The sequence below is a fragment of the Streptomyces sp. NPDC043996 genome, assembly GCF_056435225.1.
This window is the reverse complement of record NZ_JBWKEY010000020.1, coordinates 113,255-170,925: the sequence shown is the minus strand read 5'-3', so window position 1 is coordinate 170,925 and position 57,671 is coordinate 113,255. Positions and strand designations below refer to the sequence as shown.

Here is a 57,671-nt window from a genome sequence, read left to right as displayed (position 1 = left end):
AGTGGCCCTCGTTGGCGAGGGTCGGGCCCATCTTCACCCAGTTCGCGCCGAGGTTGACGCCGGTGCCGTGGATGAGGACGACGGGGTTGGGGTGCTGGGCGCTGGGCTTGCAGTTCCAGTCGTTCACGCCGGTCACGGCGTTGGGGCTGAATAAGAAGTTGGCGACGCCGTCGGCGACCCCGCCGACGGGGTAGCGGCCCCGTTCGGCGGCGGCGGCCGGTCCGCTCCCCGCGGTGAGCGCGGCGACGGCGAGAGCGAGCGGAGCGGCGACGGCGGCGACGGCCCGGCGGCGCGAGGTACGCGGACGACGAACGGGTGCGGGCATTCGGTTCACGGCTTCGATCCCTTCGAGCGGACAGAGAGGAGCGGGAGAAGAACGAGCGAGGAACATGCGCATGACACACGCCAATGCGGCCAAGAATCTGAAACGACACCGCTTCAGATTTGGTTACTTGAAAGTAGGAGTGGGGGCGGCGGCAGCGCAAGAGTCGTGCGCGCGACAATTTCCGCGCACGGTCGTGGAGTTGTCGTGGAGTTGAGTGACAGGCGGCGGAGAGGGGCGGCACCGGTGGACTCCGACGGGGCGCGGGAGGGCACGCGGCGGCCCGCGCGCGGGTACGGCGGCAAGTCCGCCGAGCAGCGCAGAGCAGACCGGCGGCAGCGCCTCATGGAGGCGGGCGTCGAGCTCTTCGGCGCGGGCCCCGGCGCCTACCGGTCCGCGTCGGTGGCGGCGCTGTGCGCCCGCGCCGGTCTGTCGACCCGGCAGTTCTACGAGGAGTTCCGCAATCTGGAGGAGGTCCTCGCCGCCCTGCACGGCCATGTGCAGAAGGCCGCGCAGGGCGCCGTGGTCGAGGCGATGGCCACGGCGGCGGGCGGCACCGTGCGCGAGCGCGCCGAGGTGGCGTTCCGCGCGTACGCCCGGGTCCTTACCGCGCACCCGCACCTGGTGCGGATCGCGTTCGTGGAGGTCACGGGCGTCACGCCGGAGTTGGAGAGGCAGCGCCTGGAGGCCCGCAAGGGCTGGGTCGACCTGCTGGTCGCCGCGCTCGACGAGGCGGCGGCGCGCGGCGAGATCGGCGCCCGGGACTACCGCATCGCCGTGCTCGGCTTCGTCGGCGCGGTCAACACGCTGCTGTACGACTGGACGGTCGGGTACGTGGAGGCGAGCCTCGACACGATCGTCGAGGAGCTGATGCTGATGTTCATGGGACTCCTGAGACCCGCCCCCGACGAACCACCGGAAGCGACAGCGGCAGCGCACCAGCCACCGGAAGGACCACCGGAAGCGCCTTAGACCAGCGCCCTTAGACCAGCGCCCTTAGGCCAACGCCCCGTCCACCAGCCGCCGCGCCGCCCGGTCCTGCGCGGCCTGCCGGTCCCCGTCCGTCCACAGGGTGGAGACGGCGGCGGCCACCGCCCGGGACCCGTCCGGCGTGACCCCGCTCTCCGAGACGACCCCGAGGTGCGTGCCCCCGTGGAACCAGATGCCCGAGGGGCGCGCCGGGGTGGGGCGCCAGGCGATGCCGAGCCCGTACCGGACGCCTCGTACGGGAATCCAGTCGTCGGCGGGGACGGTCCGCTTCATGGCGGCCAGCTGCGCCGGGGCCAGCAGTCGGCCGCCCATCAGGGCGCGCAGGAACGCGGTGAAGTCGCCGGGGGTGCTGATGAGGCCGCCGTCCGCGCCGCCCCCGGCGGCGAGCGAGGTGTCGGTGAGGCGGGTCTCGCCCGGGAAGGCGGTGTACGCGGTTGCGGCGGGCCGGGGCACGTACACCGAGGTGCCCGGGGTGAACGTGTGGCGCAGGCCAAGCGGTTCGATGACGCGGTCGTGGACGAGCCGCGCCCAGGGGTGTCCGGTGGCCCGCTCCAGGAGCAGGCCGAGGACGACGTAGTTGGTGTTGGAGTACGCCCAGCGGCGCTCGTCCTCGGGGTGGTCGCGGCGGGGCAGCCAGCCGGGCGGCTTGCGCACGGCGGCCCGCACCTGCCGCTCGGCGGACACGGGCGGCTTGAAGCGGCCCGCGCGGTACGCCTCGGGCGTGAAGTCGGTGATCTCCACGTAGTCGCTGAGGCCGCTGGTCTGGCGGAGGAGGTTGGTGACGGTGATCCTGCGGCCGTCGTTGCCGTGCCCTTCGACGAGGCCGGGCAGCCACCGCTCGACGGTGTCGGTGAGCGAGATCCGTCCCTCTCCGACGAGTTGGAGGGCGAGGGTGGCGGTGACGGTCTTGGTGTCGCTGCCGATCCGGTAGTACGCGTCCCAGGGGACGGGGGCGCGGTCGTCCAGGTCGGCGAAGCCCGCGCGGGCGGCGGTCCGGCCGCGCGCGGTGCGCAGTTCGGCGAGGACGCCGGTGGCGCCGGTGGCGTGGATCGCGTCGACGTCGCGCTGCAGGCGGCCGCCGCCGCGCCCGGAGGCCTTCGGCCCCGCGACCGCACCGGACACGGGGCCCGAGACGAGCGCCGCCGTGGCGGTGGCGGTGATGGCGGTCCGGCGGCTGAGCGTCATCGCTTCCCCCCGGGCGCCGAGCAGGTGACGTCACGCGCGGGCAGCTTGCCGCCGCCCAGGTAGGCGTTGACGGCGTCGTCCGCGCAGGGCACGGCCGTCTTGCCCTCGGCGCCGCGCCCGTACACGCCGTGGGAGCGGATGTCGGCGGACAGCAGGCGTGAGCCCTTCAGCTTCCGGTGCAGGGCGAGCGCGCCGTCGTAGGGGACGTTGTTGTCGCGGACGGCCTGGAGCATCAGGACAGGCACGTGGTTGTTCACGATGCGCGTGCCCGCCTCGCGCGGCGCGGACTTCCAGAACGCGCAGGGTGCCGTCATGTCGTTGACGAGCGGCCCGAACACGGGCTGCGTGGCGCGGCTGCGCTGCATGTTCTTCCAGTACGTCTCCGTGTGCGCGGGCCAGCCGCCGGCGGGCCAGCCGCCGTCCCCGCACATGAAGATCGCGCCGCCGATGAGCGAGGCCTCCACATCGGGCGAGTTGAGGAAGCCGAGGATCGCGGCGAGCTCCGGGTTGGGATCGACGTCCTTGCCTCCGGCCGCGTCCACGAGGGTCCGTACGGTACGGGCGAGGCCCGCGTCGTTCTCCCCGTGCTGGACGAACTGCCGCAGGACCAGGCGGATCAGCGGCGCGGTGATCCGCGTGCCCGCGAGGGCGACGGGCCGCGTCTCCGCCCGGCCGAGCAGCCGCTGGACGCTGGCCCGCACCTCCTTCGCCGTGCCGCCGAGCCGGTAGGTGCCGGCGTGCCGCGCCGTCCACGCGGCCCACTCGTCCAACCCCTCCTCCTGCGGCTTCCCGGCGCGCTGGAACAGCTCGTACTGCGTGGCGGCGGGGTCCGTGGAGGAGTCGATGACGACGCGGTCGGCGCGCGACGGGAACAGCTGCGTGTACACGGCGCCCAGGTCGGCGCCGTACGAGATCCCGTAGTACGACAGCTTCCGCTCCCCCAGGGCGGCCCGGATCGCGTCCATGTCGCGGGCGACGTTCCGCGTGGAGGCGTGCGGCAGCAGCGCGGCGTTGTCGCCGTGCGCGAAGCAGCGGTCCGCCGTGCGGCGGGCCCGCGCGACGCCGTCCTCGAAGTCCTGGCGCGGGCTCGTCGTCTTCCGGGGCGGGTCCTGCGGCCCCGCCGGGCCGCAGCTGATCGGGTCGCTGTCGCCCAGGAACCGGGGGTCGAACCCGATCAGGTCGTACTGGTCGGCGACGCCCTTCAACGTGTCCCTCATGGCCAGGGTGTTGGCGAGCCCGGCACCACCGGGCCCGCCCGGGTTGGACAGCAGGATGCCGCGCCGGTGCGCCCGGTCCTTGGCCTTCACCCGCGACACGGCGATGTCGATGGTGCGGCCGCCGGGGTCGGCGTAGTCCAGCGGCACGGTGACCTTGGCGCACTGGGCGCCCGCCGCGACGAGCTCCTTCTGCTCGGCGGGGCAGGCGCCCCAGCGGATCTGTGGCGCGGGCGCCGCCGACTGCGCGGCGGCGGGCACCGCTCCCGCGAGGACTCCGGCGAGACCGACGCCGACGCCTGCGGCGCGCCAACGGCTTGTACGCATCTGCTGCTCCCTGGCAGGTGAGGAATGATCACCAGCGACGCTATGGGTGCCGCGAGTTGCCGACCATGCGGTCACCTGGCCAGGCGGGGCGGGGGTTATCCCCAGGGAGCCGTTCGGCGCGTCGCCGACGGTGTCTCAGGCGGGAGCGCCGGAGCTACGACCACCACTTGTGCCACATCGCGTTGTCGCCGCCGCGCACGAACGTGTCGATGCGTCCGTACCCCCAGGACACCGCGGCGGGCGCCGAGGTCAGGCCGCCGCCTAGCGACTCCCACCCCGACCAGCCGTTGTCGTACCACTTGTGCCACATCGCGTTGTCACCACCACGGACGAAGACGTCCAGCCGCCCGTTGCTCCACGATGCCACGGCGGGCGCCGACGTCAGACCGCCGCCCAACTGCTCCCAGCCGGACCAGCCGTTGCCGTCGTACCACTTGTGCCACAGGGCGTTGTCGCCACCACGGGCGAAGGTGTCGATGCGCCCGTTGCCCCAGGACACCGCCGCGGGTGCCGAGGTCAGGCCGCCGCCGAGGGACTCCCAGCCCGACCAGCCGTTGTCGTACCACTTGTGCCACATCGCGTTGTCACCGCCACGGGCGAAGACGTCCAGGCGGCCGCTGCTCCACGACGACACGGTGGGCGCCGATGTCAGGGTGCCGCCAAGGGACTCCCAGTTGTGCCAGCCGCTGCTGTCGTACCACTTGTGCCACAGGGCGTTGTCCCCACCACGGGCGAAGACGTCGATGCGTCCGGGTCCCCAGGAGACGGCGGCGGGTTCGGAGGTCAGGGTGCCGCCGAGGGACTCCCAGCCGGACCAGCCGTTGTCGTACCACTTGTGCCAGAGAGCGTTGTCACCACCACGGACGAACGTGTCGAGGCGACCGTTGTTCCACGAGGACACGGCGGGCCCTGAGGTCAGCCCGCCGCCGAGGGACTCCCAGCCGGACCAGCTCTGCGCGCCGGACGCCGAGGCGGTCCTGGGGTGCGCGGGAGCGGGCGACGACTGGGCGGCGGCCGGGGCCACCAGGGCCCCGAGCAGTAAGAGGAGAGAGGTGAAGAAGACAGGTAGTGAGCGTCTGCGCATGCTGAACTTCCTTCCGGCCAGGCATGAGGCTGCCGATGCCGACGGGGATCAGTTGCTTGCGTTCAACTGCACTTTCTGGTTACTTCCGTTCACTCTCGACGCTATGGGCTGACGCGTGCGCTCGGACAGCCGGGAATTGGACTCTGTGTGCGGTGGGCGGGGGCCGGTCTTCCGCTAGCCCGGCAACCGGCTGCCCGTGCACGTCATCCGTGCACGTCATCCGTACGAGGCAGACCACTTGCCGCGTTCAAAATGGCACACGCCGTCGGGCGTGATGCGCACACGGCTGCCATAGATCGGTAGGCCGCCCTCGGCGTTGAGCCGGTTGCGGATGCGTTCCAGTCGCGTCCACAGCCGTTGCGGGCCGCCCTGGTGGACCGTGGGCGGCTCGATCCACGTCGCCGAGGCCCGCGCCCATGAACCGTCGGCGTGCACCAGCCACGCCGTCCGCTGCTCGCCGCGTTCCTCGTAGTAGGTCTCGACCCCGGGTGCGGTCAGTTCGAGCATGGCGCCTACGTCCCAAGCCTCTGTGACGTTGAGCACGGGATAGCGGCCCTCGGTCACTTCCTCGCCCTCACGGTCCCGTACGGCCGCGAACAGCTCGCCCGCGCCCGGAGGGTAGTCGGCCCCGGAACGGGTGCTCATGAACCCGGCCCGGTCCCACTCGACCACACCGCGGGCGCCGCCGTCCGCGCCCTTGTCAGCCGTGACGATCACGTTCATGCGGGCGAGCGTGGTGACCAATCGCCCGCCGGGGCGGAGTGCGGCAACGATGCTGGCGAGGTTCCGCAGGGCCACCAGGGACACGATGCGGTCGAAGTCGCTCGGGAGCGGTCCCGTCGCATCGCAGGTGCCCACCTGGGGGAACATGCCCAGTGAGGCGAGCCGCGCCGTCGCCGCTTCGGTGAGATAGGGGTCCACGTCCAGGGTCGTGACGTGTGTGTCCCCGAGCCGGTGCGCCGCGAGGGCGGTGCTCGCTCCCGTGCCCGTGCCGATCAGGCACAGGTCCGCGCCCTCGTACAACAGGCCGTGCCGCAGCATCCGCACGACAAGGCCGGGCAGGGTGCTGGATGAGGTGGGCAGTCCCGTCGGCCGGTCCCCGGGGTTCGCGGCGTCGGCGTGCAGCGGGCCGACCCGGGTCACCAAGGACGTGTCCGAGTAGGCCGCGCGCAGCCATGCCTCCTCGTCCGCCGGACCGTCCCGCAGCTCCCACATGCCGCCGCCCGCCCGTTCCCACCAGCGAGGTACGAAGGCGTGCCGGGGGGTGGCGGCTAGTGCTTCCCGCCACCGGGAAGTCGGCGGGGCTACTCCGGCCGCGAGGCGTTCGGCGTGTGGCTTCCAGTTCACGAGCGGCCTCACTCATCGAATTTCGGCTTGCAGGCTTCCTGTTCCGCCGGGGAGCAGTCTCCGCCGTCCGACGCGGGCTTGCAGTCAGGCTGACACGGGTCGCCGTCGGCGCGAGCCGGAATCAGGCTGAGCGCCCGCCCCCATTCCTCGCCGCGCAAGATGGCGGCCAAGCCACTTGCCCGAACGTTGCCCGTGGTCAGCCAGCGCGACATCACGCACGGCGCCACCCCGCCCGAAGGCAGGACGGCCGCCTGACCGCGCCCACAGTGTCCGCACAGCTCCGCAGCATCCCTATCGGCCCCGGGCAGCGAGGCCCGGCCGAGGCGCCGCGTCCGGTCCGCGCTGATCCTTGTCACGCCCAGTGCTTCCAGCTCCCGGCGCGCCTCCGCGACACGCTGCTCCGGCAGGACAGACACGATGCCGACACGCAGCGGGACGCCGCGCTGGACGGCCTCTGCGATGTGCGCCCGGGTACGTTCGTAGCTGCCCGGACGCGTGGTGATCGCGTCGTGTTCGTCGGCGCGGTCGCTGTAGTAGCTCGTTGCGAGCTTCACACCCTTGCGGGTCAACAGACGCCACCAACCGGGCTTGATGTGGAACAAGTTGCTGTAGACCTCGGCCTGAAGGCCACGGCTCAACGCGTGATCGACCAGCTCGGGCCATGCCGGGTGCACGGTCGGTTCCCCGCCTATGAGCTGCACCTCGCGAACGCCCAGTGCCGCCGCCTCACTGATCACCCGTCGCCAGTCATCGGCCGTCATCGCACCGTGGGTGCCATCCGGCCCCGAGTCAGCGAAGCACTGCGTGCACTGGAGCTGACAGGCCCCGGTAATCTCCAGCTCAACCACTTTCGGCACGGTTGCCGCAGGCGCCGCCGCATCCACGATCGTGGTCATGGGCACGCTCCCCCTTCGCATCGTTCCCGCACTCAAGCCTCGCGATCACCCGCGCACTCGCCGACGCACTTCAGAAGGGCATACCCACGTGACCGAACCGTTGCGCCGCCGCCTTGCTGATCAGCTCGCCGCCGACAACTTCCTGCACGACCCTCGACTCCGCCGAGCCGTCGAGACCGTGCCCCGCGAGATCTTCCTGGGCCCCGCCGTCTACCGGCCGAGCGAGTCCCCCGGCGGCACCATGTGGACCCCTGTGTTCCGCGACTCCGTCCCTGCCGAGGAGTGGCTGAACCTCACGTACGAGAACACCACCTGGGTCACACAGATCGACGGCGTGCTCGCCGAGGACGCGACCGGCCCCGTCTCCGGCGTCCCTACCTCGTCCTCGACCTTTCCAGGCCTGGTGGTGCGGATGATCGAGCAGGCGGGCACCGCTCCTGGCCGACGCTCCCTCATCATCGGCACCGGGACCGGCCTCTCCACCGCCTATGTCTGCGAGCTGATCGGCGCGGACCACACAACCGCCGTCGAGACCGACCCGGCCGTCGCCGAACGCGCCCGCAAGGCCCTCTCCGAAGCCGGATACGCCCCCACCCTCATCACCGGGGACGGCCTGCGCGGCCACCTGGACGGCGCCCCGTACGACACCGTTATCGCGTTCTGCTCCATGCGGCACGTTCCCTACAGCCTGCTCCGGCAGATCAACGCCGGAGGAACCTTGCTCGTCGCCCTCGCCGGATGGGGCTTCGGGAACGGCCTCGTACGACTCACTGTCGACGACGACGGCGACGCTTCCGGACGCTTCCTGCCCGACCGGACGTCGTTCATGATGGCTCGCACACACGAGCGCCCGCCGCGCGGCCTGGTCGAGTACCTGCCCGGCGAGGAGCGGCCGAGCCGCATCGATCCGGCCGTCCTCGAAGACTGGACGGGCCTGTTCGTCGCCCAGCTCGCCGCGCCCTCCGCCGAGCGGGCCGGCGTAGGAGCCGAGCAGGTCCTGCTCGATGTCGCCACCGGGTCGCAGGCGCGTACCCGTCCTGCCGACGACGGTGACGGCTGGACCGTCGTCCAGCGCGGCCCGCTCAGGCTGTGGGACGCGGTCGAGGACGCGGTCAGTGCCTGGCAGGAGGCGGGGTCGCCGCACGTGTCGGGGTTCGGGCTGACGATCACGGACGAGGAACAGCGGGTCTGGCTCGGGAGCCCTGAAGGGCCTAGCTGGCGGCTTCCGGTGTAACGCCTTGGGCCGCGGCGGTTACGAAGGCGGTGAAGGCGGCGGCGGTGACGGTGACGACGGGGCCGTGGGGGCGCTTGCTGTCGCGGAGGGCTATGTGGGGGTTGAGGGCGGCGACTTCGACGCAGTCGCCGCCGCCCGATCCGCTGTACGAAGACTTGTGCCACGCGGCGCCGTTGAGGGGAGCGCACTCGATGCATTCGCCACCCGTGTCGCCGCTGTACGAAGACTTGTGCCACGCGGCGCCGTTGAGGGGAGCGCACTCGATGCATTCGCCGCCTGTGCCGCCGCTGTAGCTGGACTTACGCCAGAGCGCGCCCGTCAGGTTCAGGTTGGTCCCCATATCGTTCCTCCCGTACGCGGGCGATCAGTGCCGCCGAGTCCTCTACGGAGAGGGCAGCGGCCTGCAGGTGATCGTAACGGTGGGAACAGTCCCTGACGGTCTCCGGATTGGCGGTCATATGAGCCGAGTCGTAGCTCTCCGTGTAGAAGATATCGGGGTCAGACTCGAACTCCAGCAGGGTGAATCCGCCTACTGTTGCTGGGTGTTCCGTCATGAACGGCAGTACCTGCACGCTCACGTGATGGTGCTTCTGGATGTCCAAAAGGTACTGGAGTTGTGCTCGCATGACAGCTAGGCCACCGAACGGCCTGTACAACGCGCCTTCATCGATCACTGCCCAGGTCAAGGGCGGCCGTACACGGCTCAGCACACGTTGACGCTCCATTCGCGCCTCTACCGCCTCATCCAGCTTGTCCGCCCAGCCAGCACGCAACAAGGCGCGTGCGTAGTCGGGGGTTTGCAACAAGCCGCACACCAGCTGCGGCTGAAACGTGGAGATGGCCGTCGCCCTGGCCTCCATCTCCGCATACGGCTGGAACCAGCTCGGCAGCTGACTCCGCAGCACAAGGCCCACCAACCGCGAAAACGTCCCGTCCGTACCCAGCGCCGCGTCGAGCCGCTCGGAGAAGTCCCTGGTCGGCACCTTTCGCGCCGTCTCCACCTGGCCCACCAGGGACGGCGCGCAGAAGACGCAGCCCGCGAGCTCCGCCTGTTTGAGGCCCGAGTCCTCTCTCACGCGGCGCAGCTCGGAGCCGTAGTAGTCCAGCGGGGACGCGCTGGGATCGAGGTCGCGGATGTTGACCATGGTTCGGGTCACCCCCAAAGGCCACGCCAAGAAGCGCGGCGCGCGATTCAGCCTGTCGCCGAGCGTAACCGCGCCACCTCGCCTCGGTGACCGGAATCGCGATTTCCGGGACGCGCGGCCACGCGAGTGAAATCCCGTCGCTTCGGCGATCACGGCCAGCCGCGCCAGGGGCGACGGCCGCGCCCCCGGTGTAAGACTCCACGCCGATTGTCCTATTTGCGGGATTTCGGAATGGCGGTCTGATCATGAGCTCACGGCTTTCGGGACGCTGGCGCTTGCGGCCGCCGCGCGCGTTCGCGGCCGGTGTGGTGGCCGCGTTGCTGCTGGTCCTGGGGACACCCGCGCTGGAGCGGGCGACCGCTCAGGGACCCCCGGGCCAGAAGCAGGCCGCCGCCCCGGCGGCGAAGCCGAAACCGAAGCCCAAGCCGAAGCCGAAGGGCAAGCGCAAGGCCGCCGCCACCGTCGACGTCACGACCAACATCGCCGGACCGACGACCGCCGCCGCCGGAGACCCCTTCACGTACACCGTGACCATGGGCAACAACACGCTGACCCCAGCGGACGGCGCACCGTTCAGCGTGACGCTGCCCAAGTCCGCCACCGGCGTGAAGGCCACCTGCAAAGCCAGCGCGGGCGCCACCTGCCCGGACCCGCTCACGGTGTCCGACTCGGAAGTGTCCGGAACGGCGACCACGCTGCCGCACCTGGGCGTGCTGACGCTGACCATCACCGGCCGGTACGGCGTACCGTCGCCGTCCAGCGCGACGGCGGAGTCCCACATCAGCCCGCCCGGCGACGCCACCGACTCCGACCCGGCCTCCAACGACAGCTCCGTCTCCGCCGCGATCGACAACACGGCGAAGCTGCGGCTGACGAAGGAGCAGAGCGCGACGTCGATCGCCCCGGGATCGCCGCTGACGTACACCCTCACTTACACGAACGAGGGCCCGGCCGCCGCCGACGGCGCGCTCATCAGGGACTATCTGGCGCTGAACACCCTGGTCTTCCGCGGCCTGGAGGTCAGTGTCGTCTCCTGTGCGGGCACGGGCGGGGTGGACTGCCCCGATTTCATCAACGACAGGACGACCCGCACCGAGGGCTACGCCTTCGACGGCACGCTCGGCGCCTTCCCCAGCGGCGCCGCCCTGACCATCAAGCTCAGCGTCGACCCGGTGGCCAACCCCGACGCGCCCTGCCGGGCCGCCGGCGGTGCCGAGCCGATCCTGACGAACCGGCTCTCCATCGACCCTCCCCGCGGCATCACCAATACCGGTACCGACGCCGTGAGCGTCACCGCCACCACCCCGGCCCCTCCGGAGTGCCCGAAGGCGAAGCTGGGGGTGACGAAGGAGCAGAGCGCGTCGTCGATCGCCCCGGGATCGCCGGAGACGTACACCATCACGTACTCGAACGAGGGCCCGGCCGCCGCCGACGGCGCGTCCATCAGGGACTTCCTGGGGCTCAACACCGATGTCTTCAGCAGTTTCGAGGTCGACGTCGTCTCCTGTGAGGGGACGGGCGGGGTGGACTGCCCCTCGTTCGTCACCGACAAGACGATCCCGGCGAACGAGCTCATCTACCGGGGTGAGCTCGGCGCGTTCCCCAGTGGTGCCGCCCTGACCATCAAGCTCAGCGTCGACCCGGTGGCCAACCCCACCCCGCGCTGTGCCTCCGGCTCGACCACGGCGACCCTCACCAACCAGGCCTTCATCGACGCTCCCGGCGGCCTCACCAATACCGGTACCGGCACGGCCGAGGTCTCCGCCACCACCCCGTCCCCGCCCAAGTGCCCCCAGGCGAAGCTGCGGGTGGCGAAGGAGCAGAGCTCACCGTCGATCGCCCCGGGAGCCCCGCAGACGTACACCATCACGTACACCAACGAAGGCCCTGACGCCGCCGACGGCGCGACCATCAGGGACTCCATGGGCGTCAACCACGGGCTCTTCAGCGGCTTCGAGGTCGAGGTCGTCTCCTGTGAGGGCACGGGCGGCGTGGACTGCCCCTCGTTCGTCACCGACAAGACGATCGGCGTGAACGACTTCATCTACCGGGGTGAGCTCGGCGCCTTCCCCAGCGGGGCCGCCCTGACCGTCAAGCTCAGCGTCGACCCGGTCGCCTCGGCCAACGACACCACCTGTCCCGCCGATCCGAAGACCGCGAACTCGGCGGGCATGGACGCCCCCAGCGGAGTCGTCAACACGGGCAACTTCGGCGAGAACGTCATCGCCACGACCCCCTGCGCGGACGTCTCCGTGAACAAGTCCGTCACGCCCGCCGCCGTGCAGGCCGGTGACGAGGTCAGCTGGAAGATCAGGGTCTCCAACTCCTCGCTCATCGCCGCCGGTTCCGTCGCCTTCAACGACCCGCTGCCCGGCGCGGACGCGTTCGTGTACGACTCGGCGACGTGTGCCGCCGCCACGGACGCCTCCACCTGCGGCGCCGTCGAGTACGACGAGGACACCCGCACCGTCCGCTCCACGATCGACAAGATCGGCCCGCAGGACTACGTGACCCTCACCATCAAGGGCACCGCCGGGCCGATCCCCGGCACCTACAAGAACACCGGGACGGCGAAGCCCGGTTCGGGGGACGACGCGCTCGTCGACCCGATTCCGAGTTCCAACAGCAGCACCGTCTCGCTCCAGGTATTCAACACCGCCTCGGACATCACGGTCACGAAGAAGCTGACCGGCGCCGGGAGCGGCCTGCCTGGGCCGCTCACCTTCACCGGCTCCGTCCGCTGCGGCACCCAGGGCGAGAAGAAGTGGAGCGCGGCCGTCCAGGCCGGTGCCACCAGCGCCGCCGCCGATGCCGTGCGCTTCTACGACGGCCAGGCCTGCACCATCACCGAGGACACACCGCCGGAACCGCCGAAGGGGTACGGCTACGACGGGGACGCGGAGATCGAGCCGAACCGCATCGCCAAGCTCGGCCCTGCGGAGAACGCGGCGGTGACCGTCACTAACCGGTTGACCCGGACTGGGCCGGACCCGGACCCCACCCCGACACCCGACCCGGACCCCACGCCGACGCCGACGCCGACGCCGGACCCTGACCCGACGCCGACGCCGGACCCCACGCCCACACCCACGCCGGACCCGGACCCGACGCCTACGCCCGACCCGGACCCGACACCCACGCCCGATCCGGACCCCACCCCGACGCCGGACCCGGACCCCACGCCGACCCCGACACCGGACCCGGACCCGACACCCACGCCGGACCCGGACCCCACGCCGACACCGACGCCCACACCGGACCCGGACCCGACACCCACGCCTGATCCGGACCCGACGCCCACGCCCACGCCCGACCCGGACCCGACCCCGACACCGGACCCGGACCCCACCCCGACCCCGACGTGGACCCCGGTCCCGACGCCGACCAGGACCGAACCCGACGGCAGCCTCGCGGACACCGGCCCCGACCCGCTCAAGCCGATCGCCTTCACCGTGGCGACGCTGCTCGTCGGCACCGGCCTCGTCCTCCTCGGCAAGCGACGGATCAACCGACGCCGAGGCTGACCCGACCGTCGCCGAACGCGTCCAGCTCGGCCCCCCGGAGGGGCCGAGCTGGAGGCTTACCGTGCGAGTCGGTTACCGGTCGAGGGTTCCGTGTACGGCCGCCTCGACGAGGGCGGTGAACGCGGGGGCGCCGACGGTGACGACGGCGCCGTGGGGGCGCTTGCTGTCGCGGAGGGCAATGTGGGGGTTGAGGGCGGCGACTTCCACGCATTCGCCGCCGCTGGTCCCGCTGTACGAGGACATGGTCCACGCGGCGCCGTTGAGGGGGGCGCACTCCACACAGTCGCCACCGGTGTCGCCGGTGTACGAGGACTTGTGCCACGCCGCACCATTGAGGGGGGCGCACTCCACGCAGTCACCCCCGGTGCTGCCGGTGTACGAAGACTTTCGCCACCGCGCGTTCGTCAGGTCCAGGGCCATCCCCATAGCGTTCCTCCATCACGCGGGTGATCAGTTCCGCTGAGTCCTCCACCGAGAGGGCAGCGGCCTGCAAGTTAGCGTAACGGAGCGATGCTTCGCGGATCGTTGCGGAATCGGCCGTCATATGCCCGGAGATCAGGTCTTCCGTGTAGACGATGTCCGGGTCGTGATCGAAGCGCAGCAGGTTGAACGAACCGTCAAGACTGGCATGTTGACCTGCCGAGAACGGCAGCACCTGGATACCCACCCAGCGCTGCTGCTGGCAAGCCAGCAGGTGCCGCAATTGCCTACGCATGATCTCGCGGCTTCCGATCGGCCGGTAAAGAGCCGCCTCATCGAGCGTCACCAACATCAGCGGCGGACACGCACGCCCCAGAGTCCGTTGCCGTTCCACTCGAGCGGCGACCTGGTCGTCGAGGTTGCCTGGCGTCCCAGTAGCCAGCACAGCGCGGGCGTACTCCTCGGTTTGCAGCAGCCCGTACACCAACTGCACCTGGTACGTGGAGATGTAAGCGGCCTTCGCCTCCATCTCCGCGTACGGCTGGAACCAGCTCGGCAACTGGCTCCGCAGCACCAACCCCACCAGCCGCGAGAACATCCCGTCCGTCCCCAGCGCGGCGTCAAGCCTCTCCGAGAAGTCCCGCGTCGGGACCTTCCGGGCCGTCTCCACCTGCCCCACCAGGCTCGGCGCACAGAAGATGCAGCTCGCGAGCTCCGCCTGTTTCAGGCCCGACGCCTCTCTTGCTCTGCGCAGCTCGGAACCGTAGTAGTCCAGCGGGGACGCGCTGGGATCGAGGTCGCGGATGTTGACCATGGTTCGGGTCACCCCCAAAGGCCACGCCAAGAAGCGCGGCGCGCGATTCAGCTTGTCGCCGAGCGTAACCGCCCCACCTAACTTGGGTGACCGGAATCGCGATTTCCGGGACGCGCGGCCGTCGGAGTGAAATCGCGTCGCCCTGGCGATCACGGTCGGCCGCGCTGAGGGAAACGGCCACGCTCGGACTGTAAGACTCCACGCCGATTGTCCTATTTGCGGGATTTCGGAATGGCGGTCTGATCATGAGCTCACGGCTTTCGGGACGCTGGCGCGTACGGCCGCTGCGCACAGTCGCGGCCGGTGCGGTGGCCGCGCTGCTGCTGGTCCTGGGGACACCCGCACTGGAGCGGGCGACCGCTCAGGGACCCCCGGGCCAGACATCGGCCCCGGCCGCCGCACCGGCGAAGCCGAAGCCCAAGCCGAAGCCGAAGCCCAAGGGCGAACCGAAGGGCAAGCGCAAGGCCGCCGCCACCGTCGACGTCACGACCAACATCGCCGGGCCGACGACCGCCGCGGCCGGGGACTCCTTCACGTACACCGTGACCATGGGCAACAACACGCTGATCGCGGCGGACGGCGCGCCGTTCAGCGTAGACATGCCCAAGTCCGCCACCGGCGTGAAGGCCACCTGCAAAGCCAGCGCGGGCGCCGCCTGTCCGGACTCGCTCACGGTGTCCGACACGGAGGTCTCCGGGACCGCGACCACGCTGCCGCACCTGGGTGTGCTGACGCTGACCATCACCGGACGGTACGGCGTGCCGTCGCCGTCCAGCGTGACGGCGGAATCCCACATCGCCCCGCCCGGCGACGCGACCGACTCCGACCCGGCCTCGAACGACAGCTCCGTCTCCACCTCGATCGACAACAACGCGGAACTCGAGGTCACGAAGACGCAGAGCGCGGACACCATCACCCCGGGGTCGCCGGTGACGTACACCGTCACCTACGCCAACAAAGGCCCAGCGGCAGCCGACGGCGCGCTCATCGAGGACTACATGTCGCTCAACACCCTCTACAACACCATCAAAATCGACATCACCTCATGCACCGGCACCGGCGGCATCACCTGCCCCTCGTTCATCGAGGACAAGACGATCGAGCTCCCCTCCAACATCTACAGCGGAACCCTCGACAGCTTCCCCAGCGGCGCCGAGCTGACCGTAGTGATGACCGTGGACGTCGAGGCGGATGCCGATCCTCCCTGCCAGCCCAGTCCTGGCCCGGCGGAGGTGAGAAACACGGCCTACATCTACCCTCCCGACGGCATCACCAACACCGGCAACAGCTCCGCGAAGGTCATCGCCACCGGCGCTACCCCGCCCAAGTGCCCGGAAGCGAAACTAGAGGTGACGAAGAAGCAGAGCGCGGACACGATCGCTCCGGGGTCGCCGGTGACGTACACCGTCACCTACGCCAACAAGGGCCCGGCAGCCGCTGACGGCGCGACCATCGAGGACTACATGTCGCGCAACACCCTCTACAACACCATCAAAATCGACATCACCTCATGCACCGGCACCGGCGGCATCACCTGCCCCTCGTTCATCGAGGACAAGACGATCGAGCTCCCCTCCAACATCTACAGCGGGACCCTCGACAGCTTCCCCAGCGGCGCCGAGCTGACCGTGGTGATGATCGCGGACCCCGTGGAGGATGCCGATCCCCCCTGCCAGGCGCAGCCTGACCCCGCAGAGGTGTTCAACTCGGCCTACCTCCGGACTCCCACCGGCGTCACCAATACCGGAAACAGCACCGCGAGGGTCATCGCCACCGGCGCCACCCCGCCCGCGTGCCCGGAAGCGAAGCTGGAGGTGACGAAGAAGCAGAGCGCGAAGACGATCGCTCCGGGGTCACCGGTGACGTACACCGTCACCTACGCCAACAAGGGCCCGGCGGCCGCCGACGGCGCGACCATCCAGGACTACATGGGGCGCAACACCGTTTACGGCAGCTTCGAAGTCGACATCACCTCGTGCACCGGCACCGGCGGCATCGAATGTCCCTCGTTCATCGAGGACAACACGTTCACGCCACCCGGCACCATCTACAGCGGGACCCTCGACAAGTTCCCCAGCGGCGCCGAACTGACCATCGTCATGAGCGTCGATCCCGTGGTGGACCCCGATGTGCCTTGCGAGGTCACCCCGGAGCGCGCCGGGGTGCAAAACACCGCCTACATCTACCCTCCCGACGGCACCACCAACACCGGTAACCGCTTCGCGTCGGTCAGCGCCACCGGCGTTCTCTGCGCGGACGTCGCCGTGAACAAATCCGTCACACCCGCCGCCGTCCAGGCCGGCGAGGACGTCACCTGGGCCATCAAGGTCTCCAACTCCTCGCCCGGCACCGTCGAGTCCGTCGTCTTCAGCGACCCGCTCCCCAGCGCGGACGCCTTCGTCTACGACTCCGCGACGTGTGCCGCCGCCACGGACGCCTCCGCCTGCGGCAGCGTCGAGTACGACGAAGACACCCGCACCGTCCGCTCGACGATCGACAAGATCGGCCCGCAGGACTACGTGACCCTCACGATCAAGGGCACCGCCGGGCCGATCCCCGGCACCTTCAAGAACACCGCGAGCGCGAAGTCCAGTTCGGGCGCTGACCTGTTCATCGACCCGATCCCGAGTTCCAACAGCAGCACCGTCTCCCTCCAGGTGTTCAACACCGCCTCGGACATCACCGTCACGAAGAAGCTGACCGGCGCCGGAGACGGCCTGCCCGCGCCGCTCACCTTCAGCGGCTCCGTCCGCTGCGGCACCCAGGGCGAGAAGAAGTGGAGCGCGGCCGTCCCGGCCGGTGCCACCAGCGCCGCCGCCGATGCCGTGCGCTTCTACGACGGCCAGGCCTGCACCATCACCGAGAGCGCGCCACCGGACCTGCCGAAGGGGTACGGCTACGACGGGGACGCGGAGATCGAGCCGAGCCGCATCGCCAAGCTCGGCCCTGCGGAGAGCGTGGCGGTCACCGTCACCAACCGGCTGACGCGGACTGGGCCGGACCCGGACCCCACCCCGACGCCGACGCCGACGCCGACGCCCGACCCTGACCCCACGCCGACGCCGACGCCGACCCCGACTCCTACCCCGGACCCGGACCCCACCCCGACCCCGGACCCGGACCCGGACCCCACACCCACACCCACACCCACACCTGACCCGGACCCGACGCCCACGCCCACGCCGGACCCGGACCCCACCCCCACGCCCACCCCCACACCCGACCCGGACCCGACCCCGACCCCGACCCCGGACCCCACGCCGACGCCCACACCGGACCCGGACCCCACCCCGACGTGGACCCCGGTCCCGACGCCGACCAGGACCGACCACAACGGCAGCCTCGCGGACACCGGCCCCGACCCACTCAAGCCGATCGCCTTCACCGTGGCGACGCTGCTCGTCGGCACCGCCCTCGTGCTGCTCGGCAGGCGACGGATCAACCGACGCCGAGGCTGACCCGGGCGCGTTCCGCCCGGCACTGCCAGACTGGCGCCATGCGAGAGCCTGAGCGCCAGTCCGGACCGCCCAAGGAACGCGCCCTGCCGGACGGCACCCGCGTGACCCACGCGGGTGCCCGCGCCATCGTGGCGGGCGGATACGAGGGCAGGGTGCGTATCCGGCTGGAGGCGGAGGACTACCTGCTCCGCCGGAACCTGCTGGTGGACCGCGCGGACCTGGAGACCGTGGACCCGTCCGAACTCGGCCCGTCGGACCTGGAGGTGGTGGTGCTGCCTCGCTGCCCCTCCTGCGGCGGCAACGGCATGATCGAGTGGACGGACGACGACGGCTGGCAGCACGAGGCCCCGTGCGAGACGTGCGCGGGCGAGGGCGAGGGCAGCGCCTGATCGGGCACCCGGCGCCGGGGAAGTCCACGCCCTGGGGGGTGAGGTTCAACCGGTGGCCGGGCGTCACCGCCGCCCACCACCTTGGTGACATGAATCACGCAACTGACCTGTTGCTTCCAGGGGTTGGCAACAGCTATCGGCTGAGCTTCACGCTGAGCAAGCACTCGGTGCGGCCGCTGCGCCGCATCCTCCAGATGTACCTCGTCGGCTGGGGACTCGCCCATCTGACCGACGCCGCCGAGCTCGCGCTGACCGAGCTCGCCACGAACGTCGTACGCCACGTGCCGGACCGGAGGTGCGCGATCCTGATCGCGCGCGGGCCGCGCGGCCTCCGGGTCGAGGTGACCGACACCAGCTCCACGCCACCCACCCGCGTGGAACCGGCCGAACTGGCCGAAGGCGGACGGGGGCTGCTGCTCGTCGACGCCGTCACGGACCGCTGGGACGTTACGGTGCTGGCCGACCACAGCGGCAAGACGATCTGGTTCGAGTGCGACGACGACGCGTCCGGAAAGGGAGAGGGAGCCGACGGTGACCCCTGAAGAGCTGATCGCCCGGCACGGCCTCGTACCGCTCGACTTCGAGGGTGGCATGTTCCGGCAGACGTGGCAGGGCCCGCCCGGCCCGGACGGCCACCCGGCCGGGACCGCGATCGTCATGCTCCTTACGTCCCGGCCCGGCGACTTCTCCGCGATGCACCGGCTGCCCACGGACGAGGTGTGGCACTTCTACCGGGGCGACGCCCTTGAGCTGCTGCTCCTGCGGCCCGACGGGTCGGACGAACTGCGCGTGCTCGGGCCCGACGACGAGTTCCAGCTCGTCGTGGCAGCCGGTACGTGGATGGGTGCACGGGTGCGGGACGGCGGGGCCTGGGCGCTGTTCGGGACGACGATGGCACCGGGATTCACCGACGCCGACTACGAGGGCGGCGACCCGGAACAACTGGCGGCCCGGCATCCCGGCCGGGCCGAGACGATCAGGAGGCTGTGCCGTGCGTGACCCTCAACTGCCGTCCCTGGAGGGCAAGGTGGCCCTCGTCACGGGGGCCAGCGGACTGCTCGGCGGCGGCATCGCGCGCCGGTTCGCGCAGGCGGGCGCGGCCGTCGTCCTGCACGCGCACCGGGGCGCCGACCGGGCCAGGAACGTGGCCGAGAAGATCACCGGCGAGGGCGGCGAGGCCACCGTCGTCTCCGCCGACCTGCGCGAGGAGTACGCCTGCCGTCGCCTCGTCGAGGCCGCGCACGCCTGGCGGGGGCGGCTCGACACGCTCGTGAACAACGCCGGGGTGCAGCCGGTGCGGGAGCTCGCCGGGATGACGGCCGAGGAGTGGCGCGCCCTGCAAGAGGCCAACGTGACCAGCGCGTTCAGCTGCACTCAGGCGGCCGTGGAGTTGATGGAGTCCGGGTCCTCCGTCATCCAGATCGCGTCCATCGAAGGGCATCAGCCCGCCCCCGGGCACGCCCACTACGCGGCGTCCAAGGCGGCGTTGCTGATGTTCGCGCGGGCCGCCGCCGTGGAGTACGGGGCGCGGGGCGTGCGCGTGAACAGCGTGTCGCCCGGGCTCATCGGGCGGCCCGGGCTTGCGGAGGACTGGCCGGAGGGCGTGGAGCGGTGGTCGCGGGCCGCGCCGCTCGTGCGGTTGGGGGCGCCGGAGGACGTGGGGGCCGCCTGTGTGTTCCTCGCCTCGGACGCGGCGGGGTGGGTGACCGGGGCGGACCTGGTCGTGGACGGCGGGGTGAGCGCGCGGCCCACGTGGTGAGTCCCTCGCGGGGCGCCCCAGGCCCGCCCCTTCCCGATCCGGGTGCTGGCCGCCCCCGTTCCCCCGCTCACAGCCTTTCGGCGCTCCGCGCCTCGTCCTCAAACGCCGGACGGGCTGAAAACTCACCCGCGAGCCGCTAGGTCGGGGGGTGCGGGGCCGCTGCAGGTGTAAAGGGCGGGCGGGTGGGAGATAAAGCCCGTCCGGCGATTGAGGACACCGCGCGGGGCGCAAGGGGCCGTTGCAGGCCAATGTGAGGCCCGGCCCGAACTCCCCCCTGACAGCGCGCAGTCGCACGGTTACGTTGAGGTCCCCCCACCCCGATGTCGAACGCGCGTAGGGAAGGGAAGACCGTTGACCGACTCCACCCCCAGGACCCCGCAGCCCGCCACCTCCCTCACCAGGGACCTGAACGCGGCGATCGCCGTTCCGCCGCCGGACCAGGACGCCGAGGCCGCGCTCGCCTCGAAGGGGCTCATCGCCGCGCTGCCCGCGGACTTCACCGTGCCGAAGGCCAACGCCGGTGACGGCCCGCTCGACGTGCCCGCCTGGAGCCTCGCCCCGTACGCGTTCCTGACCGGCGACGCGCCGGACACCGTCAACCCCAGCCTGTGGCGCAACGCGCTCCTGAACATGAACACCGGCCTGTACGAGGTCGTCGAGAACGCCGTCTACCAGGTGCGGGGCATGGACCTGTCCAACATCTCGTTCCTGGAGGACCCCACGGGGGCCTCCCAGGAGATCGTGGTGGTGGACCCCCTCGTCAGCGAGGAGTGCGCGGAGGCGGCGCTGAAGCTCTACCGCGAGCACCGCGGCCAGGGCCGGACCATCCGCGCGGTCCTCTTCACGCACTCCCACATCGACCACTACGGCGGCGTCCTCGGCCTCTTCCCGGACCGCGCCGTGCCCCAGGGCGTGGACATCATCGCCCCGGACGGCTTCCTTGAGCACTCGGTGAGCGAGAACGTCTACGCCGGGAACTCGATGCAGCGCCGGGCCCTGTTCATGTACGGGTCCCTCCTTGAACGTTCCGCCCAGGGGCAGGTCGACGCCGGGCTCGGCAAGACCAACTCCAACGGCCTGTCCGGCCTTGTGCCCCCGACCTTCACGGTCACCTCCGAGGTCGCCCGCCGCTTCCACACCGTCCCCTTCGGCCCGGTGAACCTGGAGTTCCAGCTCACCCCGGGCACGGAGGCCCCCGCCGAGCTGAACTTCTACCTCCCCGACGTCCGCACCCTGTGCATGGCCGAGAACGCCACCCCGACCCTGCACAACCTGTACAGCCTGCGCGGGGCCCAAGTGCGCGACGCCAAGGCGTGGTCGGAGTACCTCAACCAGTCCATCGAGTGGTTCGGCGACCGCTCGGACACGATGTTCGCCAGCCACTTCTGGCCCCGCTGGAACACGACCGAGGCCCCCGACGCGATCGTCTCCTTCCTCTCCAGCCAGGGCGACCTGTACCGCTACCTCCACGACCAGTCGCTGCGCCTGGCCAACCACGGCCGGACCATGGTCGAGATCGCCGAGGAACTCGACACCCAGGTACCGGAGGCCCTGGCCGGACAGTGGTTCAACCGCGGCTACTACGGCACCGTCAACCACGACGCCAAGGCCGTCTACCAGCGCTACCTCGGCTGGTACGACGGCAACGCCGCCCATCTGCACACCCTGCCCCCCGAGCAGGCCGGGCCCCGGTACGTCGAGGCCATGGGCGGCGCCGCGAACGTGGTGTCGCTGGCCCGGCAGGCGTACGACAACGCCAAGAGCGCCGAGGACTACCGGTGGGCGGCGGAGCTCCTGAGCCACGCCGTGTTCGCCGACCCCACCGACCGCGACGCCCGCCTCCTGGAGGCCGACGTCCTCGAACAGCTCGGCTACCAGGCCGAGTCCGGGCCCTGGCGGAACTTCTACCTCGCCGCCGCCCACGAGCTGCGCACCCGGCCCGCCCACGGCACGGGCGACGTGATCCCCTCGCCGCAGATCATCACCGAGCCCGTCCTGGCCGCCATGCCGCTGCACATGCTCTTCGACTACCTCGGCATCCGCCTCAACGGGCCCAACGCGGCCGCGAGTCCGCTGACCATCGGCCTCACCGTCACCGACGGGCTGCCCCGCGACCCCGCCGCCTGGACCGTCCAGATCCGCAACGGCGTCCTCGTCCACACCCCGCGCCGGGCCGACGCGGAGACCGCCGACGCCACGTACACGATCACCCGCGCCGGTCTCAACAGCCTCACCATCAGCACCAAGACCCCCGATGATCTCGTGACCGACGGTGCCCTCACCATCAATAGCGGCACCATCGACCCCCTCAACACCCTCAACTCCCTCCTCGACACCTTCGACTACTGGTTCGGGCTCACCACGCCTTAACCAGCGGCAAGGCGCGGCCCCCGCCTTCTCGGCGGGGGCCGCGCCTCAGGGCGTCAGCGCGTCGCGCGTCAGTGGTCCACCGGGTCCGGCTGGTGCTCCGGGGACTCGGCGGGCGCGGCCGCCGCCGGGCGGGGGCGCATCAGGTAGAGGGAGAGGGCCGCGGCGATGAGGACGCCGGTCGCGCCGACCACGAAGCTCGCGGACATCGCGTCGCTGAACGCGTCCCGCGCCGCGTCGAGCAGCCCCGCGTCCCCGGTGCGCCCGGCCTCGGAGAAGGCCTCGACGATGGACTCCTTGGCCTTGCCGGAGGCGTCGTCGGGCATGCCGTCGCCGTACGTGCTGGCGAGGATGGAGCCGAGGACGGCGACACCGAGCGCGGCGCCCGCCTGCTGGACGGTGTCGTTGAGTGCGGAGCCGACGCCCGCGTGCTCCTCGGGGACCGCGCCCATCAGGGCGGCCTGCGCGGCGGGCATCGCGAGGCCGCCGCCCATGCCCATCAGGACCATCGCGAGGGTGATGAGGCCGAAGCCGTCACCGCGCTCCAGGGTGGTGAGGGTGAAGAAGCCGCCGGCGATGATGGCGAGGCCGGTGGCGACCATGGCGCGGTTGCCGAGCTTCTGGCCGAGGGTCGCGCCGAGGGTGTTGAACAGGAGCGAGGCGACGGCCAGCGGGGCGAAGGCCCAGCCGGTCTCGGTCGGGGTGTAGTCGAGGACGAACTGCAGGTACTGGGTGAGGACCAGCATCAGGCCGCCGTTGGCGAACGTCAGCAGGACGATGGAGAAGCTGGCGCCGGTGAAGACGCGGTTGCGGAAGAGGGACAGCGGCACCATCGGGTGGGCGACGCGGGTCTCCCAGAGGCCGAAGCCGACCAGGGCGCAGACGGTCCAGATCGCGGCGACGTACACCTTCGGGTCGCTGAAGCCGACCTTCGGCCACTCCGTGATCGTCCACACCAGGGCGACCATGCCGACGACCGACAGGATCATGCCGAGCGGGTCGGCCTTGCGCCAGGGGCCCTTGGACTCGGGCATAAGCGCCAGGGCGGCGACGATCGCGAGGGCCGCGATGGGGATGTTGATCAGGAAGACCGAGCCCCACCAGAAGTGATCGAGCAGGGCACCGCCGAGCACCGGGCCGCCGACTAGGCCGACCATCGCCACCGCGCTCCAGGCCGCGATCGCCTTGGGCCGCTCGTCCTCGTCGAAGACGGTGATCAGGATCGACAGGGTGCTCGGCATGATCAGCGCGCCGCCGACGCCCATCAGGACGCGTCCGGCGATGAGTTGCTCAGGGCTGTCGGCGACGGTCGCTAGCAGTGAGGCCGCGCCGAAGAGGAACAGGCCGATCAGCATCACCTTGCGGCGGCCGAAGCGGTCGGAGAGCGATCCCGAGGTCAGCAGCAGGCCCGCGAAGACCAGCATGTACGAGTCGAGGATCCACTGGAGGTCCGAGGAACTGGCGTTCAGGTCCTGCGCGATGGGCGGCACCGCCACGGTCAGGACCATGTTGTCCACGACCAGGACCAGCGTGCTCAGGCACAGCACGACCAGGATCAGCCAGCGCCGCGGATCGCGCGCCGGGGTGGCGGCGACGCCGCCCGCTCCCTCGTCCTTCGTTCCCAGCCCGTCCAGCCCGTCCATCGCTGACCTCCGTCGTACGTACGTCGTTCGCTGACTCCGAACACTGTACGTACACCGCACACTGTTCGCAAGACCCGAACGCTGTGCGCATGGTGCGCTAGGGTGAGGGGACACAGCCGGAGCAGACAGAAGGGTGCCCCCATGCCCCGTACCGAGAAGCCGACCGCGATCTCCGTCTGGACCCGGCAGCGGCGGCCCCGCCGCGAGCAGCCCGCGCTCAGCCGCGACCAGATCGTCACCGAGGCCCTCGCGCTGCTCGACGCCGAGGGCATCGAGGCCCTGAGCATGCGCAAGCTGGGCACCCGCCTCAACGCGGGCGCGACCTCGCTCTACACGCACGTCTCCAACAAGGACGAGATCATCGAACTCGCCGTGGACCAGGTGTACGGCGAGATCGAGGTGCCCCGGGCCGCGGACCGGGACGCCTGGCGGGCCGCCGCCGTGGAGTACGGCGGGAACGTGCGCGCCGCGCTGCTGCGCCACCCCTGGATCGCCAACGTCCTCGGCGAGCTCGGCATGGCCCACCTGGGCCCGAACATGATGCGCCTCTCCGAGGACGTCCTCGCGCTCTTCGACACCGGCGGCTTCGACATGCCGTCCGCCGAGGTCGGCCTCAAGACCATCTGGTCGTACGTCATCGGCGTCGCCTCCACGGAGGCCGCCTACCTGACGGCGCTCGCCCGCAGCGGGCACACCGAGGAAGAGTGGGTGGAGCAGGTGTCGGAGGCGGCGCGGGAGGTGGTCCAGCCGTATCCGCGGCTGCGGAAGCTGTACGCGATGGAGCCCAAGGACACCGCCGGGGAGACGCGGGACGACTACTTCGAGGTGGGGCTCGCGTGCATCCTCGACGGCCTTGAGGCGCGGCGCGGGGCCTGACGCCGCCCGCGCCCGGGCCGGGGTCACCCGGACGGCCCTCTCCGGTGGCCACCCTCCGGCGGCCGCCGGACGCTCGGGCCATGACCTCAGCGGAACGTGACGCCGATCGCGGCAGCCCTTGGGCCTCCGGCGGGAGCCCCTGGGCCTCCGGCGGGAGCCTCTTCGCCGGTGTCCTGATGCTCGTGAACGGATGCCTCAGCGTGCTCTCGGGCATCGCGGGGATCGCCAAGGACGACGTGTACGCGCGCGTCGGCGACTACGTGTACAAGTTCAACCTCACCACCTGGGGGTGGATCCACCTGGTGCTCGGCGTGCTCGTCGCCGTCACCGGGTGGGGCATCCTCAACCGTGCGGAGTGGGCTCGCGCTACCGGGATCGCCCTGGCCTCGGTGAGCATGGTCGCCCAGTTCCTGTGGCTCCCCTACACGCCCCTGTGGGCGCTGATCTCCCTGGCCATCGGCACGTTCATCATCTGGGCCCTCTGCACGGACCGTTCCGGCAACGGTTCCCCGGCGTCCTGACGGCGCTCCGGCTGCTGGCCACGCTGTGGGCGGCGGGGCTGACGGTCGGCGTGGATACGGAGGACTGGATGCGGGCGGCCCCGGGGTGCCGGTGCCGTTTACGCGGCGGAGGTGAGTTCGGCTCGGCCGAACAACAGCGCGTGGCCGGTGGGGAGCTGGTCGAGGATGCGGGTGACGAGATCAGGGCCGGCGTGGGCGGCGACGGCCGCGAAGACGGAGCCGGTGTCCCAGCGGGTGGTGGCCAGGGAGGCGCCGGAGCGGGCGGCGAGGTCCTTGACGAAGGCCCAGCCGGTCAGCGGCTGGGTGGCGGGGATCTGCGCGGTCAGGACACGTGCGGCTTCCAGGGGCCGACAGGCGGCAAGGTCGACGCGTTCGTCGCCGGTCAGCTGGCGTCCCAGCCCCGCGAGAATCAGGCGGACGGCTTCCTCGGCTCTCTCGCGGGTGGGGTAGGCGCCTTCGGCGCGGACCTTCTCCAGCATCTGCTCATACGCCGTCGAGTACGGCCGCTGGTGCTCAGCCGGTACGCGTACGTCGGTGATCACTGCGGTGCATGCCTTTCGTAGCGCGGTGCGGGTGTGTGGCACCGAGGTAGGGGTCAGGTGGGCTGGGGGCGGCCGAAGAGGAGGTCGTAGCCGGCGGGGAGCTGGAGCAGGATCTGCCCCAGCAGGTCATCGCCGGCCGCGTCGGCGACCGTGGACAGCACGGCGCTGACGTCCCAGGTCGCGGTCTGCTCGGTGGCGCCCTCGATCCAGGCCGCGGCCGCCCGCACGAACCGCTCCGGGGGCAGCGGTTCGGCGCTCTGCAGCGGGTTGAGCAGGATCAGGGCGAATTCCTCCGGGAGACGTGCCGCGAGCCGGGCGCGAACCTCGCCGACCAGATGCGCGCCGAGCAGGGCGAGCACCACACGGGCCGCGCGCTCGGCTTCCCGCACAGTGCCGTACTCGCCGCGCTCCTTCACGTGGCCGAGGAACGCTTCGCGTCGCAGAGTCATCTCGCCGCCACCCCTTTATGTTCTTCGGCCTGCCCACGGGGTGCGGAGGACGGGATGAGGGGGAGATCAGGTGCCGTCCTCCGCACCTGTCCGGCCGGTGTCAGCCGGAGATCTCCTTATGGCCGGTCCCGACGCCGATGGAGATCTTGCGGGGCTTGGCACGCTCGGCGATCGGGATGCGCAGGGTCAGCACGCCCGCGTCGTAGTCGGCCTTGATGTGCTCGGTGTCGAGGGTGTCGGCGAGCACGATCTGGCGGGAGAAGACGCCCAGCGGCCGCTCGGACAGCTCCACCTTCACGCCGTCAGCCTTCGCCACCGGCCGCCGCTCCGCCTTGACCGTCAGCATGTTCCGCTCGACGTCGATATCGATCGCGTCTGCGGTCACGCCCGGGATGTCGAAGGCCACCACGTACTCGTCGCCCTCGCGGTAGGCGTCCATCGGCATCGCCGACGGCTTCGACCAGGTGCCCGGGCCCATCAGCTGCTGCGCCATCCGGTCCAGCTCACGGAAGGGGTCAGTGCGCATCAACATCGTGAAAACACCTCCAGCGGGTTCAGGCAGTTGCTGCCAATGCGCTTCACTGACACCGTTGTAACATGTCATCCAATGGATGACAAACACGATGTCGTCGACATGATGACAACCCGAGGGAGGTGCCCGTGACCGCACCCGACCAGCCGGTCTCCGCCGACGCCCACAGCCCGGCGTCGTTCCTCGCCGCCGCGGCGGCCCTGGAAGCCATAGACGACGCCCTGCGCCACGCCCAGCACGAGACCCCCGGCCCCCTCGGCGCCGGGCCGGCCCCGGAGCAGGCCCTCGCCTCGCTGATGCTGCTGCGGCAGGTACGTGAGCGGCTCGCCGGATGGGAGACCGGCCTGATCGAAACGGCCCGGGACGCGGGCGCCAGCTGGGCCGACCTCGCCTCTCCCCTGGGTGTCGCCAGCCGCCAGGCCGCCGAACGCCGCTATCTGCGCGGCCGCCCCGGCCCGGCCGGGACCACCGGCGAACAGCGCGTGACGGCCACCCGGCAGGCCCGGGCCGCCGACCGCAACACCGCCACCTGGGCCCGCCGCAACGCGGCCGACCTGCGCCGCCTCGCCGGCCAGATCACCGCCCTCACCGACCTTCCCCCCGCCGCCCGCCGCCCGCTCAACGAGCTCCACGCGGCCCTCGCTCACAACGACCCCGCCGACCTCATCGCCCCCCTGACCGCCACCCGCCCCCACCTGGCCGCCGCCCACCCCGACCTCGCCGCCCGGCTCGACACCCTCACTCCCCCCTGACCCCGCCCGGTCCCCCGCGACAGCCCAGTCCGCCTCCGCCCCCGGGCGAACCTCCGATCACTCATGCAGGCGTGTTCGCAGCAGAACTACGGGCATCGAACCTGGAGAAAATCTGTCGCGGCCGCAGTAGACATTGGCTCGTCACGGGGTTATTCTTTCCGTGTACTCAGGAAGTCGAGACGGGCACGGCAGAGATGAACTGCCGCGCATGCAGGTCAAGCAGAACGCCCCACGAGGGCTGCGAGCAGTACCCGCGTTATCCGCAGTACGACCGTGTAGCCAAAGCAAAGGAGCAGACGCCATCAGGATCGCCCGGGCGAGGAAGAACTCCGCCCGGGTACCGCAGGCCCCGGATTGGAAGGTGGTCCCCGGTCACGCATCCGCGATCCCCGCAGCCCCGCCCTCCCAGGCGGAACCGCGGACAAAGAAGGCCGGCGCAGTTCGCCGGTAGATGGTGTTGAAAGCTCGGGGCCCGGGTGCCGTACGGCACCCGGGCCCCCCGACGTGTCTTCTGAAAGAAGAGGTTTATGCCCCCTGCCAGTTCCCGCCCCGTCGACAATCTCGACGATGACGACTACCCCGCCTACACCATGGGCCGGGCCGCCGAGATGCTCGGCACCACCCCCGCCTTCCTCCGCGCCCTCGGCGAACACCGCCTGATCACACCTCTGCGCTCCGAAGGCGGCCACCGCCGCTACTCCCGCTACCAGCTGCGCATCGCCGCCCGCGCCCGCGAACTCGTCGACCAGGGCACCCCCATCGAAGCCGCCTGCCGCATCGTCATCCTCGAAGACCAACTCGAAGAAGCCCAGCGCATCAACGAGCACCTGCGCACCCAAGGACGCGAGCCGCAGTCGAAGAACCCGGCCTGAATCAGCGCCGATCCTGGGTACACCGGCCAGCGGACGACGATGCGGCGGTCACCGGCCGCGCCGCCGTAAGCAGCACTTCCCCGGGCAGCACGGCCTGCCGACGACAAGCCCCGGCCCCACACCGCGGCGTCGGCCCATAGCCCGATCCACAGCGACCAAGGGCCAACGTCCCCCAGCAAGGAGGTGCACGGAGGGCCTCTGAGGACGAGGCGCGGAGCGGTGACAGGGCCTCGGCCACCGGAGGTCAGAACGTGGCGGGGCCCGCGTTGGCCGCCAGCGCGTCGCGCACCGCGCAGGTGAACGCCGCGACCGCCGCGCTCACCCCGGCCGTGCGCCACACCAGGGCCACCTCCGCCGACGGCAGATCCCGTACAGGGACGAAGACGACGTCCGGCCGCGCGTAGTACCTCTCCACGGAGGCGATCACCGGCGACACCCCCTGCCCCGTGGCGACCAGCGTCATCAGCTCCTGGAACGTGGCGACCGTCGCCCCCCGCCTGATCTCACGGCCGCTCGGCGTCCGCGGCGGCACCTGGTAGTCCCACCAGTACGCCGGCGCGCTGTCCACCACGCCGAAGCAGGTCTCGCCCGCCAGGTCCTCCCAGGACACGGACGCGCGCCCGGCGAGCCGGTGCCCCACCGGCACGGCCAGGACGCGGGGTTCGTCGATGACGACGGGGCCCACGGTCAGGTCGGGCTCGACCACCGGCAGGCAGGTGAACAGCACGTCGACCTCGCCGGACCGCAGCATCCCGAGCGGATCCTGGAACTGGGTCTCCCGCATGCGGACCTCGCACCCGGGGCAGCGCTCCCGGAACAGCTTCAGGATCGGCTGCGTCAGGGCCCCGGCCCCCGAGCCGAGGAAACCCACGCCCAACTCGCCGTCGACGCCCCGCGCCACGTCCTTGGCGCGGGCCACCGCCGCCTCCATGCGCGCGTGCAGCGGCGCGAGGTCCTCGTACAGCTGACGCCCGAGCGAGGACATCCGCACCACGCGGCTGGTGCGTTCGAAGAGCGGCGCGCCGATCTTGCGCTCCAGCTTCTTCACGGTCTGGCTGACCCGCGCCTGGGAGATCAGCAGCCGGTCCGCCGTGCGGCCGAAGTGCAGTTCCTCGGCGAGCGTCAGAAACGTCTCCAGCTCCTGCCGTTCCATTCGGTCCGACCCCTCCCCCTGCCAAGCCCCTGACCTGCATCGATAAGCGTGAGCGTGGTGATCGTTTCATGGATCGCCGTTGATCGGCCGACGGCCGCGGGGCCATCGTGGTCACACCGGCCGGACCGACCGGGCAGCAACCCCGATCCCCTCAACCCCCAAGGATCCGCCATGTCTTCGCTCACTCGTCAGACCGTCGTCGCCGCGGCCGCGCTCGCCCTCGTCGCGGGGCTCGCCGCGACCGGGGCCACCGCGTCGCCGGACCCGCGCCCGGCGGGCGCGAGCGCCGGGGACTGGTCCGCCGCGTGGGCGGCGGCCCCGCAGCGGCCCAGCGTCGGTTTCAAGGCCAACTGGTCCGAGGCCGGGTTCGACGACCAGACGCTGCGGCAGGTCGTACGCGTCACCGAGGGCGGAGACCGGGCCCGCATCCGGCTCTCCAACGCCTACGGCGCCTCCCCGCTGCACATCGCCGCCGCCAGCATCGCGAGAACCGAGGGCACCAAGGGCGCCGCCGTCGAGAAGGGCTCCGTACGGAAGTTGACCTTCGGCGGAAAGAAGTCCGTCACCATCCCGGCCGGGGGCCAGCTCTCCAGCGACGCCGCCGGACTCGGCCTGAAGCGCTTCGAATCCGTCACCGTCACGCTGCGCCTGGCCCGCACCACCGGGCCCGCCACCTTCCACGCCCAGTCCTTCGCGACCAGCTACCGCGCCCAGGGCGACCACGTCGCCGACACCGGCGCGGGCGCCTTCGGCGAGTCCACCGAGTCCTGGTACTACCTCTCCGGCGTCGACGTCAGCGGCGGCGGGCCCGCCCGGCGCGACGGTATCCGCGACGGGATCGTCCTGTTCGGCGACTCCATCACCGACGGCTTCGCCTCCTCCACCGACCTCAACCGCCGCTGGTCCGACGCGCTCGCCGAACGCCTCGCCAAGGCGGGCACGCCGCGCCCCGTCCTCAACTCCGGCATCGGCGGCAACATGGTCCTCAACGACTCCGCCTGGTTCGGCGACAAGAGCGCCACGCGCTTCGCCCGCGACGTCACCGCCCTGCCCGGCGCCAAGACCGTCGTCGTCCTCGAAGGCGTCAACGACATCGGCTTCAGCGAGACCGACAAGCCCACGTACAAGCCCGCCCCCGTCGTGTCCGCCAAGCAACTCATCAACGGCCACCGGAAGCTGATCCGCGCCGCCCACGCCAAGGGGCTGCGGGTCGTCGGCGCCACGCTGGTGCCGTTCGGCGGCTCCGACCACTACGGGGCGCGTGCCGCCGCCGTCAGCGACGCGTTCAACACGTGGGTGCGGACGTCCGGGGAGTACGACGCGTTCGTCGACTTCGACAAGGCCCTGGCCGATCCCGCTGACGCGGAGCGTCTGCGGCCCTCGTACGACAGTGGGGACCACCTGCACCCCAACGATGCGGGTTATCGGGCCATGGCCCAAGCCATAGACCCGACCGCGCTCTGACCCGCCGCCCCAGCCCCCCCTCAAAGAATTTCGGCGCTCCGCGCCTCGTCCTCAATCGCCGGACGGGCTCTTCCCCACCCACCCGCCCTTCTCCGCGCTGGCGCGCTCGTCCTCAAACGCCGGACGGGCTGGAACACCCGCACCCGGCGATCAAGCCCAGGCCGGGAAGTTCTAGCCCGTCCGGCGTTTGAGGACGAGGCGCGGAGCGCCGATTGATTCAGCCTGTCCGGCGCTTGAGGACACGCGCGGCAGCGCGGGGGAGGGCGGGTGGGTGGGGGAAGAGGGAGCCGGGTCACTCCCGGGTGTAGAAGTGGTAGAAGGTCGCCGCGAAGGTGCCGGCGGCGACCACCGACGCCATGCCCACCGACCGCAGCACCGTCGCGCCCGTGAGGCTGTACAGGAAGCCGAAGGACACGCCCGCGAAGGCCGCCCACGCGAACGCGCGCAGCTCCCGGGGCAGCCCCGGCGCACCGCGGCGCAGTGCCGCGTACAGGACGGCGAAGGCGACGCCGGTGACGCCGCCGTACAGGACGTTGCCCCCGGTGATGGGGCCCCCGTCGCGGTGGATGCCCGCGGCCCAGACGCCGTAGACGACGCCGAGGAGCAGCGGACCCCACAGGTGGGAGAGGGCGCGTACGCCGGGGGTGCCGTGTGCGGTGAGTGCCATGGCGGTTCCTCTCTGTCCGAGCGCGGTCCGGGCGCCAGCCGACGGCGCGGTCCGGGCGCTTCGGCCTCCTCTCAGGAAACACCCGTACGGGTCGTCGCTCCACCGGAGCGCGTGGCACCCTGAAATTCGAGTCGTTCACATGTTCTGGCCGGGAAGCGATGAGTTTCCGCGCCGCGCCCGGTCTCCCCTCATGACGCACCGCTACCGAACCGCACGGGGAACCGCAATCGGAAGGCGTAGGGACATGAGCAGCAAGCAGCCGCGACGGCACCCGGGACCGGACGGCCTGGCCATCGAGACCGCGGGCCTGGTGAAGACGTTCGGCGACAACCGCGCGGTCGACGGCGTCGACCTGTCCGTCCCCGCGGGCACGGTCTACGGGGTGCTCGGGCCGAACGGCGCGGGCAAGACGACGACCGTGAAGATGCTGGCCACGCTCCTGCGCCCGGACGGCGGCGAGGCCCACGTCTTCGGGCACGACGTGGTCCGCGAGGCCGACGCCGTGCGCTCCATGGTCAGCCTGACCGGGCAGTACGCGTCGGTGGACGAGGACCTCACCGGGACCGAGAACCTGGTCCTGCTCGGCCGTCTCACCGGCCACGGCAAGAAGGCCGCGCACACCCGCGCCGAGCAGCTGCTCTCCGCGTTCGGCCTGGGTGACGCCGCCGGGCGGCAGGTGAAGAACTACTCGGGCGGCATGCGGCGCCGCATCGACATCGCCGCGTCCATCCTGAACACGCCCGACCTGTTGTTCCTCGACGAGCCGACGACGGGCCTCGACCCGCGCAGCCGCAACCAGGTGTGGGACATCGTGCGCGCCGTCGTCGCCCAGGGCACGACGGTCCTGCTGACCACGCAGTATCTGGACGAGGCCGACCAGCTGGCGGCCCGCATCGCCGTCATCGACAAGGGCCGGGTCATCGCCGAGGGCACCAAGGGCGAGCTGAAGGCGTCGGTCGGCGCGGGCGCGGTGCACGTGCGGCTGCGCGACGCCCACCAGCGCCAGGAGGCCGCCGACCTGCTCGGCCGCGTCCTCGCCGTACGGGTGCAGCTGGAGCCGGACCCGGTGGCGCTGACCGCGCGCGTCGGCGACGGCACAGCGGGCAGCGGGGAAGCGGGCGCCGAGGAAGCGGCCGCCGAGAAGGCCTCGCGGGCGCTCGCCGAGCTCGCCCGCGCGGGCATCACCGTCGACAACTTCTCGCTCGGCCAGCCCAGCCTGGACGAGGTGTTCCTCGCCCTCACCGGAAAGCCGGTCCCCGACCAGGACCCGGCTGCTTCGTCCCCGACCCCGCAGGACCGCAAGGAAGCCGAGGCCGCCGCATGAGCACCGCGACCACCACCGAGGAGCGGGACCTGGCGCCCGTGCACACCGAGTCCCTCGCCGAACTGCTCATCTCCAAGGACCGCCCGCGCCGCCCCAGCGCCCTGTCCACGTCCCTGACGTTCGGCTGGCGCGCCGTGCTGAAGATCAAGCACGTGCCGGAGCAGCTGTTCGACGTGACGGCGTTCCCGATCATGATGGTGCTGATGTACACGTATCTGTTCGGCGGGGCGCTCGCCGGATCGCCGCGCGAGTACATCCAGTACCTGCTCCCCGGCATCCTGGTGATGTCCGTCGTCATGATCACGATGTACACGGGCCTCTCGGTCAACACCGACATCGAGAAGGGCGTCTTCGACCGCTTCCGCTCGCTGCCGATCTGGCGGCCATCGACGATGGTCGGCTATCTCCTGGGCGACGCCCTGCGGTACGCGATGGCCTCGGCCGTGATGCTGACCGTCGGCCTCATCCTGGGCTTCCGCCCGGACAGCGCCGTCGGCGTCCTGCTCGGCGTGGCCCTGCTCCTGGTGTTCTCGTTCGCGTTCTCGTGGGTGTGGACGATGTTCGGTCTTCTGCTGCGCTCCGAGAAGTCCGTGATGGGCGTCAGCATGATGGTCCTGTTCCCGCTGACGTTCCTCAGCGACATCTTCGTCAAGCCGGAGACCATGCCCGGCTGGCTCCAGGCCTTCGTCAACAACAACCCCGTCACGCACGTCGCGTCCGCCGTGCGCGGTCTGATGGCCGGTGACTGGCCGGGCGCCGAGATCGCCTGGAGCCTCGGCTGGGCGGGACTGCTCGTGGCGGTGTTCGGTCCGGTGACGATGCGGCTGTACAACCGCAAGTGACCCGGGCCCCTCTGCGGGCACCCCCGGCCCGTACACCCACACGTAGTGATCTGTCACTTTCGCTTGCTCCATCCGGAGCCACCCCGGTCGCGCCCAGCGTGACCGGGGTCTTGCCTTGAGGCGTGCCCCCACGCCTGCGCTCCGTCCTGTCCGCCGTCGCCCTCGCCCTCGCCTGTCTCCTCGTCGCGCCGGGCACGGTCGCCACCTGGGCGACGTACGAGATCGAGGACACGGACCGGTACGTCGCCACGATGGCACCCCTGTCCTCCGACCCGGCGGTGCGCTCGGCGGTCGCCGCCGCCGTCACCGACTCCGTGGTCAAGGAGATCGACGCGGGGCCGCTGCAGTCCGCCGTCGAGTCGTTCGTGCGGGCGGCCGTGCGCTCCTTCACCGAGACCCCGGCCTTCCGCACCGCGTGGAACGCGGCGAACCGCGCCGCCCACGCGGCCGTCGAACAAGCCCTGCGCAACGACTCCGACAGCGGCGTCACCATCGACCTCGCCCCCATCACCGAGCAGGTCAAACGGCAGCTCGACGCCGAAGGCGTGCCGTTCGCCGACCGCATCCCCGTGCGCCACACCACCGTCACGGTGATGAAGGCGCAGGACCTGAGCGACTTCCGGAAGGGGTTCCGCATGCTCCAGGCCGCGGGCCTGTGGCTGCCCGTCGCCGCCGTGGCCCTCGCCGTCGGCGGCATCCTGCTCGCCGTCCGCCGCGGGCGCGCCGTCGCCCTCACCGGCCTCGGCACGGCGCTCGCCGCCGCCGTCCTGTTCGCCGCCCTCGCCGTGGGGCGCGCCCTCACGCTCGACGACCTGCCGCCGGACGTCTCCCGGGCCGCCGCGGGCGCCGTCTACGACGCCCTCACCGCGAGCCTGCGCACGGCGGCGTGGGTGCTGCTCGCGGTGGGCCTCGCCGTGGCGCTCGGCGTCTGGGGTGCCCGATGGCTGCGGCGGCGCGGGGCGCTGAGAAACCTTCCCGCTGGCCCGCGCGTCTCTAAGGGAGGATTCGGGCAGCGCGCCGCACGGCGGGCACCCCGCTGACGAAAGGCCGCACCCTTGGAGCCCGTGACGGCACCGCCCGCACCCCCCGAAGCCGTACCCGACCCCGATCCGTACGGACGACGGCCCGGGCGCTGGCGGCTCTCCGCCTGGACGGCGGCCGTCCTGCTCGCGGGGGTGAGCGTGGTGCTCGGCTGCCGCGCCGCCGACACGGACGCGATCACGCCGGTGCCGCAGCTCCTGGCCTTCCTGCCGTGGCTGCTCGCCCCCGCGGGCGCCGCGCTGCTGCTCGCCGCGTACGGGCGGTGGCGGACCGGCCTGGTGTGGGCGGTGGCCGTGCTCGGCGGGCTCGCCTGGTTCATGGAGCCGTACGGCAAGGTCGCCGAGCCCGACGGGCCGCCGGTCGCCGACCTGCGCATCCTCGCCTCGAACGTCGAATTCGGGCGCGGCACGCCCGGGTTGGTCAAGGCCGTGCGGGAGCGCAAGCCCGACCTCGTCTTCGTCTCCGAGTGCGACGACGCCTGCCGCGCGCGGCTGCGCACGGAGCTGGGGGCCGACTATCCGTACCGCGTCGCCGCCGAGAAGCACGGCGCCGCCGGGTCCGTCATCCTCGGCAACGTGCCGCTGCGCGCGGCCGCCGGGGTGCGCGGCACCCTCGGCATGCCCGGGGCCGTCGCCGACGTCAAGGGCGTGCCGGTGCGGGTGCAGCTGGCGCATCCGATGCCGCCGGTGCCGGGGGACGTGGACCGGTGGCGGCGCGAACTCGGCGCGCTGCGGGACTACGCCGCGGCCGGGCGGGGGCGGCCCACCGTCATCGCCGGGGACTTCAACGCCACGCAGGACCACGCGGCGTTCCGGCGCGTGCTCGGCGCCGGGCTGCGGGACGGGGCGCGGCTCGCCGGTGCGTCCCGCACGCCCACCTGGCCCACGGCCCTGCCCCGCCCCTTCGGCGCGCAGATCGACCACGTCCTCCTGACCCGGGACTTCGCGGCGCACGCGGCCCGCGTCCTGACCCTCGGCAACACGGACCACCGTGCGGTGCTCGTGGACGTGACGCTGCACCGGGGATAGCCCGCGTGGGACGCCCCAGACCCGCCCCTTCCCGAACTGGGGCTCCGCCCCAGACCCCGCTCCTCAAACGCCGGAGGGGCTAGAAGCTGCCGGTGGTTCCAGCCCGTCCGGCGTTTGAGGACGAGGCGCGGAGCGCCAATGCAGTGGGGCGGGGGGACGGGGGCGGCAGCCCCCGGTTCGGGAAGGGGCGGGTCTGGGGCGTCCCGCGAGGGCACCGTAAGGCCAGGTCACAGCCATGCCCCGCCATAATGGCGGCATGCCCCGCCGCGCCCCCCTGGCCGCACTGACCCCACCGGACTGGCTCGTCAGATCGCTCAAGCCACAACCGGCCCCCATCCCCTGGGCAGCCATGGCCCGCGCAGCCATCGCCATGGCCCTGCCCCTGGCCATCGGCACGGCCGCGGGCGAGCCCGCCTACGGCGCCCTCGCCAGCATGGGCGCCCTCTCCGGAGTCATCGGCGACACCGCGGACGCGTACCGCATGCGCATCCTCAACATCGCCGTCCCCCAGCTGTTCGGCGCCATCGGCGTCACCCTGGGCGCGCTCGCCTTCGGCCACGGCTGGGCCGCGGTCGCCGCGGTCACCCTGATCGCGCTGGTGTCGGGGATGATGTCGACGATCGGCGCCGTCGCCTCGGTGTCGGGCCTGCTGCTCCTGCTCAACGCGGTGATCGGCGCGGGCCTGCCGCTGCCCGGTGAGTGGTGGCTGGCCCCCGCCCTGATGACCGGCGGCGGCCTGCTCGTCCTGGTCCTCGCGCTGCTCGCCTGGCCGCTGCGCTCCGGCGTGCCGGAACGGGCCGCCGTCGCCGCCGCGTACCGCGACGTGGCCGCGCTCCTGGAGGCCGCGGGGACCGAGCACACCGGCGACGACGCCTACGACCGGGCCCGCGCCGCCGTCACCGCCTCCCTCAACCAGGCCTACGACCTCGCCCTGGCCCGCCGCGCCCGCGACCACGGCCGCAGCCCCGACCTGGTGCGGCTCATCGCCGAGCTGAACGCCGTCACCCCGGTCGTCGAGGCCGCGCCCGCCGCCCACCAGTACGGCGAGCGGCTGCCGCCGGAACTGCCGGAGGCGGCCCGCAGGCTCGCCGCCGCCATCGAGCGCGGGCCCGCCCCCGGCCCCCTCGATCTGGGCCTGCCCGAGGAGTTGCCGACGACGTACGGCGCCGCGGCCCGCGCCGTGCACCAGGCGCTGCGGCACGTCGCCGACACCCTCGCCGACCCCGACCCGCTGACCTCCACCCGCGCCGACGACCGCCTCGGCCGCCCCGCCGCCCTGCGCGTCCGGGCCCGGCGCGCCACCCGCAACGTCGTGCTCTCCGGGGCCTCCTGGCGCTACGGCCTGCGGCTAGCGCTGTGCATCGGCATCGCGCAGGCCCTGGTGTCCCTCGTCGACGTGCCCCGCTCGTACTGGGTGGCCCTCACCGTCACCTTCGTCCTCAAGCCCGACTTCGGGTCCGTGTTCTCGCGCGCGGTACTGCGGGCGCTTGGCACGGCGGCGGGGCTCGTGGTGGCGGCGGCGGTCCTCGGCGCCGTCGACCGCGGCTGGTGGGACGTGCCGGTGGTGCTCGTCCTCGCCACGCTCATCCCCGCGCTCACCCCGCGCGGGTACGGCTATCAGACGGCCGCGATCACCCCGGTGATCCTGCTCCTGTCGGACGTCCTCAACCACCAGGGCTTTGGGCTCGTCATGCCCCGGCTCCTGGACAGCCTCGTCGGCTGCGCGATCGCGCTCGTCGCGGGCTATCTGCTGTGGCCGGAGAGCTGGCACACCCGCATCGGCGACCGGCTCGCGGACGCGGTGGCCGACACGGCGGCGTACGTGGAGTGCGCGTTCGGGGACAGCGGCGACCCGGCCGCGCGGGCGCGCATGCGGCGGCGCCTGTACCGGGACCTGTCCGACATCCGTACGGAGTTCCAGCGCGCCCTGACCGAACCGCCGCCCACCGGGGCGCGGGCCGCCGCGTGGTGGCCGCTGGTGGTGGCCGTCGAGCGGATCGTCGACGCGACGACGGCGGCGCGGGTGCGCGTACGGCACGGAACCTCCGCCCCCGAGGGGGCGGAGGTCGGGGAAGTCGTGCGGCAGCTGCGGGAACTGGCCGCCGCCTTGCGGGAGGTCGAGGTGCTCGTCCCGGTGCCGGTGGAGTTCACCGGGCCCGAGGACAGCGTCCTCGAACCCTTGCGCCAAGAGGTAGGCGCGGCCCGCGCCATCGCGTCACCGCGTCCGTAGGCCTCGCGGGGCGCCCCAGGCCCGCCCCTTCCCGATCCGGGGGCGGCTGCCCCCGTTCCCCCGCTCAAAGATGTTGGCGCTTCGCGCCTCGTCCTCAAACGCCGGACGGGCTGGATGTCCCGGCCGTGGCTGCGACAGTTTTAGCCCCTCCGGCGTTTGAGGAGCGGGGTCTGGGGCGGAGCCCCAGGTCGGGAAGGGGTGGGCCAGGGGGCTCCCAGCCGGGTCAGTGCTTGGCTGAGGACTGGACCTGCTTGATGGCCTTGGCCAACCCGTTGGCCCACAGCTGGTTGACGCGGGCCCGCTCAGCCGCGTTGGGCTGCGCGTTCTGGCAGGACGTGCCGGGCCCGCCACCGGACATCAGCTCCGAGCACGGCCCGCGGTAGTTGTCGGGGAGCCCGAGCACGTGCCCGGTCTCGTGAGCGGTCACACGGGTCGAGTTGTACTGCTGGTTCTGGCGGTAGTCCAGGAAGATGTAGCCACGCCCGTGGCCGTTGGTGCTCGCGTACGAACCGCGCGGGTCGTTGCCCTCGCGGTACTCGAAGCTCGTACCGCTGGAGCCTTCCTGGAGCTTGACGTTGGTGACGGCCGCGTTCCATATGGACGTGCTGGCGGCGATCTGCTGCCGGAACGAGGGGGCGCGCGAGGTGCTGTAGGTCACCGTGACGGCCTTGGCGCCGGGGTTCGCGGCGCGCTTCTCGGCGACCGCCTTGACGACGGCCTCGAAGAACGCCTTGTTGGCCTTGGCCTCTGCCGCGGAACCCGTGTACCGGGCGTACGAGGAGGAGGCGCTGGTGGCGCCGGACTTCTGGTCGGACGACGAGGCCGCCGAAGCGACGGAGGAGGTGCCGAGCGCGGCGACCGCGAGCCCGAGCGCGGCGGCGACGGACACATAACGCTTGTGCATGTGGGGGGCTCCCTATTTCGTTCGATGAAAGATGAACGTTTCGGTATGGGTGAGTGTCAGGGAGCCGGGCCGTCCGCGGATGATGGCAGCTGGCGATAGCGCGGCCCTATCACCGCACATCCGGTCACCGCACAAAGGGGCAACTTCTGGGGTTCCATGGGTGTTTGGGTGGCTGGTGTGTCGCGGTAACCGGCTCTACGCTCACGCCCATGGAGCTCGAGGTCAGGCACCTCCGCGCACTGTGCGCCATCGCCGACAGCGGCAGCCTGCACAAGGCCGCCCGCGAACTCGGCATGAGCCAGCCCTCGTTGACCACCCAGCTGCGCCGGATCGAGCACGCCGTCGGCGGCCGCCTCTTCGTCCGGGAACGCACCGGCTGCCGCCCCACCCCGCTCGGCCGCTCCGTCCTCAGCCGCGCCCGCCCCCTCGTCATCGAGATGCGGGCCCTGGTCACCGAGGCGCGCGCCGCGGCCGCCCGCTCGGCCGACGGCGAGGCCCGCCTGCGCATCGGCTCCACCGCGAGCCGCGCCATACCGGGCTGGCTGCGCAGGCTCCGCGCCAGCATGCCCGGCACCGAGACCTCCCTGCGGATGGACGTCTCCGCCAACGCGCTCCTGCGCGAGGTCACCGAGGGCCAGCTCGACGTGGCCTTCGTGCACGAGGTCGACGGCAGTCCGCTGAGATTCCCCGACGGGCTCAGACGCCGCGTCCTCATCGACCGCGAACCGCAGTTCGTCTCCCTCGCCGCCGACCACCCCGCCGCCCGCGCCCCCGTCGTACGCCTCACCGACCTCGCCGCCGACCGCTGGATGGTCGACCCGACCGTCGACGGCGAATGGGACGGCCTGCGCCGGGTGCTCTCCGCCGCCGGACTCAACCCCCGGGTCCTGCACGGCGACTACCTCACCGCCGCCACGCTCGTCGCCACCGGCGAGGTCGTCACCGTCTGCCAGCCGACGTCGGTAGCGAGACCCGACATGGCCGTCAGACCCCTGCACGGCGATCCGCTCGGCGTCCGCCTGTACGTCGCGGCCCGCACGGACGAGGAGCTGAACGCCGTGTACGGGGACCTGGAGGCCGCGTACTGGGAGGCCGCCGCGGAGGCCCCCGCCTACCAGGACTGGCTGCTCACCAACCGGGGCGCGGGCCCCCCACCCCCCGGCCCGCCCCCGCCCCCACCGCCTTGTCCCCCTCCCTGTGCCCCTCCCTGTCCCCCCACCCGCACCACCGCCCCCGCCGTCCCCGCCGTCTTCCCCGCCGCTCCCCCCACCCCGCCCCCGGACCTTGGTCCCACCCCCACCCGTGACCTTCGGCCAACCCCTCTCTGACCTGCGGTTTCCACCGTTTTACGGTTCCGCGTCGCGGTCTGCGGCCAGTTGTTACGTTTTCTACGGATGACACACACATGGCGCCCGTAGGTTCATATCCGTCGCCACCGCAAAGGGGCACATAGACGGACAAGACGCCGACCAGTACGAGGGAAACACGCCATGCGCGCCACCCGACGCACCATCCGCACCGCCGCCATCGCCACCGGCGCGATCGCCGCGCTCGCCGTCCCCACCACCGCCGCCTTCGCCGACACCCCGCCGGCCCCGCACGCGGCCGACGGCGCCACCGCGCCGGGCGACCAGACGCCGAACCCGGACCCCACGCCGACGCCGGACGACAAGACGACCCCGGACGACCACGGCAAGCCGGACGACCGGACCACGCCCGACGGCGACAAGGACGGCGACCAGGACAAGCCCGTCCCCGGCGGCTGGGAGTCCAAGGGCACCGTCAGCCTCGGCGGCGGCTGGACCGCGCAGGTCGACGTGAACGCCTCCGCCCGCTCCGCCAAGGCGCAGCTCCTCCAGGACGGCGTCGCCAAGGGCTCCCTGAGCGCCGAGGGCCAGGCGGCGTCCACCAAGATCAGCGGCTACACGTTCACGCTCGCCACCGACGGCACGGTCACCAAGACCGGCTCCGGCGACGACAAGGACGGGGACAAGGACAAGGACAAGGACAAGCCGGTCCCCGGCGGCTGGGTCTCCAAGGGCACCGTCTCCCTCGGCCACGGCTGGAGCGCCAAGGTCGACGTGAACGCCTCCGCGCGCAGCGCCAAGGCGCAGCTCTTCCAGAACGGCGTCGCCAAGGGCTCCCTGAAGGCGTACATCAAGCCCGCCTCCACGAAGATCGGCGGCTGCGTCTTCACGCTCACGGCCGACGGCACGGTCACCAAGACCGGGGCGCCGACCCCGCCGAAGCCCAAGCCGGGGCCCGCGAAGAAGCGCGTCTTCGTGCGCGAGTACACCAACCTCGGCAAGACCGGCTTCGACGCCAAGGTCTACAAGACCAAGGCCGGATACGAGGCCGACATGATCGCCCCGGCCCCCGACACCGGCAAGAAGACCGTCTGGGACACCCTGAGGCAGACCGGTGCCAAGGCCGCGTACGGCCAGCACAACGGCGCCCACTTCGTGCTCAACCCGGACGGCACCATGAAGGGCTGGGTCGAGGGCCACAAGGGCGGCGCCAAGCCGACCGCTCCGGGCACCTCCACCAAGGTGCCGCACGGCGGCGTCAAGGCGGGCGCCGACGGCGTGGGCGACGACTCGCCCGGCACCCCGCTGGTCGCCGCGGGCGGCGGCATGGCGGCGCTCGGCGCGGCGGGCCTGGGCTTCGCGATGTACCGCCGCAGGCAGAACGGCTAGTCGCCGACGGCCGTACGGAGACGGGGCACCCCCTGCTGAAGGGGGTGCCCCGTCCGCGTACTCAGAGCACTCAGAGCACTCAGACGCCGATGTCGCGGCCGTCCGCGCGCCACACCGACACGACCGCCGGGCGCACGATCTTGCCGGGGCCGTCGGGCCAGGTGCTCGCGGGCTTCTCGACGGAGGCGCCGTCCACCTCGCCCGGGTGCTGCACGGCGACGAGCACGCGCCGCTCCTGCACCAGCGGGCCGCAGGTCTCCGCGCCCTTCGGCATCGTCAGGAACTGCTTGAGCTCACCGCGCCGCTCGCCCTTCGTGGCGACGCCGAACAGGCCGTCGTGGGAGCCGAGCTGGTTGCCGTCGGTGGAGATCCACAGGTTGCCGTGCGGGTCGAAGGCCACGTTGTCCGGGCAGGAGATGGGGCTGACCTTGTCCTTGGGGAAGCCCGCGAAGTAGGTGGCCGGGTCGCCCGGGTCGCCCGCGACGAGGAAGAGGTTCCAGGCGAAGCGCGTGGACTCCGGGCGGTTGCGGACTTCCGTCAGTTCGAGCACCTGGCCGTGCTTGTTGAGGTTGCGCGGGTTGGCCTCGTCGGCACCGGCCTTGCCGGGCTTGCCGCGGTCGCTGTTGTTGGTCAGCGCGACGTAGACCTTGCCGGTCTTCGGCGACGGCTCGATGTCCTCGGGGCGGTCCATCTTCGTGGCGCCGACCTTGTCACCGGCCTGGCGCGTGAAGACGTACACCTCGTCGGCGGTCATGCCCTCCACGTGCGAGACGGCCTTGCCGCCCGCGTACGCGGTGGCCAGCGGAATCCACGTGCCGCTGCCGTCGAACTCGCCGTCGCTCGGCAGCTTGCCCGTGCCGTCGATCTCCGCGGCCGGGGAGTCGCCCGTGAACTTGGCGACGTACAGGGTGCCCTCGTCGAGCAGCGTCAGGTTGTGCTCGCGCGCCCAGCGCGAGTTCCCCTTCGCCATGCGCTTGCTGCCGACGAACTTGTACACGTAGTCGAAGCGCTCGTCGTCGCCCATGTAGACGACCGGGCGGCCGTCGCTGGTCAGGCGGGGCTGCGCGCCCTCGTGCTTGAAGCGGCCGAGCGCGGTGCGCTTGCGCGGGACGGAGTCCGGGTCGTACGGGTCGAGTTCGACGACCCAGCCGAAGCGGTTCGGCTCGTTCGGCTCCTTGGTGAGGTCGAAGCGGTCGTCGAACCGCTCCCACTTGCGCTCCGACTCCCCGCCCGCGACGCCGTAGCGCTTCAGGCGCGCCGCCTGCGTCGGGTCCGTGACCTTGTCCGCGTGCGCGAAGTACTGGTTGAAGTTCTCCTCGCCGTGCAGCGTCGTGCCCCACGGGGTGGTGCCGCCGGAGCAGTTGTTGAGGGTGCCGAGGACGGTGGTGCCGCGCGGGTCGGCCTTCGTACGGACGTACTCGCTGCGCGCGGCGGGCCCGGTGAGGTGGAACTTGCTGGTGGTGGTGAGGCGCCGGTTGAGGTGGTGGCGGGGCACGGCGCGCAGCGCGCCGGTCTTGCGCTCGCCGTCGACCACGACGACGGACAGGCCGTGCGCGGCCCAGGCGATCTCGACCTGCTCGCGGGTCGGGTTCTTGGCGTCGTAGCCCTTGAACATCAGGATCTCGTCCGTGTACTCGTGGTTGGCCACGAGCACCTGACGGCCGTGCTCCTCGCTCTCGCCGCGCAGCGGCAGCAGGCTGAGGAAGTCGTTGTTGTAGCCGAACTGGCCCGCCTGGGCCTTCGCGGACTGCTTGTCCGCGTCGAACGCCGGGGCGCCGCGCAGGATGGGCTCGCCCCAGCGGATCACGACGTTCTGGCGGTGGCCCTCGGGGATCGTCACCGTGTCGGCGGTGTTCGGGGCGACGGGGGCGAAGCGCAGGCCGCGCGCGGCCTTCTTGCCTCTGGGTTTGTACGCCGCCGGGGCCGCGCCCTCGGCCGCGGTGGCCTCACCGGCGCCGGGGCCGAGCGCCACGCCGCCCGCGGCCGAGGCCGCCACCGTCACCACGGCCGCCGCGCGCATCATCGAACGGCGGCTGAGGGCACCGGCTATGACGTCGCCGACGTATTCGTTGTCGCTCGTGTTCGGCACCGGGTGGAAGCAGGCGTCGCCGCAGCGGAACCGGCACGTCATGGCCGAACGGCCGCCGGAGCCGCCCGGGTGCGAGGTGATCAGGGGGAGCAGCTTGCGCACGGGGTTTCCTCCAGAGTGGCCGGATCGCAGCGGTTTCCGGCTGGAGGCTAGAGGGGGTGGCCAGCAGGGCGGGGGACGGGAGGTGAACGGGGGGTGAAATACGGGGCGGCCGTGGGGGGCGTCCCGCTGGCGCGGGTGGCCGCTAACCTTACGTGTCTGTCTTGGCCAGGGCCGGCGGGGCTATAACTCATCTGAAAGGGTGCGGAGATGGGCATTCTGGGTCGTCTGCGGGACGCGTTCCAACGCTCCCGGACCAAGCGACGCGCTGCGGGGTCCCTTGCGGGGGGCACCCCGGCGGAGGCCGCCCCTCTGGAGCCGGCCCCTGCGGAGCCCGCCCCGTCGGAGCCCGCCCCCGCGAAGGTCGCCCCGGCTGGGGCTGCGCCGTCCTCGGCGGCTGTTCCGGCTGCGCGGACGTCCGCGGCGGAGGAGCTCGTGGCTGCGGCGTTCGACAACGTGACGGTGCGTGCGGCCGCCCGCCGCTCCGCGGCGGGGGTTTCCCACCCACCCGCCCATGACTCGAAGCCACAAACGGCCCCCACCCAGGCCACCGGGGAATCCCCCGTCCCCAACACATCCCCGACCCCCCAGGCAGAGCCCCTCGCGGAAACAGCCCCCTCACCCGAGGCCGAGCCCTCCACGGAGCCAGCACCCTCGCCCGAGGCCGAACCCCTCGCCAAGGCCGAGCCCGAGGCCGAACCCCTCACCGAGGCCGAGCCCTCCACGGAAGCAGCGCCCTCGCCCAAGGCCGAACTCTCTGCGGAAGCAGCACCCGCATCCAAAGCCGAGCCCCTCGCCGAGGCCGAGCCCTCTCCCAAGGCCGAACCCCTCGCAGAAACGGCCCGGAAGGCCCAGGCAGGGGCCCTCGCAGAGGCAGCACCCGCACCCAAGGACGAGCCCCTCGCCGAGGCCGCACCGCAAGACAACGCCGAACCCTCCATGGACGCGGTTCCGCGAGCGGAAGCGAACCCGCCCGCGGACACCCCCGCCCACGCGGAACAGCCCGCCAAGCCGGAGGCGGTCACCGACGCGGACGCGTCGGCCTCCACGGACCCCGTCACTGCCGAAGGCACCACCCCACCGCCCGCCAAGCCGGAAGCCCCCACCCACACGGACGCGTCGATCCCCACCGACACGGACGCACCGCTCCCCCCGAGCACCCCCACCGCCGAAGACAGCAACCCGGAACCCCCCGCACCCGACCCCACCGCTGTGGGCAATCGTCCCGCAGGGCGGGACGGGTGGGCACAGCCCACCGCGCCGGGTACTGCTGACCAAGCCCCGACCCCGGCGCCAGCCGAAACACCGGACGCCGTAGGCACCACCCCGGCGGCAGCCGTAGCACCGGATGCCACGGACACCGCCCCGGCGGCAGCCGAGGCACCGCAGGCCGGAGACGGCAGCCCGGCGGCAGCCAAGGCACCGCAAGGCGAGGGCGGCAGCCCGGCGGCAGCCAAGGCACCGCAGGCCGAAGACGCCAGCCCGGCGGCAGCCGAGGCGCCGCAAGGTGAGGGCGGGAGCACGGTGGCGGCGCCCGCGGTGGCGTTGGCCAGGGTCAAGGCGCGGGCGCCGCGGCTGGGCTCGGCCTACAAGGCCGCGGGCGCCGCCCTCAGGAAGCGCGGCCTCGCAGGCACCCGCGCCCATGTGTACCTCGTCCTCGACCGGTCGGGGTCCATGCGCCCGTACTACAAGGACGGCTCCGTCCAGCACCTCGCCGACCAGACCCTGGCCCTGGCCGCGCACCTGGACCCGACCGCCACGGTCACCGTCGTGTTCTTCTCGACGGACGTCGACGGCACCGCCGCCCTCACCCTCGCCGACCACGAGACCCGCGTGGAAGAGCTGCACGCGGCCTGCGGCCGCATGGGCCGCACCAGCTACCACCGCGCCGTGGAGGAGGTGGTGGCGCACTACGAGAAGGCGGAGCACCGGGACGAACCCGCGCTCGTGGTGTTCCAGACGGACGGCGCCCCGGACACCAAGGGCCCCGCCACCCAGGCCCTGGCGGACGCCGCCCGGCACCCGCTGTTCTTCTCCTTCGTCGCCTTCGGGGAGGAGGATGGCAAGGCCTTCGACTATCTGCGCAGGCTGAAAGCCGACAACGCGGGACACCACCTCGCGGGTCCCGCCCCGAAGGACCGCACCGACAAGGAGCTCTACGAGGGGCTGCTCGCCGCCTGGCGCCCCTAGGGGGCGCCCGTCTCACACCTGCGTCTCACACCTCGTGCGGATGTGAATCGATCTTCGTGGGGCCGTTAGGATTTCGACCATGGCGGCCACTGGATCCGAGAAGCAGGGGGCGGCGAACGGCGTGCAGTCGTTCTACGTATCGACCCCCATTTACTACGTCAACGACGCTCCTCACCTGGGCCACGCCTACACGACCGTCGCAGGCGACGTGCTCACGCGCTGGCACCGACAGCGCGGCGAGAAGGTGTGGTACCTCACCGGCACGGACGAGCACGGTCAGAAGATCATGCGCACGGCCGAGGCGAACGGCGTCACTCCCCAGGAGTGGTGCGACAAGCTCGTGGAGGAGGCCTGGCGGCCCCTCTGGGAGCACCTGGAGATCGCGAACGACGATTTCATCCGTACGACGGAGAAGCGGCACACGGACCGCGTCCAGGAGTTCGTCCAGGATCTCTACGACAAGGGCGAGATCTACAAGGGCGGCTACGAGGGCCCGTACTGCGTGGGGTGTGAGGAGTACAAGCTTCCGGGCGAGCTCCTCGACGGCGAGGGCGCGTACGACGGGCAGAAGCTCTGCCCCATCCACAAGAAGCCGGTCGAGCTGCTCAGCGAGGAGAACTACTTCTTCAAGCTGAGCGAGTACGGCGACAAGCTGCTCGAGCACTACGCCGCGAACCCCGGCTTCATCCAGCCCGAGTCGGCGCGCAACGAGGTCGTGAACTTCGTCAAGCAGGGGCTCCAGGACCTGTCGATCTCGCGGTCCACCTTCGACTGGGGCGTCCCGGTTCCCTGGGACGACAAGCACGTCATCTACGTGTGGGTCGACGCGCTGCTCAACTACGCGACGGCCGTGGGGTACAACGAGAACCCCGCCAAGTTCGGCGAGACCTTCCCCGCGAACGTGCACCTCGTCGGCAAGGACATCCTCCGCTTCCACGCGGTGATCTGGCCCGCGATGCTGATGGCCCAGGGCCTGCCGCTGCCCGGCAAGATCGCCGCCAACGGCTGGCTGATGGTCGGCGGCGAGAAGATGTCGAAGTCGAACCTGACCGGCATCAAGCCGCAGGACCTGACCTCGCACTTCGGCGTCGACGCCTACCGCTGGTACTTCCTGCGCGCCATCGCCTTCGGCCAGGACGGCTCCTTCTCCTGGGAGGACTTCACCGCCCGGTACACCAGCGAGCTCGCCAACGACTACGGCAACCTCGCCTCGCGCGTGGCCGCCATGGTCGGCAAGTACTTCGGCGGCGCGCTGCCCGCCGCGACGGCCGACGGACCCGCGGAGACGGCCGTGCACGAGGGCCTCGCCAAGGCCGTCGCCGAGGCCGACCGCAAGATCGGCGACGAGCTCGACTTCCAGGGCGGCATCCTCGCCGTCTTCGACTTCGTGAAGCAGGTCAACGGCTACATCACGGAGCAGGAGCCGTGGAAGGTCGCCAAGGATGACTCCGAGGAGGGCAAGGCTCGCCTTGCCACCATCCTGTACACCGCCGCCGAGTCGCTGCGCGCGGTCGCGGTGCTGCTCAACTCCGTCATGCCGGACACCTCGCAGCAGCTGTGGGACTCCCTCGGCGCCGAGGCCTCGCTGGGCGCGCTCGCGGACCAGAACGTCCAGGACGCGGGCGCCTGGGGCAAGCTCCCCGCGGGCTCCACGGTGACCAAGGGCGCGGTGCTCTTCCCGCGCCTGGAGGAGCCGAAGCAGGCGTGATGACAGTCTGACGACGCCTCGAAAGGGCCCGGAGCCGCTTGGCTCCGGGCCCTTTCGCTGTCCTCAGGCGGTGTGCGTCAGGCGGTGTACGTCCGTACCAGGCGCGCGAGTTGCCGTCCCGCCACCCGCAGGGGCTCCTCGCTGCGGCTGACCTGCGCGGTGACCTCCGCTCCCTCCAGCGTGCTGATGACCGTGGCGGCCACCTCGCGGGCGTCCGTCTCCGCGAAGCCACAGGCCAGGAGCTTCTTGGCGACCACGTCCTGCCAGCCGCGCAGCACCTCGCCGCACACCCGCTGGATCTCGGAGTCCGTGCCGAGGGTCTCCAGGGCGGCGGCCGTGAGGGGGCAGCCGTCGGTCCAGCCGGACTCGCGCAGGCCGACGGCGAGCTGGACGGCACAGGCCTCGATGGCGGCGGCCGGGTCCGCCTCGGGGGTGAGCGCGTCCTCCAGGAGCCAGGTGAACTCCTTCCCCCCGTGCTGGAGCGCGGCCACGGCCAGCGTCTCCTTGCCGCCCGGGAAGAAGTGGTAGACGGAGCCAAGGGTGGCCTCCGCCTCCGTGGCGATCTGCTTGATGCCGGTGCCGACGTAGCCCTGCCGCTGGATGAGCCGCGCGGCGACCACGACGATCCGCTCGCGCGTGCTGGGCGGCGCCTTGTACTGACTCATCCCGCCACCTTACCCCGCACTAAGTAGAGCGTTCGTTCTAGAGCCGTGCTACGTTTTGCCCAGGCGCTAGATAGAGCGCTCGTTCTAGTAACTCTTCGCTTGAACAAGGGGATACGTATGTCACGCTCCGTTACCGTCATCGGGCTCGGCCCCATGGGGCACGCCATGGCGAGCGCCTACCTGGACCGGGGGTACGAGGTCACGGTCTGGAACCGCACCCCCTCCCGCGCCGACGCCCTCGTCGAGCGCGGCGCCCGCCTCGCCGCCACCCCCGAGGACGCCCTGCGCGCCAATGACCTGGTGATCCTCAGCCTGATCGACTACGACGCGATGTACACGGCGCTCGCGGGCGCCGAGCGGGCCGTCGCGGGCCGCGTCCTGGTGAACCTCAGCTCGGACGTCCCGGACAAGGCGCGCGCCGCCGCCCGCTGGGTGACCGGGCTCGGCGGCACCCACCTCACCGGCGGCGTCCTGTCCCCGCCGCCCACCATCGGCAGCCCGGACATGTCCACCTTCTACAGCGGCCCCCGCGAGGCCTACGACACCCATCGCGAGGCCCTTGAGGTGATCACCGGCCAGACCGACTACCGGGGCGAGGACCCGGGCACCGCGGCCCTCATGTACCAGCTCAACATGGTCGTCTTCTGGCCCGCGATGCTCGCCTACTGGCAGGCCGTCGCCCTGGCCGACGCCCACGGCATCAAGGCCGCGGAGATCGCCCCGTACGTAGCGGGCAACTACGAGGGCATGCGGCAGTTCATCGACTTCTACGCGCCCCGCATCGACGCGGGCGACCACTCCGGCGACGTCGACCGCATGTCCATGGGCCTCGCGAGCATGGAGCACGTCGTCCACACGAACGAGGCCGCGGGCGTCGACACGGCCTTCCCGCAGGTGGTCCTGGACGCCTTCCGCAAGGGCACGGACGCCGGGTACGGCGCGGACAGCTTCAGCAGGATGGTGGAGTTGATCCGCAAGGCCTCCTGACGGGGCTGGCTTGATCCGTACGGTCACAGTGAGCTCTTGATCACTTCGTGACCGGTCTCACTTCGCCTTCACGCCCCCGCACGTACGCTTCACAGCATGGCCACGAATCCCGCTTCCGAGCCGCGGCGCCCGAGGCGCACCGCGGACGAGGTGAACGAGGAGATCCGTGCGCTGTGGCTGCGCTGCGGCGGGCGGCTGAGCACCGACCAGCGACGTGAGTACCAACGCCTGGTCACGGAGTGGGCCACAGCGGAAGCCGAGGCCCACGACTCCCCCAAGAGAGCCGCGTAAGAGCCCGTCCGGCGTTTGAGGACGAGGCGCGGAGCGCCAACAGACGCCGCCTAAGGCCCAGAGCCCCCGCTGGGTACGACGCAGTCGCCCGGTTGTTCCTTGCCCTCCGGCCAGCCCAGGCCCATGAACGCCAGCTTCCGCGTCCGGGGGTCGAGCCGGACCACCGCCACCGGCTTGTCATAGGGGTTGCCCGCGTTCGTGAGGCACACCCACCCACTGGTTCCGGCCACCCGGTGCGCCGACTCGAGCCGGGACCACTGGGCGGAGACCCGCTCGCGGGGCGGCACCTCACCGGCCGACTGGGCGTTCGCGAGGAACACGGCCTGCGCGATCGTCCGCACCCCGTCGTGCACGAGCATCGTGCGCGAGTCGTCGTACGTGACGGGCCCGATGTCCCCGGCACCCTCGCGGCGGGTGAGCGCGCGCAGCTCCGCCAACTCCCGCTGTGGCTCGGTCAGATAGGCGGGCCCGTCCGTCCCGCGCTTGCCCCGCAGCGCCCGCGTCCACGCCTCGGGGTGGCCGGGCGCCGTGTACTCCACGGTGACCGTCGACTCCTTCGCGCCCGAGCCGCCCCGCAGCTTCGTCCAGTCGGCGTCGCTCATGTACCGGTCCAGGGTCGCCGCGCCCGAACCGCTGACGACCGTGTACCGCTTGCCCCTGCACGGCACCTCCGCGAGCTTCAGCGCGAAGAGCCGCAGGTGCACGGGCCGTCCGGCGAAGTACACGACCTTCGCCCGCGACTGGCAGATGTTGTGGCCGATGAGGGAGAAGTCATTGCCCGTCTCGCCCGGGTCGTTGATCGAAGGCGAGGTGAACTCCTGGTCCTTCGCGCCCGCCGGGCCCGCCTCGTCCCTGCTGAAGGCGCGCGCGAGGGACTCCACATAGATGTCGTCGGGGCGCGTGTCCTTGACCAGGACGGTCTCCTCGTCGCGCAGCCCGCGGTGGAACGCGGCGAGGGCGGCCGCCTGCTGCTGGTTGGTGGGGATCACCCGGGCGAGCCCCTTGAAGCGCGGCTTGGCCCCGCGCCCCTCGGGGTTGGCGAGCTCGTCCGCGCTGGCCCTGCTGATCAGGACGGGGACGTGCAGCTCGTTGGTGAGCCGGTCCACGGCGGCGACGGTGGCGCGCAGGCTCAAGTTGAAGCCGGTGACCGCGCGCAGGTTGTGCTTGTCGTCGTCCGCGAGCGCGGCCAGGTCGTCGACGACCCGCTCCTGCTGGGCGTAGTTACGGCCGGGGTTGGCGAGGACGAGACGGATCAGGGGCTTCTGCTCGGCGCGGTTGGCGCGGTACTGGGCGAGATAGGCGCCCTGTACGTCGCTGCGCAACTGGCCGCGCTCGGCGGACGACTCCGGCTGCAGGGGCAGCATCATCGCGACGGTGATGTGCGGCTCGCCGTCGACGCGCCGGTTCTCCTTGGCGATCGCCTCGCTGACCTTGGCGATCTCGGGCGTGCCGAAGTCGTAGCCGGAGCCGTTGACGCCGACGCACTCGCCGCCGTGCCGCTCCACGCCGTCGGCGCACCGGTCGGGGCCGCCGACGCCGCGCGGCACCAGGATGCCCGCGGCGACCCCGGCGGCCACCACGACCAGGATCGTCGTGGCCTTCTTCAGGCGCGTCGCCCACACGTGGTGGTACAGCCAGTTCAGCACCGCCGCCCCTTTCGCCGCCCCGCCCTCCGGGGCCGCTCGCCGAGTCCCTAGCCGATGTGCCGTGCGCACGCGCAGGGCGCCAGCGGCTGCCGCTCCCGCGCCCGCTGGTCCCACTCCCCGGCGGTCCGCGTCAGCACCTCCACGCCCGGCACCGGTTCGTCCGCGAGCCGGTCGAGGAGCTGCCGCCAGGTGCCGGTCACCGCCGGGTCCACCGGGCCCGTACGGTCCTCGTACAGCCACACCGCGTGCAGCAGCCGGTCGACGCGGCGCCGCAGCACGTCGTCGCCGGACGCCGGGGTCTCGCCGAGCGCGCGGGCGTGCCGGTCGTCGGCGGTGCCCGCCAGCGGGGCCTCGCAGGGCGCGCCCGCGATCGCGAGGAGCTCCGCGCACCAGCCGGCCATGTCGCGGCCCGCGTCGCGCGCGGGGAACGTCCCGGTGAGACGTGTCACCGCGCCCTCGGCGCCGCACGCGGCCAGGTCGTGGTGCGCGGCGTGCGCGGCCGCCGTGCCGAACAGCTCGTCGGCGGTGTCCTCGCCCCCGAAGTGGTCCCGCAGCAGCACGTGGTCGGCCCGCCACACCGCGCCCCGCTGCGGCGGCTGGCCCCTGCGGCGCGACCACCCGCCCTGCCCGGCCCCGCCGGGCGAGGTCATCCCGTACAGGCGCCGCATCAGCAGATGGCGCAGGCCCCGGTCGCCGATGAAGTGGCGCGGGCAGTGCGGCCAGCCGCTGTCGTGGAGGAGTTCGGCGACGCGGTACGCGGACAGGCGCTCGTCGCGGTCGCCCTGCCGGGCGCGGATCAGGCGCTGCGCGCACGGACCGGTGTGCGCGACCGAGAGGTGGCTGAGCAGGTCCAGCCAGTGGCCGTGCTGCTCGGGCGGCAGTTCCTCGGGCAGCTGGCGGGCGACCAGGTCGTCGAGGAGGAGCTCGGCGACGGGCAGCGGCGGCGCGTCCGACGCGTCCTTGGAGCGCACCGGCACATCGAGCAGCGCCCAGTCGGTGAGCGCGGCCGGGTCCGTGACGCGCAGCGCGGCCGCGGCCTCGCCGAGGCGCGTGACGAACCGGGGCCGTCCGCCGGAGAGGCGGTGCACGGCGCTCTCCACGCGCAGCCGCGCCGCGTGCTCGCCGATCTGGTGGCCCGCGTCGTGGCCGTGGCCCTGGAGCCGGGCCAGCTCGTGGTTCTGCTGCTCGGAGGTCAGCGACGGCATCCGGACGAGCAGCACGCCGCGCGCGGGCGCGACCAGGCCCGGAACGCCGCCCTGTCTTCGCTCCCAGGCGGGCAGGCCGCCGTCCGCGGGGCCCCAGGAGAGGGGGGCGTCGCCGCCCGCGTCCGTCGAGCGGTACAGGAAGCGGCCGCCGTCCGCGCGGCGCGCCGTCGCGAGGACGGCCACGCGGTCGTGGTGGCCGCTCTCGCGGTCGAGCAGCACCGGGCGGACCAGACCGCGGCCGAGGGCGTTGTCGGCGTGGTCGAGCAGCACGGCGGGCCGCCCTGCCCGTGTCATCCGGCCGCGCACGGAGGTGTAGGCCGCATCGACGTCCTCGCGCAGCGCCCGGAACAGGAAGCTCTCGGCGTTGGCGCGTCCTTCGCCGCCCTGCTGGAAGTCGACGCTGAGCGCGTGCAGGCCGAGCCTGGGGTGCCCGGCCGCGCCCGAATAGGAGCCGTAGCAGGACTCCAGGGCCGCCTTGCCCTCGCTGGAGGTCCGTTCGAAGAGCTCGTCGAGGATGGCCGTGATCAGCGGTGTGGCCAGCGGCTGGGCGACGAGCAGCGCGCCGAGGGAGGCGAGGTAGGCGCGTACGGCGCGGTGCAGCAGGCCGCCCCAGAACGAGCCCTTCGGCAGCAGGTCGTCGTGCCTGCGCACCTCGTCGAGGCCCTCGGCGGAGCTGGCCAGGGGGTCACCGGCGGCGACGGCGACCAGGCCCGCGTACAGGCGCGGGGCGCCGATCGCCCCGCCGTCCCCGCTCCACGCGCCGAACTGGACGGCCAGCTCCCGCAGCGCCTCGGTGACCTCGGAGCGGGTCGCGGACCGCTGCTCGGCGCGCTCGCGGAACACGGGGGCGGCGCAGTCGACGTGCGCGGCCGGAACGTAGCGTCCGAACTCGTCGCGTACGCAGCGCAGGAGGCGGCCCTTGCCCATGCCGGGGCCGCCGGTGAGGAACACCACGGGCAGGTCGGGGCCGTACAGGAGTGGGCGGTTGCGGCCCTTGGCCGTCTTGCCGAGTAGGTGGGCGACCAGGCCGTCGTCGTCCAGCAGCTTGCCTAATCCCAGGTCCTCGGACACCGGCCCCCCGATGCGTCACGGTTCCGTCCCCGCCGGGCCTCGCCGTGAGGGACCGTCAGGGTAGTGGAGCGGCCCGTCTGTTGATGAGCCGCATCCGAGCCACGATTCCCCTCTTCGCGCCCCTTGACACCTCGCGGGTGCGCCCCAGACCCACCCCTCCCCGCTCCGGGTGCGGCTGCCCTCGGGGCCCGCTCAAAGCCTTTCGGCGCTCCGCGCCTCGTCCTCAAACGCCGGACGGGCTAAGTCGTCGCGCTGCGCGCTCGTCCTCAAACGCCGGACGGGCTGGATTTCCCACCCACCCGCCCTTCTTCGCGCTGGCGCGCCCCCTGCTCGGGGTGTTTTCCCACCCACCCACCCGCGAGCCGCTAGGTCGGGGGGTGCGAGGGCAACCGCAGGTGTAAGGGCGGGCGGGTGGGAGAAATAGCCCGTCCGGCGTTTGAGGACACGGCGCGGAGCGCCGATGGGCCAGCGCCTACTGGGCGGCGCCGCCCCCCTGCTCACCCTTGCCGGAGGCAACCGGCTTGCGCAGGGCGATGTTCAGCTCCCGCAGCCGAGCCTCCTCAAGCACCGTGGGCGCGCCCATCATGAGGTCCTGCGCGTTGCCGTTCAGCGGGAACGCGATGGTCTCGCGGATGTTCGGCTCGTCCGCGAGGAGCATCACGATCCGGTCGACGCCGGGCGCGATGCCACCGTGCGGCGGCGCGCCGAGGCGGAACGCGCGGAGCATGCCCGCGAACTCCTGCTCCACGGTCTCCGCGTCATAGCCCGCGATCTCGAAGGCCTTCAGCATGACCTCGGGCTCGTGGTTGCGGATGGCGCCGGAGGACAGCTCGATGCCGTTGCAGACGATGTCGTACTGCCAGGCGAGGATGTCGAGGGGGTCCTTCTCCTCCAGGTCCTTCATGCCGCCCTGGGGCATGGAGAACGGGTTGTGGGAGAAGTCGATCTTCCCGGTCTCCTCGTCCTTCTCGTACATCGGGAAGTCGACGATCCAGCAGAAGCGGAACACGCCCTCTTCGAAGTGCCCGGCACGCTTCGCGGCCTCGACCCGGACCGCGCCCATGATCTTGGAGACCTCGTCGAAGTCGCCCGCGCCGAAGAACACCGCGTGGCCGGGGGCCAGGGCGAGGCGCTTGGTCAGCTCCTCGACGTCCGCCTCGGTGAGGAACTTGGCGATCGGTCCGGAGAGCGAGCCGTCCTCGCCGACGCGCACCCAGGCCAGGCCCTTGGCGCCCTGCTCGACCGCGTACTCGCCGAGGCCGTCGAAGAACTTGCGGGACTGCCCGGCCGTGTCCGGCACCGGCAGGGCCCGCACGTGCTTGCCCGCGAAGGCCTTGAAGCCCGAGTCCGCGAACACGTCGGTGAGGTCGACGAGCTCCAGCTGGGCGCGCAGGTCCGGCTTGTCCGAGCCGTACTTCAGCATCGCCTCGCGGAACGGGATGCGCGGGAACGGCGAGGTGACGTGGCGGCCGTTGCCGAACTCCTCGAACAGCTCGGTCATGAGCTGCTCGATCGGCCGGAAGACGTCCTCCTGCTCGACGAAGGACATCTCGACGTCGAGCTGGTAGAACTCGCCCGGCGAGCGGTCCGCGCGCGCGTCCTCGTCGCGGAAGCAGGGCGCGATCTGGAAGTACCGGTCGAAGCCGGAGATCATGAGCAGCTGCTTGAACTGCTGCGGCGCCTGCGGCAGGGCGTAGAACTTGCCCGGGTTCAGGCGGGACGGGACGACGAAGTCGCGGGCGCCCTCGGGGGAGGTCGCGGTGAGGATCGGCGTCGCCATCTCGTTGAAGCCGAGGGCCACCATCTTGTGGCGGATCGAGGCGATGACCGCGGAGCGCAGCATGATGTTGCGGTGCATGCGCTCGCGGCGCAGGTCCAGGAAGCGGTACTCCAGGCGCCGCTCCTCGTTGACGCCGTCCTCCGCGTTGATCGTGAAGGGCAGCGGGGCCGCGGCGCCGAGCACCTCGACGTCGACGGCCTCGATCTCGATCTCGCCGGTGGGCAGCTCCGCGTTCACGTTCTCCGCGCCGCGCGAGACGACCTTGCCGTCGACGCGGACGACCGTCTCCTTGGACAGCTTGTCCAGGACCTCGGCGGCGGCCGTGCCGGGGCGGGCGACCAGCTGCGTGATGCCGTAGTGGTCGCGCAGGTCGATGAAGAGGATGCCGCCCAGGTCTCGGCGATTGTGCAGCCAGCCGCTCAGCCGGACGTCCGTGCCGACGTCAGAGGCGCGGAGCTCACCGCACGTGTGGGACCTGTACCGATGCATCGTCGTTCATCCAGTCTTTCGAGATCGGGGGGCTGCGGTCCCGGTTCGCGCCGCGCGGGCGCGCCCGGGGAACTTGCTGGCTGTCAAGGCTACCGTCCGGCGGAAGATCACTTCCCCCTCGGACCGGGCCGCACGGGCGGTCGCGGGGCCACAGTGGCGGCTGGTCCGTACCTCTTCCTACAGTGAGTCAATGCGCACCGATGAGCCCCGCGAGCGGATGGGGGACGCCTCTTCGCCGCCCGGCCAGGGCGCACTGCCCCCGGTGGGGGACGTGCTCGCCGCGATCGCCACCGGCCTGTGGCGCTGGGACAACGCCTCCGGAGTGGTCACCCTGGACGCCGAGGCCGCCCGGCTCCTCGGGCTCTCGCCGCGCGCCCAGACCACCACCGAGGTCGGCGTGCGCTCCCGTTTCCACCCCGTGGACTGGAACGAGATCCACGGCATCGTGCAGCTCGCCGTCGCCGAGGGCACCCTCGCCGAGGCCCGGCTGCGGATCATGGACGAGCAGGGGCGGCACGTCCTGCGCACGGTCCGCAGCCGCACCCGCCCGATCGTGCACGACGCCGCGTCGAACGCCTACGAACTGATCGGCACCCTCCAGGAGGTCAGCGAGCCGACCCCGGGCGCCGCCGCCCGCGCGCCCGTCACCGGCGACTGGCGCCGCTCCCGGGAGGCGTTCCTGCTCGACGCGGGCCGCGCGCTGGCGGAGGCGCGGTCCACGGAGGAGGTCCTGCGGGTCGCGGCGGGCCTCTCCATGCCCGGCTTCTCGCCGGACGGGCTCGCCGTGTTCGGCGCCGCGGGCGACCGCCTCACCGTCATCGGCCACCACGGGCACCACGGCTACGGGGACGACGACCCGCTCGCCACCATGCCCCTGGAGACCGACTATCCGGCCGCCGAGGTGCTGCGCACCGGCCGCGCCGTCTATCTGTCGTCGCCGGACGAGTACCGCCGCCGCTATCCGACGGCCTGGCCGCTCGCCTCCCGCTTCAAACGCCAGTCCTGGGCGTTCCTGCCGCTGACGGTGGCGGGGCGGACCATGGGCACCTGGATGGCGGCCTTCACGTACCCCGTCTCGTTCACGCCCGACGAGCGCTCCGTCCTGACGACGGTCGCCCGCATGCTGGCGCAGGCCCTGTCGCGGGCCGGGGTCGCCGAGTCCGAGCGGGAGCTGACCGACGGCCTCCAGCGGTCGATGCTGCCGACGCTCGGCCCGGAGATCCCCGGCATGAGCGTCGCCGCCCGCTACGTCCCGACCGGCGGCGGCCTCCAGGTCGGCGGCGACTGGTACGACATGATCCCGCTGCCCAGCGGCCGCATCGCCTTCGTCATCGGCGACGTCCAGGGCCACGACGTGCGGGCCGCGGGCCTGATGGGGCAGCTACGGATCGCCCTGCGCGCGTACGCCTCCGAGGGCCACCGCCCCGACGCCGTCCTGTC

General features: G+C 71.8%; 48 protein-coding genes (2 of these 48 running past the window's edge). 26 read left to right on the top strand and 22 right to left on the bottom strand.

The features are described from left to right. On the bottom strand, positions 1-325 hold the 5' end (the start) of the coding sequence (locus AC07A4_RS38455; protein ID WP_478608489.1) for an esterase/lipase family protein. It extends 650 nt beyond the left edge of the window; only the first 325 of its 975 coding nucleotides appear in the window; its start codon is at positions 323-325; its stop codon lies beyond the left edge, outside the window. A gap of 243 nt (positions 326-568) precedes the next feature. Between AC07A4_RS38455 and AC07A4_RS38450 the strand changes: the two genes are divergently transcribed. Further along, a complete protein-coding gene (locus AC07A4_RS38450; RefSeq protein WP_478608424.1) occupies positions 569-1,294 on the top strand; it encodes a TetR/AcrR family transcriptional regulator in 726 nt (241 codons plus the stop codon). A gap of 24 nt (positions 1,295-1,318) precedes the next feature. Here the strand turns inward: AC07A4_RS38450 and AC07A4_RS38445 are convergent, their stop codons facing one another. The 5 genes from AC07A4_RS38445 to AC07A4_RS38425 all read right to left on the bottom strand — a co-directional run bounded on the left by AC07A4_RS38445 (position 1,319) and on the right by AC07A4_RS38425 (position 7,365). Continuing rightward, positions 1,319-2,497, bottom strand: coding sequence for a serine hydrolase domain-containing protein (locus AC07A4_RS38445; protein ID WP_478608421.1), 1,179 nt, complete (start codon positions 2,495-2,497; stop codon positions 1,319-1,321). Further along, entirely contained in the window at positions 2,494-4,038 is a 1,545-nt protein-coding gene (locus AC07A4_RS38440; protein ID WP_478608419.1) for an alpha/beta hydrolase, read from the bottom strand. Before AC07A4_RS38440 ends, AC07A4_RS38445 begins: the two co-directional genes overlap by 4 nt. 154 nt (positions 4,039-4,192) lie before the next feature. Then, a complete protein-coding gene (locus AC07A4_RS38435; protein ID WP_478608416.1) occupies positions 4,193-5,122 on the bottom strand; it encodes a PLL family lectin in 930 nt (309 codons plus the stop codon). A 216-nt stretch (positions 5,123-5,338) separates the two neighbouring features. Continuing rightward, positions 5,339-6,469 carry a methyltransferase domain-containing protein gene (locus AC07A4_RS38430; protein WP_478608414.1) on the bottom strand — a complete coding sequence of 377 codons (1,131 nt, stop codon included), beginning with the start codon at positions 6,467-6,469 and terminating at the stop codon, positions 5,339-5,341. Positions 6,470-6,477: 8 nt separating this feature from the next. Next, the gene (locus AC07A4_RS38425) at positions 6,478-7,365 is read right to left on the bottom strand and encodes a radical SAM/SPASM domain-containing protein (RefSeq protein WP_478608412.1); all 888 of its coding nucleotides are present in this window, start codon (positions 7,363-7,365) and stop codon (positions 6,478-6,480) included. 88 nt (positions 7,366-7,453) lie between these two features. Here AC07A4_RS38425 and tgmC point away from each other — a divergent pair, with 88 nt between their 5' ends. Then, complete coding sequence (gene tgmC, locus AC07A4_RS38420; protein WP_478608410.1) at positions 7,454-8,599, top strand: ATP-grasp peptide maturase system methyltransferase; 1,146 nt, start codon at positions 7,454-7,456, stop codon at positions 8,597-8,599. Here tgmC and AC07A4_RS38415 read toward each other — a convergent pair. Both AC07A4_RS38415 and AC07A4_RS38410 read right to left on the bottom strand, forming a co-directional pair. Beyond that, positions 8,577-8,939, bottom strand: a complete 363-nt coding sequence (locus tag AC07A4_RS38415; protein WP_478608407.1) for a DUF397 domain-containing protein — start codon at positions 8,937-8,939, stop codon at positions 8,577-8,579. The two genes, tgmC and AC07A4_RS38415, sit on opposite strands and share 23 nt — an antisense overlap. Further along, entirely contained in the window at positions 8,899-9,744 is an 846-nt protein-coding gene (locus tag AC07A4_RS38410; protein WP_478608405.1) for a helix-turn-helix domain-containing protein, read from the bottom strand. The genes AC07A4_RS38415 and AC07A4_RS38410 overlap by 41 nt, the downstream gene beginning before the upstream one ends. 245 nt (positions 9,745-9,989) lie before the next feature. On the opposite strand from AC07A4_RS38410, the gene AC07A4_RS38405 reads away from it, so the two are divergent. Next, positions 9,990-13,268 (top strand): hypothetical protein, encoded by a 3,279-nt coding sequence (locus AC07A4_RS38405; protein WP_478608402.1) that lies wholly within the window; start codon positions 9,990-9,992, stop codon positions 13,266-13,268. 72 nt (positions 13,269-13,340) lie between these two features. Here the strand turns inward: AC07A4_RS38405 and AC07A4_RS38400 are convergent, their stop codons facing one another. Next, positions 13,341-13,688, bottom strand: coding sequence for a DUF397 domain-containing protein (locus tag AC07A4_RS38400; protein ID WP_478608400.1), 348 nt, complete (start codon positions 13,686-13,688; stop codon positions 13,341-13,343). Beyond that, complete coding sequence (locus AC07A4_RS38395; protein WP_478608398.1) at positions 13,624-14,502, bottom strand: helix-turn-helix domain-containing protein; 879 nt, start codon at positions 14,500-14,502, stop codon at positions 13,624-13,626. Before AC07A4_RS38395 ends, AC07A4_RS38400 begins: the two co-directional genes overlap by 65 nt. A gap of 245 nt (positions 14,503-14,747) precedes the next feature. Here AC07A4_RS38395 and AC07A4_RS38390 point away from each other — a divergent pair, with 245 nt between their 5' ends. The 6 genes from AC07A4_RS38390 to AC07A4_RS38365 all read left to right on the top strand — a co-directional run bounded on the left by AC07A4_RS38390 (position 14,748) and on the right by AC07A4_RS38365 (position 22,478). Beyond that, a complete protein-coding gene (locus AC07A4_RS38390; protein WP_478608396.1) occupies positions 14,748-17,960 on the top strand; it encodes a hypothetical protein in 3,213 nt (1,070 codons plus the stop codon). 38 nt (positions 17,961-17,998) lie between these two features. After that, the gene (locus AC07A4_RS38385) at positions 17,999-18,349 is read left to right on the top strand and encodes a hypothetical protein (protein WP_478608394.1); all 351 of its coding nucleotides are present in this window, start codon (positions 17,999-18,001) and stop codon (positions 18,347-18,349) included. Positions 18,350-18,438: 89 nt separating this feature from the next. Further along, positions 18,439-18,891, top strand: coding sequence for an ATP-binding protein (locus AC07A4_RS38380; protein ID WP_478608392.1), 453 nt, complete (start codon positions 18,439-18,441; stop codon positions 18,889-18,891). Then, positions 18,881-19,348: a cupin domain-containing protein gene (locus tag AC07A4_RS38375; RefSeq protein WP_478608389.1), complete on the top strand. Its 468-nt coding sequence runs from the start codon at positions 18,881-18,883 to the stop codon at positions 19,346-19,348. The genes AC07A4_RS38380 and AC07A4_RS38375 overlap by 11 nt, the downstream gene beginning before the upstream one ends. After that, complete coding sequence (locus AC07A4_RS38370; protein WP_478608386.1) at positions 19,341-20,108, top strand: SDR family NAD(P)-dependent oxidoreductase; 768 nt, start codon at positions 19,341-19,343, stop codon at positions 20,106-20,108. The genes AC07A4_RS38375 and AC07A4_RS38370 overlap by 8 nt, the downstream gene beginning before the upstream one ends. Before the next feature lie 351 nt (positions 20,109-20,459). After that, positions 20,460-22,478 (top strand): alkyl/aryl-sulfatase, encoded by a 2,019-nt coding sequence (locus AC07A4_RS38365; protein WP_478608383.1) that lies wholly within the window; start codon positions 20,460-20,462, stop codon positions 22,476-22,478. A gap of 68 nt (positions 22,479-22,546) precedes the next feature. On the opposite strand, the gene AC07A4_RS38360 is transcribed toward AC07A4_RS38365, so the two are convergent. Further along, entirely contained in the window at positions 22,547-24,118 is a 1,572-nt protein-coding gene (locus AC07A4_RS38360; protein WP_478608380.1) for an MFS transporter, read from the bottom strand. A 141-nt stretch (positions 24,119-24,259) separates the two neighbouring features. Here AC07A4_RS38360 and AC07A4_RS38355 point away from each other — a divergent pair, with 141 nt between their 5' ends. Together AC07A4_RS38355 and AC07A4_RS38350 are read left to right on the top strand one after the other, a co-directional pair. Next, positions 24,260-24,994 (top strand): TetR/AcrR family transcriptional regulator, encoded by a 735-nt coding sequence (locus tag AC07A4_RS38355; RefSeq protein WP_478608377.1) that lies wholly within the window; start codon positions 24,260-24,262, stop codon positions 24,992-24,994. Positions 24,995-25,074: 80 nt separating this feature from the next. Beyond that, entirely contained in the window at positions 25,075-25,515 is a 441-nt protein-coding gene (locus tag AC07A4_RS38350; RefSeq protein ID WP_478608375.1) for a DUF7144 family membrane protein, read from the top strand. Positions 25,516-25,613: 98 nt separating this feature from the next. On the opposite strand, the gene AC07A4_RS38345 is transcribed toward AC07A4_RS38350, so the two are convergent. From AC07A4_RS38345 to AC07A4_RS38335, 3 genes are all read right to left on the bottom strand, one after another. Beyond that, positions 25,614-26,057 carry a DUF2267 domain-containing protein gene (locus AC07A4_RS38345; protein ID WP_478608372.1) on the bottom strand — a complete coding sequence of 148 codons (444 nt, stop codon included), beginning with the start codon at positions 26,055-26,057 and terminating at the stop codon, positions 25,614-25,616. 53 nt (positions 26,058-26,110) lie between these two features. Further along, a complete protein-coding gene (locus tag AC07A4_RS38340) occupies positions 26,111-26,506 on the bottom strand; it encodes a DUF2267 domain-containing protein (RefSeq protein ID WP_478608369.1) in 396 nt (131 codons plus the stop codon). A gap of 100 nt (positions 26,507-26,606) precedes the next feature. Beyond that, positions 26,607-27,038: an Hsp20/alpha crystallin family protein gene (locus AC07A4_RS38335; protein WP_478608366.1), complete on the bottom strand. Its 432-nt coding sequence runs from the start codon at positions 27,036-27,038 to the stop codon at positions 26,607-26,609. Positions 27,039-27,166: 128 nt separating this feature from the next. Here AC07A4_RS38335 and AC07A4_RS38330 point away from each other — a divergent pair, with 128 nt between their 5' ends. After that, positions 27,167-27,790 carry a type III effector protein gene (locus tag AC07A4_RS38330; protein WP_478608364.1) on the top strand — a complete coding sequence of 208 codons (624 nt, stop codon included), beginning with the start codon at positions 27,167-27,169 and terminating at the stop codon, positions 27,788-27,790. A gap of 527 nt (positions 27,791-28,317) precedes the next feature. After that, the gene (locus AC07A4_RS38325; RefSeq protein WP_478608362.1) at positions 28,318-28,662 is read left to right on the top strand and encodes a helix-turn-helix domain-containing protein; all 345 of its coding nucleotides are present in this window, start codon (positions 28,318-28,320) and stop codon (positions 28,660-28,662) included. Positions 28,663-28,906: 244 nt separating this feature from the next. Here the strand turns inward: AC07A4_RS38325 and AC07A4_RS38320 are convergent, their stop codons facing one another. Then, on the bottom strand, positions 28,907-29,815 hold the full coding sequence (locus AC07A4_RS38320) for a LysR family transcriptional regulator (protein ID WP_478608359.1): 909 nt from the start codon (positions 29,813-29,815) through the stop codon (positions 28,907-28,909). A gap of 171 nt (positions 29,816-29,986) precedes the next feature. Here AC07A4_RS38320 and AC07A4_RS38315 point away from each other — a divergent pair, with 171 nt between their 5' ends. Next, positions 29,987-31,279 (top strand): SGNH/GDSL hydrolase family protein, encoded by a 1,293-nt coding sequence (locus AC07A4_RS38315; RefSeq protein ID WP_478608357.1) that lies wholly within the window; start codon positions 29,987-29,989, stop codon positions 31,277-31,279. Positions 31,280-31,571: 292 nt separating this feature from the next. Here AC07A4_RS38315 and AC07A4_RS38310 read toward each other — a convergent pair whose 3' ends face one another. Next, a complete protein-coding gene (locus AC07A4_RS38310) occupies positions 31,572-31,946 on the bottom strand; it encodes a hypothetical protein (protein ID WP_478608355.1) in 375 nt (124 codons plus the stop codon). A 244-nt stretch (positions 31,947-32,190) separates the two neighbouring features. On the opposite strand from AC07A4_RS38310, the gene AC07A4_RS38305 reads away from it, so the two are divergent. From AC07A4_RS38305 to AC07A4_RS38285, 5 genes are all read left to right on the top strand, one after another. Continuing rightward, positions 32,191-33,270: an ATP-binding cassette domain-containing protein gene (locus AC07A4_RS38305; protein ID WP_478608353.1), complete on the top strand. Its 1,080-nt coding sequence runs from the start codon at positions 32,191-32,193 to the stop codon at positions 33,268-33,270. Next, positions 33,267-34,112, top strand: a complete 846-nt coding sequence (locus AC07A4_RS38300) for an ABC transporter permease (protein WP_478608350.1) — start codon at positions 33,267-33,269, stop codon at positions 34,110-34,112. Before AC07A4_RS38305 ends, AC07A4_RS38300 begins: the two co-directional genes overlap by 4 nt. Positions 34,113-34,234: 122 nt before the next feature. After that, the gene (locus AC07A4_RS38295) at positions 34,235-35,152 is read left to right on the top strand and encodes a hypothetical protein (RefSeq protein ID WP_478608349.1); all 918 of its coding nucleotides are present in this window, start codon (positions 34,235-34,237) and stop codon (positions 35,150-35,152) included. 24 nt (positions 35,153-35,176) lie between these two features. Then, entirely contained in the window at positions 35,177-36,181 is a 1,005-nt protein-coding gene (locus AC07A4_RS38290; RefSeq protein WP_478608347.1) for an endonuclease/exonuclease/phosphatase family protein, read from the top strand. Between the two features lie 256 nt (positions 36,182-36,437). Beyond that, positions 36,438-38,411, top strand: coding sequence for an FUSC family protein (locus AC07A4_RS38285; RefSeq protein WP_478608345.1), 1,974 nt, complete (start codon positions 36,438-36,440; stop codon positions 38,409-38,411). A gap of 223 nt (positions 38,412-38,634) precedes the next feature. Here AC07A4_RS38285 and snpA read toward each other — a convergent pair whose 3' ends face one another. Beyond that, entirely contained in the window at positions 38,635-39,315 is a 681-nt protein-coding gene (gene snpA, locus AC07A4_RS38280; protein ID WP_478608342.1) for a snapalysin, read from the bottom strand. Between the two features lie 209 nt (positions 39,316-39,524). Here snpA and AC07A4_RS38275 point away from each other — a divergent pair, with 209 nt between their 5' ends. Next, positions 39,525-40,643, top strand: a complete 1,119-nt coding sequence (locus tag AC07A4_RS38275) for a LysR family transcriptional regulator (RefSeq protein ID WP_478608340.1) — start codon at positions 39,525-39,527, stop codon at positions 40,641-40,643. Positions 40,644-40,805: 162 nt separating this feature from the next. Then, positions 40,806-42,011, top strand: a complete 1,206-nt coding sequence (locus AC07A4_RS38270; RefSeq protein ID WP_478608337.1) for a hypothetical protein — start codon at positions 40,806-40,808, stop codon at positions 42,009-42,011. A 79-nt stretch (positions 42,012-42,090) separates the two neighbouring features. On the opposite strand, the gene AC07A4_RS38265 is transcribed toward AC07A4_RS38270, so the two are convergent. Next, the gene (locus tag AC07A4_RS38265) at positions 42,091-44,202 is read right to left on the bottom strand and encodes a PhoX family protein (RefSeq protein WP_478608335.1); all 2,112 of its coding nucleotides are present in this window, start codon (positions 44,200-44,202) and stop codon (positions 42,091-42,093) included. 207 nt (positions 44,203-44,409) lie between these two features. Here AC07A4_RS38265 and AC07A4_RS38260 point away from each other — a divergent pair, with 207 nt between their 5' ends. Beyond that, entirely contained in the window at positions 44,410-46,389 is a 1,980-nt protein-coding gene (locus tag AC07A4_RS38260; RefSeq protein WP_478608333.1) for a VWA domain-containing protein, read from the top strand. A 79-nt stretch (positions 46,390-46,468) separates the two neighbouring features. After that, the gene (gene metG, locus AC07A4_RS38255; protein ID WP_478608331.1) at positions 46,469-48,097 is read left to right on the top strand and encodes a methionine--tRNA ligase; all 1,629 of its coding nucleotides are present in this window, start codon (positions 46,469-46,471) and stop codon (positions 48,095-48,097) included. Between the two features lie 77 nt (positions 48,098-48,174). Here the strand turns inward: metG and AC07A4_RS38250 are convergent, their stop codons facing one another. After that, positions 48,175-48,762: a TetR/AcrR family transcriptional regulator gene (locus AC07A4_RS38250; protein ID WP_478608329.1), complete on the bottom strand. Its 588-nt coding sequence runs from the start codon at positions 48,760-48,762 to the stop codon at positions 48,175-48,177. Between the two features lie 117 nt (positions 48,763-48,879). Here AC07A4_RS38250 and AC07A4_RS38245 point away from each other — a divergent pair, with 117 nt between their 5' ends. Beyond that, the gene (locus tag AC07A4_RS38245) at positions 48,880-49,749 is read left to right on the top strand and encodes an NAD(P)-dependent oxidoreductase (RefSeq protein ID WP_478608327.1); all 870 of its coding nucleotides are present in this window, start codon (positions 48,880-48,882) and stop codon (positions 49,747-49,749) included. 96 nt (positions 49,750-49,845) lie between these two features. Next, positions 49,846-50,040, top strand: coding sequence for a hypothetical protein (locus tag AC07A4_RS38240; protein ID WP_478608325.1), 195 nt, complete (start codon positions 49,846-49,848; stop codon positions 50,038-50,040). A gap of 50 nt (positions 50,041-50,090) precedes the next feature. On the opposite strand, the gene AC07A4_RS38235 is transcribed toward AC07A4_RS38240, so the two are convergent. The 3 genes from AC07A4_RS38235 to aspS form a co-directional block, all read right to left on the bottom strand. Beyond that, positions 50,091-51,686: an amino acid ABC transporter substrate-binding protein gene (locus tag AC07A4_RS38235; RefSeq protein WP_478608323.1), complete on the bottom strand. Its 1,596-nt coding sequence runs from the start codon at positions 51,684-51,686 to the stop codon at positions 50,091-50,093. A 47-nt stretch (positions 51,687-51,733) separates the two neighbouring features. Then, positions 51,734-53,962, bottom strand: a complete 2,229-nt coding sequence (locus tag AC07A4_RS38230; RefSeq protein WP_478608321.1) for a DEAD/DEAH box helicase family protein — start codon at positions 53,960-53,962, stop codon at positions 51,734-51,736. A gap of 472 nt (positions 53,963-54,434) precedes the next feature. Continuing rightward, a complete protein-coding gene (aspS, locus tag AC07A4_RS38225) occupies positions 54,435-56,231 on the bottom strand; it encodes an aspartate--tRNA ligase (RefSeq protein ID WP_478608320.1) in 1,797 nt (598 codons plus the stop codon). Between the two features lie 217 nt (positions 56,232-56,448). On the opposite strand from aspS, the gene AC07A4_RS38220 reads away from it, so the two are divergent. Next, positions 56,449-57,671, top strand: the 5' portion of a protein-coding gene (locus tag AC07A4_RS38220; protein ID WP_478608487.1) for a SpoIIE family protein phosphatase. It continues 1,063 nt past the right edge of the window; only the first 1,223 of its 2,286 coding nucleotides appear in the window; its start codon is at positions 56,449-56,451; its stop codon lies off the right edge, out of view.

Bases quoted from the DNA above. Each gene is read 5' to 3' on its own strand.
- AC07A4_RS38445 (WP_478608421.1), bottom strand. From the start codon at position 2,497: ATGACGCTCAGCCGCCGGACCGCCATCACCGCCACCGCCACGGCGGCG.
- AC07A4_RS38440 (WP_478608419.1), bottom strand. From the start codon at position 4,038: ATGCGTACAAGCCGTTGGCGCGCCGCAGGCGTCGGCGTCGGTCTCGCC.
- AC07A4_RS38435 (WP_478608416.1), bottom strand. From the start codon at position 5,122: ATGCGCAGACGCTCACTACCTGTCTTCTTCACCTCTCTCCTCTTACTG.
- AC07A4_RS38425 (WP_478608412.1), bottom strand. From the start codon at position 7,365: ATGACCACGATCGTGGATGCGGCGGCGCCTGCGGCAACCGTGCCGAAA.
- AC07A4_RS38415 (WP_478608407.1), bottom strand. From the start codon at position 8,939: ATGGGGACCAACCTGAACCTGACGGGCGCGCTCTGGCGTAAGTCCAGC.
- AC07A4_RS38410 (WP_478608405.1), bottom strand. From the start codon at position 9,744: ATGGTCAACATCCGCGACCTCGATCCCAGCGCGTCCCCGCTGGACTAC.
- AC07A4_RS38405 (WP_478608402.1), top strand. From the start codon at position 9,990: ATGAGCTCACGGCTTTCGGGACGCTGGCGCTTGCGGCCGCCGCGCGCG.
- AC07A4_RS38400 (WP_478608400.1), bottom strand. From the start codon at position 13,688: ATGGCCCTGGACCTGACGAACGCGCGGTGGCGAAAGTCTTCGTACACC.
- AC07A4_RS38395 (WP_478608398.1), bottom strand. From the start codon at position 14,502: ATGGTCAACATCCGCGACCTCGATCCCAGCGCGTCCCCGCTGGACTAC.
- AC07A4_RS38390 (WP_478608396.1), top strand. From the start codon at position 14,748: ATGAGCTCACGGCTTTCGGGACGCTGGCGCGTACGGCCGCTGCGCACA.
- AC07A4_RS38385 (WP_478608394.1), top strand. From the start codon at position 17,999: ATGCGAGAGCCTGAGCGCCAGTCCGGACCGCCCAAGGAACGCGCCCTG.
- AC07A4_RS38380 (WP_478608392.1), top strand. From the start codon at position 18,439: ATGAATCACGCAACTGACCTGTTGCTTCCAGGGGTTGGCAACAGCTAT.
- AC07A4_RS38360 (WP_478608380.1), bottom strand. From the start codon at position 24,118: ATGGACGGGCTGGACGGGCTGGGAACGAAGGACGAGGGAGCGGGCGGC.
- AC07A4_RS38355 (WP_478608377.1), top strand. From the start codon at position 24,260: ATGCCCCGTACCGAGAAGCCGACCGCGATCTCCGTCTGGACCCGGCAG.
- AC07A4_RS38350 (WP_478608375.1), top strand. From the start codon at position 25,075: ATGACCTCAGCGGAACGTGACGCCGATCGCGGCAGCCCTTGGGCCTCC.
- AC07A4_RS38340 (WP_478608369.1), bottom strand. From the start codon at position 26,506: ATGACTCTGCGACGCGAAGCGTTCCTCGGCCACGTGAAGGAGCGCGGC.
- AC07A4_RS38335 (WP_478608366.1), bottom strand. From the start codon at position 27,038: ATGTTGATGCGCACTGACCCCTTCCGTGAGCTGGACCGGATGGCGCAG.
- AC07A4_RS38325 (WP_478608362.1), top strand. From the start codon at position 28,318: ATGCCCCCTGCCAGTTCCCGCCCCGTCGACAATCTCGACGATGACGAC.
- AC07A4_RS38320 (WP_478608359.1), bottom strand. From the start codon at position 29,815: ATGGAACGGCAGGAGCTGGAGACGTTTCTGACGCTCGCCGAGGAACTG.
- AC07A4_RS38315 (WP_478608357.1), top strand. From the start codon at position 29,987: ATGTCTTCGCTCACTCGTCAGACCGTCGTCGCCGCGGCCGCGCTCGCC.
- AC07A4_RS38310 (WP_478608355.1), bottom strand. From the start codon at position 31,946: ATGGCACTCACCGCACACGGCACCCCCGGCGTACGCGCCCTCTCCCAC.
- AC07A4_RS38305 (WP_478608353.1), top strand. From the start codon at position 32,191: ATGAGCAGCAAGCAGCCGCGACGGCACCCGGGACCGGACGGCCTGGCC.
- AC07A4_RS38300 (WP_478608350.1), top strand. From the start codon at position 33,267: ATGAGCACCGCGACCACCACCGAGGAGCGGGACCTGGCGCCCGTGCAC.
- AC07A4_RS38285 (WP_478608345.1), top strand. From the start codon at position 36,438: ATGCCCCGCCGCGCCCCCCTGGCCGCACTGACCCCACCGGACTGGCTC.
- snpA (WP_478608342.1), bottom strand. From the start codon at position 39,315: ATGCACAAGCGTTATGTGTCCGTCGCCGCCGCGCTCGGGCTCGCGGTC.
- AC07A4_RS38275 (WP_478608340.1), top strand. From the start codon at position 39,525: ATGGAGCTCGAGGTCAGGCACCTCCGCGCACTGTGCGCCATCGCCGAC.
- AC07A4_RS38270 (WP_478608337.1), top strand. From the start codon at position 40,806: ATGCGCGCCACCCGACGCACCATCCGCACCGCCGCCATCGCCACCGGC.
- AC07A4_RS38260 (WP_478608333.1), top strand. From the start codon at position 44,410: ATGGGCATTCTGGGTCGTCTGCGGGACGCGTTCCAACGCTCCCGGACC.
- metG (WP_478608331.1), top strand. From the start codon at position 46,469: ATGGCGGCCACTGGATCCGAGAAGCAGGGGGCGGCGAACGGCGTGCAG.
- AC07A4_RS38250 (WP_478608329.1), bottom strand. From the start codon at position 48,762: ATGAGTCAGTACAAGGCGCCGCCCAGCACGCGCGAGCGGATCGTCGTG.
- AC07A4_RS38245 (WP_478608327.1), top strand. From the start codon at position 48,880: ATGTCACGCTCCGTTACCGTCATCGGGCTCGGCCCCATGGGGCACGCC.
- AC07A4_RS38240 (WP_478608325.1), top strand. From the start codon at position 49,846: ATGGCCACGAATCCCGCTTCCGAGCCGCGGCGCCCGAGGCGCACCGCG.
- aspS (WP_478608320.1), bottom strand. From the start codon at position 56,231: ATGCATCGGTACAGGTCCCACACGTGCGGTGAGCTCCGCGCCTCTGAC.